The 53521-nt window shown below is 49.9% G+C and carries 71 protein-coding genes and 1 pseudogene (1 of these 72 cut by a window edge); 60 read left to right on the forward strand and 12 right to left on the reverse strand.

What is annotated here, in order from left to right:
• Positions 1–229 precede the first annotated feature (229 nt).
• From B9P82_RS21865 to B9P82_RS28530, 8 genes are all read left to right on the forward strand, one after another.
• Positions 230–1060 carry an SPFH domain-containing protein gene (locus tag B9P82_RS21865; RefSeq protein ID WP_101700914.1) on the forward strand — a complete coding sequence of 277 codons (831 nt, stop codon included), beginning with the start codon at positions 230–232 and terminating at the stop codon, positions 1058–1060.
• Positions 1061–1222: 162 nt separating this feature from the next.
• A complete protein-coding gene (locus B9P82_RS21870; protein ID WP_004110046.1) occupies positions 1223–1594 on the forward strand; it encodes a DUF2591 domain-containing protein in 372 nt (123 codons plus the stop codon).
• Positions 1578–1988, forward strand: coding sequence for a DUF7238 family protein (locus tag B9P82_RS21875; RefSeq protein ID WP_023180918.1), 411 nt, complete (start codon positions 1578–1580; stop codon positions 1986–1988). The genes B9P82_RS21870 and B9P82_RS21875 overlap by 17 nt, the downstream gene beginning before the upstream one ends.
• A 67-nt stretch (positions 1989–2055) precedes the next feature.
• The gene (locus B9P82_RS21880; protein ID WP_061588840.1) at positions 2056–2331 is read left to right on the forward strand and encodes a hypothetical protein; all 276 of its coding nucleotides are present in this window, start codon (positions 2056–2058) and stop codon (positions 2329–2331) included.
• A 40-nt stretch (positions 2332–2371) separates the two neighbouring features.
• On the forward strand, positions 2372–2551 hold the full coding sequence (locus B9P82_RS21885; RefSeq protein ID WP_022649906.1) for a hypothetical protein: 180 nt from the start codon (positions 2372–2374) through the stop codon (positions 2549–2551).
• Positions 2548–2883: a hypothetical protein gene (locus tag B9P82_RS21890; protein WP_101700915.1), complete on the forward strand. Its 336-nt coding sequence runs from the start codon at positions 2548–2550 to the stop codon at positions 2881–2883. Before B9P82_RS21885 ends, B9P82_RS21890 begins: the two co-directional genes overlap by 4 nt.
• Positions 2883–3095, forward strand: a complete 213-nt coding sequence (locus tag B9P82_RS21895; RefSeq protein WP_006812558.1) for a hypothetical protein — start codon at positions 2883–2885, stop codon at positions 3093–3095. Before B9P82_RS21890 ends, B9P82_RS21895 begins: the two co-directional genes overlap by 1 nt.
• A 222-nt stretch (positions 3096–3317) precedes the next feature.
• Complete coding sequence (locus tag B9P82_RS28530) at positions 3318–3458, forward strand: hypothetical protein (protein ID WP_155404703.1); 141 nt, start codon at positions 3318–3320, stop codon at positions 3456–3458.
• Positions 3459–3624: 166 nt separating this feature from the next.
• On the opposite strand, the gene repA is transcribed toward B9P82_RS28530, so the two are convergent.
• Positions 3625–4689, reverse strand: coding sequence for a replication protein RepA (gene repA / locus B9P82_RS21905; protein ID WP_047722236.1), 1065 nt, complete (start codon positions 4687–4689; stop codon positions 3625–3627).
• A gap of 744 nt (positions 4690–5433) precedes the next feature.
• On the opposite strand from repA, the gene B9P82_RS21910 reads away from it, so the two are divergent.
• The 17 genes from B9P82_RS21910 (at position 5434) to B9P82_RS21990 (ending at position 20565) form a co-directional block, all read left to right on the forward strand.
• Positions 5434–6078 carry a hypothetical protein gene (locus B9P82_RS21910; RefSeq protein ID WP_101700916.1) on the forward strand — a complete coding sequence of 215 codons (645 nt, stop codon included), beginning with the start codon at positions 5434–5436 and terminating at the stop codon, positions 6076–6078.
• Between the two features lie 114 nt (positions 6079–6192).
• Positions 6193–6648: a GNAT family N-acetyltransferase gene (locus tag B9P82_RS21915; RefSeq protein WP_246842148.1), complete on the forward strand. Its 456-nt coding sequence runs from the start codon at positions 6193–6195 to the stop codon at positions 6646–6648.
• Between the two features lie 176 nt (positions 6649–6824).
• A complete protein-coding gene (locus B9P82_RS21920; protein WP_101700918.1) occupies positions 6825–7910 on the forward strand; it encodes a metallophosphoesterase family protein in 1086 nt (361 codons plus the stop codon).
• Positions 7907–8143 carry a hypothetical protein gene (locus B9P82_RS29480; RefSeq protein ID WP_000107766.1) on the forward strand — a complete coding sequence of 79 codons (237 nt, stop codon included), beginning with the start codon at positions 7907–7909 and terminating at the stop codon, positions 8141–8143. The genes B9P82_RS21920 and B9P82_RS29480 overlap by 4 nt, the downstream gene beginning before the upstream one ends.
• A complete protein-coding gene (locus B9P82_RS21930) occupies positions 8140–10056 on the forward strand; it encodes an AAA family ATPase (protein WP_040110280.1) in 1917 nt (638 codons plus the stop codon). The genes B9P82_RS29480 and B9P82_RS21930 overlap by 4 nt, the downstream gene beginning before the upstream one ends.
• Positions 10046–10792, forward strand: coding sequence for a hypothetical protein (locus tag B9P82_RS21935; RefSeq protein WP_101700919.1), 747 nt, complete (start codon positions 10046–10048; stop codon positions 10790–10792). The genes B9P82_RS21930 and B9P82_RS21935 overlap by 11 nt, the downstream gene beginning before the upstream one ends.
• Positions 10768–11544, forward strand: a complete 777-nt coding sequence (locus tag B9P82_RS21940) for a hypothetical protein (protein WP_143704279.1) — start codon at positions 10768–10770, stop codon at positions 11542–11544. Before B9P82_RS21935 ends, B9P82_RS21940 begins: the two co-directional genes overlap by 25 nt.
• Positions 11541–12110, forward strand: a complete 570-nt coding sequence (locus B9P82_RS21945; RefSeq protein ID WP_101700921.1) for a RuvC family protein — start codon at positions 11541–11543, stop codon at positions 12108–12110. Before B9P82_RS21940 ends, B9P82_RS21945 begins: the two co-directional genes overlap by 4 nt.
• A gap of 77 nt (positions 12111–12187) precedes the next feature.
• Positions 12188–14503 (forward strand): class 1a ribonucleoside-diphosphate reductase subunit alpha, encoded by a 2316-nt coding sequence (nrdA, locus tag B9P82_RS21950; protein ID WP_101700922.1) that lies wholly within the window; start codon positions 12188–12190, stop codon positions 14501–14503.
• Positions 14504–14610: 107 nt separating this feature from the next.
• Positions 14611–15753, forward strand: coding sequence for a class Ia ribonucleoside-diphosphate reductase subunit beta (gene nrdB, locus B9P82_RS21955; protein WP_040110278.1), 1143 nt, complete (start codon positions 14611–14613; stop codon positions 15751–15753).
• An 82-nt stretch (positions 15754–15835) separates the two neighbouring features.
• Positions 15836–16705, forward strand: a complete 870-nt coding sequence (locus tag B9P82_RS21960; RefSeq protein WP_101700923.1) for a pyrophosphohydrolase domain-containing protein — start codon at positions 15836–15838, stop codon at positions 16703–16705.
• Positions 16706–16894: 189 nt separating this feature from the next.
• Complete coding sequence (locus tag B9P82_RS21965; RefSeq protein ID WP_168188455.1) at positions 16895–17998, forward strand: thymidylate synthase; 1104 nt, start codon at positions 16895–16897, stop codon at positions 17996–17998.
• 19 nt (positions 17999–18017) lie between these two features.
• Positions 18018–18413 (forward strand): HAD family hydrolase, encoded by a 396-nt coding sequence (locus tag B9P82_RS21970; RefSeq protein ID WP_160859100.1) that lies wholly within the window; start codon positions 18018–18020, stop codon positions 18411–18413.
• Complete coding sequence (dfrA51, locus tag B9P82_RS21975) at positions 18410–18886, forward strand: trimethoprim-resistant dihydrofolate reductase DfrA51 (RefSeq protein ID WP_101700925.1); 477 nt, start codon at positions 18410–18412, stop codon at positions 18884–18886. Before B9P82_RS21970 ends, dfrA51 begins: the two co-directional genes overlap by 4 nt.
• Positions 18886–19530: an AAA family ATPase gene (locus B9P82_RS21980; RefSeq protein WP_000386471.1), complete on the forward strand. Its 645-nt coding sequence runs from the start codon at positions 18886–18888 to the stop codon at positions 19528–19530. The genes dfrA51 and B9P82_RS21980 overlap by 1 nt, the downstream gene beginning before the upstream one ends.
• 63 nt (positions 19531–19593) lie before the next feature.
• Complete coding sequence (locus B9P82_RS21985; RefSeq protein ID WP_101700926.1) at positions 19594–20013, forward strand: hypothetical protein; 420 nt, start codon at positions 19594–19596, stop codon at positions 20011–20013.
• Positions 20014–20022: 9 nt separating this feature from the next.
• A complete protein-coding gene (locus tag B9P82_RS21990) occupies positions 20023–20565 on the forward strand; it encodes a 3'-5' exonuclease (protein WP_101700927.1) in 543 nt (180 codons plus the stop codon).
• 38 nt (positions 20566–20603) lie between these two features.
• Here B9P82_RS21990 and B9P82_RS21995 read toward each other — a convergent pair whose 3' ends face one another.
• On the reverse strand, positions 20604–21710 hold the full coding sequence (locus B9P82_RS21995; RefSeq protein ID WP_047722250.1) for a YcjF family protein: 1107 nt from the start codon (positions 21708–21710) through the stop codon (positions 20604–20606).
• Positions 21711–21921: 211 nt separating this feature from the next.
• Between B9P82_RS21995 and B9P82_RS22000 the strand changes: the two genes are divergently transcribed.
• From B9P82_RS22000 to B9P82_RS22020, 5 genes are all read left to right on the forward strand, one after another.
• Positions 21922–22764 (forward strand): hypothetical protein, encoded by an 843-nt coding sequence (locus B9P82_RS22000; protein ID WP_168188456.1) that lies wholly within the window; start codon positions 21922–21924, stop codon positions 22762–22764.
• Positions 22765–22949: 185 nt separating this feature from the next.
• Entirely contained in the window at positions 22950–23543 is a 594-nt protein-coding gene (locus B9P82_RS22005; protein WP_071684158.1) for a phage N-6-adenine-methyltransferase, read from the forward strand.
• A gap of 202 nt (positions 23544–23745) precedes the next feature.
• Complete coding sequence (locus tag B9P82_RS22010) at positions 23746–23976, forward strand: hypothetical protein (protein WP_000262979.1); 231 nt, start codon at positions 23746–23748, stop codon at positions 23974–23976.
• Between the two features lie 593 nt (positions 23977–24569).
• On the forward strand, positions 24570–25178 hold the full coding sequence (gene rnhA / locus B9P82_RS22015; protein WP_046340542.1) for a ribonuclease HI: 609 nt from the start codon (positions 24570–24572) through the stop codon (positions 25176–25178).
• Between the two features lie 142 nt (positions 25179–25320).
• The gene (locus B9P82_RS22020) at positions 25321–25815 is read left to right on the forward strand and encodes a hypothetical protein (protein WP_040110269.1); all 495 of its coding nucleotides are present in this window, start codon (positions 25321–25323) and stop codon (positions 25813–25815) included.
• A gap of 168 nt (positions 25816–25983) precedes the next feature.
• Here B9P82_RS22020 and B9P82_RS22025 read toward each other — a convergent pair whose 3' ends face one another.
• Complete coding sequence (locus B9P82_RS22025) at positions 25984–28053, reverse strand: P-loop ATPase, Sll1717 family (protein WP_071684156.1); 2070 nt, start codon at positions 28051–28053, stop codon at positions 25984–25986.
• Positions 28054–28452: 399 nt separating this feature from the next.
• Between B9P82_RS22025 and B9P82_RS22030 the strand changes: the two genes are divergently transcribed.
• From B9P82_RS22030 to B9P82_RS22060, 8 genes are all read left to right on the forward strand, one after another.
• Positions 28453–30138, forward strand: a complete 1686-nt coding sequence (locus B9P82_RS22030) for a DUF4942 domain-containing protein (protein WP_071684155.1) — start codon at positions 28453–28455, stop codon at positions 30136–30138.
• A 96-nt stretch (positions 30139–30234) separates the two neighbouring features.
• Positions 30235–30885 (forward strand): hypothetical protein, encoded by a 651-nt coding sequence (locus tag B9P82_RS22035; protein ID WP_230131717.1) that lies wholly within the window; start codon positions 30235–30237, stop codon positions 30883–30885.
• A complete protein-coding gene (locus B9P82_RS22040; RefSeq protein WP_006812541.1) occupies positions 30882–31163 on the forward strand; it encodes a hypothetical protein in 282 nt (93 codons plus the stop codon). Before B9P82_RS22035 ends, B9P82_RS22040 begins: the two co-directional genes overlap by 4 nt.
• 2 nt (positions 31164–31165) lie before the next feature.
• Complete coding sequence (locus tag B9P82_RS22045; RefSeq protein ID WP_046340547.1) at positions 31166–31537, forward strand: hypothetical protein; 372 nt, start codon at positions 31166–31168, stop codon at positions 31535–31537.
• A 91-nt stretch (positions 31538–31628) separates the two neighbouring features.
• Positions 31629–32048 carry an HD domain-containing protein gene (locus B9P82_RS22050; protein ID WP_246842144.1) on the forward strand — a complete coding sequence of 140 codons (420 nt, stop codon included), beginning with the start codon at positions 31629–31631 and terminating at the stop codon, positions 32046–32048.
• An 18-nt stretch (positions 32049–32066) separates the two neighbouring features.
• Positions 32067–32270: a hypothetical protein gene (locus B9P82_RS29070; RefSeq protein ID WP_230131715.1), complete on the forward strand. Its 204-nt coding sequence runs from the start codon at positions 32067–32069 to the stop codon at positions 32268–32270.
• A complete protein-coding gene (locus B9P82_RS22055) occupies positions 32267–32779 on the forward strand; it encodes a phiTE_072 family protein (RefSeq protein WP_246842145.1) in 513 nt (170 codons plus the stop codon). Before B9P82_RS29070 ends, B9P82_RS22055 begins: the two co-directional genes overlap by 4 nt.
• A gap of 76 nt (positions 32780–32855) precedes the next feature.
• Positions 32856–33545 (forward strand): lysozyme inhibitor LprI family protein, encoded by a 690-nt coding sequence (locus B9P82_RS22060; RefSeq protein ID WP_047722264.1) that lies wholly within the window; start codon positions 32856–32858, stop codon positions 33543–33545.
• A gap of 55 nt (positions 33546–33600) precedes the next feature.
• On the opposite strand, the gene ydfZ is transcribed toward B9P82_RS22060, so the two are convergent.
• On the reverse strand, positions 33601–33804 hold the full coding sequence (gene ydfZ, locus B9P82_RS22065) for a putative selenium delivery protein YdfZ (RefSeq protein ID WP_006812537.1): 204 nt from the start codon (positions 33802–33804) through the stop codon (positions 33601–33603).
• Between the two features lie 189 nt (positions 33805–33993).
• Between ydfZ and B9P82_RS22070 the strand changes: the two genes are divergently transcribed.
• The 4 genes from B9P82_RS22070 (at position 33994) to B9P82_RS22085 (ending at position 35546) form a co-directional block, all read left to right on the forward strand.
• Complete coding sequence (locus B9P82_RS22070) at positions 33994–34260, forward strand: hypothetical protein (RefSeq protein ID WP_047722265.1); 267 nt, start codon at positions 33994–33996, stop codon at positions 34258–34260.
• Between the two features lie 85 nt (positions 34261–34345).
• The gene (locus tag B9P82_RS22075) at positions 34346–34582 is read left to right on the forward strand and encodes a hypothetical protein (RefSeq protein WP_101700930.1); all 237 of its coding nucleotides are present in this window, start codon (positions 34346–34348) and stop codon (positions 34580–34582) included.
• Positions 34579–34899 carry a DUF5983 family protein gene (locus tag B9P82_RS22080; protein WP_016051698.1) on the forward strand — a complete coding sequence of 107 codons (321 nt, stop codon included), beginning with the start codon at positions 34579–34581 and terminating at the stop codon, positions 34897–34899. The genes B9P82_RS22075 and B9P82_RS22080 overlap by 4 nt, the downstream gene beginning before the upstream one ends.
• Before the next feature lie 86 nt (positions 34900–34985).
• Entirely contained in the window at positions 34986–35546 is a 561-nt protein-coding gene (locus tag B9P82_RS22085) for a hypothetical protein (RefSeq protein ID WP_071684153.1), read from the forward strand.
• Positions 35547–36040: 494 nt separating this feature from the next.
• Here the strand turns inward: B9P82_RS22085 and B9P82_RS22090 are convergent, their stop codons facing one another.
• On the reverse strand, positions 36041–36253 hold the full coding sequence (locus B9P82_RS22090; RefSeq protein ID WP_246842146.1) for a hypothetical protein: 213 nt from the start codon (positions 36251–36253) through the stop codon (positions 36041–36043).
• Positions 36254–36971: 718 nt separating this feature from the next.
• Positions 36972–37214 carry a hypothetical protein gene (locus tag B9P82_RS22095; RefSeq protein ID WP_047722181.1) on the reverse strand — a complete coding sequence of 81 codons (243 nt, stop codon included), beginning with the start codon at positions 37212–37214 and terminating at the stop codon, positions 36972–36974.
• 145 nt (positions 37215–37359) lie between these two features.
• Here B9P82_RS22095 and B9P82_RS22100 point away from each other — a divergent pair, with 145 nt between their 5' ends.
• From B9P82_RS22100 to B9P82_RS22135, 7 genes are all read left to right on the forward strand, one after another.
• A complete protein-coding gene (locus tag B9P82_RS22100; RefSeq protein WP_101700931.1) occupies positions 37360–37575 on the forward strand; it encodes a hypothetical protein in 216 nt (71 codons plus the stop codon).
• Between the two features lie 13 nt (positions 37576–37588).
• Positions 37589–37804 (forward strand): hypothetical protein, encoded by a 216-nt coding sequence (locus B9P82_RS22105; RefSeq protein ID WP_162269381.1) that lies wholly within the window; start codon positions 37589–37591, stop codon positions 37802–37804.
• Between the two features lie 93 nt (positions 37805–37897).
• On the forward strand, positions 37898–38212 hold the full coding sequence (locus B9P82_RS22110) for a hypothetical protein (protein ID WP_000559556.1): 315 nt from the start codon (positions 37898–37900) through the stop codon (positions 38210–38212).
• Positions 38213–38288: 76 nt separating this feature from the next.
• Positions 38289–38600: a hypothetical protein gene (locus tag B9P82_RS22115; protein WP_000786235.1), complete on the forward strand. Its 312-nt coding sequence runs from the start codon at positions 38289–38291 to the stop codon at positions 38598–38600.
• Positions 38601–38728: 128 nt separating this feature from the next.
• Positions 38729–39121 (forward strand): hypothetical protein, encoded by a 393-nt coding sequence (locus B9P82_RS22120; RefSeq protein ID WP_101700932.1) that lies wholly within the window; start codon positions 38729–38731, stop codon positions 39119–39121.
• A 126-nt stretch (positions 39122–39247) separates the two neighbouring features.
• Entirely contained in the window at positions 39248–39529 is a 282-nt protein-coding gene (locus tag B9P82_RS22125) for a hypothetical protein (RefSeq protein WP_016051708.1), read from the forward strand.
• A gap of 205 nt (positions 39530–39734) precedes the next feature.
• Positions 39735–40217 (forward strand): hypothetical protein, encoded by a 483-nt coding sequence (locus B9P82_RS22135; RefSeq protein WP_101700934.1) that lies wholly within the window; start codon positions 39735–39737, stop codon positions 40215–40217.
• 646 nt (positions 40218–40863) lie between these two features.
• On the opposite strand, the gene B9P82_RS22145 is transcribed toward B9P82_RS22135, so the two are convergent.
• From B9P82_RS22145 to B9P82_RS22175, 6 genes are all read right to left on the reverse strand, one after another.
• A complete protein-coding gene (locus B9P82_RS22145; protein ID WP_101700935.1) occupies positions 40864–41091 on the reverse strand; it encodes a hypothetical protein in 228 nt (75 codons plus the stop codon).
• 82 nt (positions 41092–41173) lie between these two features.
• Positions 41174–41824, reverse strand: a complete 651-nt coding sequence (locus tag B9P82_RS22150) for a hypothetical protein (protein WP_023316005.1) — start codon at positions 41822–41824, stop codon at positions 41174–41176.
• Positions 41825–42457: 633 nt separating this feature from the next.
• Positions 42458–42985, reverse strand: a complete 528-nt coding sequence (locus B9P82_RS22160; RefSeq protein ID WP_000182009.1) for a transcriptional regulator — start codon at positions 42983–42985, stop codon at positions 42458–42460.
• Between the two features lie 4 nt (positions 42986–42989).
• Positions 42990–43412, reverse strand: coding sequence for a hypothetical protein (locus B9P82_RS22165; RefSeq protein WP_000683475.1), 423 nt, complete (start codon positions 43410–43412; stop codon positions 42990–42992).
• Between the two features lie 59 nt (positions 43413–43471).
• Positions 43472–43750: a hypothetical protein gene (locus B9P82_RS22170; RefSeq protein ID WP_001291547.1), complete on the reverse strand. Its 279-nt coding sequence runs from the start codon at positions 43748–43750 to the stop codon at positions 43472–43474.
• A 2-nt stretch (positions 43751–43752) separates the two neighbouring features.
• Positions 43753–45312 (reverse strand): DEAD/DEAH box helicase, encoded by a 1560-nt coding sequence (locus B9P82_RS22175; RefSeq protein ID WP_048665928.1) that lies wholly within the window; start codon positions 45310–45312, stop codon positions 43753–43755.
• Positions 45313–45371: 59 nt separating this feature from the next.
• Between B9P82_RS22175 and B9P82_RS22180 the strand changes: the two are divergent.
• The 11 genes and pseudogenes from B9P82_RS22180 to B9P82_RS22230 form a co-directional block, all read left to right on the forward strand.
• A pseudogene (locus B9P82_RS22180) lies at positions 45372–46075 on the forward strand (ParB/RepB/Spo0J family partition protein).
• A complete protein-coding gene (locus B9P82_RS22185) occupies positions 46075–46743 on the forward strand; it encodes a ParB/Srx family N-terminal domain-containing protein (RefSeq protein ID WP_101700938.1) in 669 nt (222 codons plus the stop codon). Before B9P82_RS22180 ends, B9P82_RS22185 begins: the two are co-directional and overlap by 1 nt.
• Positions 46740–47378, forward strand: coding sequence for an ATP-binding cassette domain-containing protein (locus B9P82_RS22190; protein ID WP_101700939.1), 639 nt, complete (start codon positions 46740–46742; stop codon positions 47376–47378). Before B9P82_RS22185 ends, B9P82_RS22190 begins: the two co-directional genes overlap by 4 nt.
• A complete protein-coding gene (locus tag B9P82_RS22195) occupies positions 47371–47625 on the forward strand; it encodes a hypothetical protein (RefSeq protein ID WP_001113021.1) in 255 nt (84 codons plus the stop codon). The genes B9P82_RS22190 and B9P82_RS22195 overlap by 8 nt, the downstream gene beginning before the upstream one ends.
• A 5-nt stretch (positions 47626–47630) precedes the next feature.
• Complete coding sequence (locus tag B9P82_RS22200; RefSeq protein WP_002211789.1) at positions 47631–48521, forward strand: hypothetical protein; 891 nt, start codon at positions 47631–47633, stop codon at positions 48519–48521.
• A gap of 9 nt (positions 48522–48530) precedes the next feature.
• Positions 48531–48797 (forward strand): hypothetical protein, encoded by a 267-nt coding sequence (locus B9P82_RS22205; RefSeq protein WP_000176291.1) that lies wholly within the window; start codon positions 48531–48533, stop codon positions 48795–48797.
• 195 nt (positions 48798–48992) lie between these two features.
• The gene (locus B9P82_RS22210) at positions 48993–49634 is read left to right on the forward strand and encodes a hypothetical protein (protein ID WP_050194567.1); all 642 of its coding nucleotides are present in this window, start codon (positions 48993–48995) and stop codon (positions 49632–49634) included.
• 2 nt (positions 49635–49636) lie between these two features.
• Positions 49637–50893, forward strand: a complete 1257-nt coding sequence (locus tag B9P82_RS22215; RefSeq protein WP_002211787.1) for a phage terminase large subunit — start codon at positions 49637–49639, stop codon at positions 50891–50893.
• A gap of 33 nt (positions 50894–50926) precedes the next feature.
• Positions 50927–52501, forward strand: coding sequence for a phage portal protein (locus tag B9P82_RS22220; protein ID WP_101700940.1), 1575 nt, complete (start codon positions 50927–50929; stop codon positions 52499–52501).
• Between the two features lie 22 nt (positions 52502–52523).
• Complete coding sequence (locus B9P82_RS22225) at positions 52524–53420, forward strand: DUF6651 domain-containing protein (RefSeq protein ID WP_101700941.1); 897 nt, start codon at positions 52524–52526, stop codon at positions 53418–53420.
• Between the two features lie 26 nt (positions 53421–53446).
• Positions 53447–53521, forward strand: partial view of a major capsid protein gene (locus B9P82_RS22230; protein ID WP_040110313.1) — the 5' portion only. The gene runs 801 nt beyond the window's last position; the window shows 75 of its 876 coding nt (coding positions 1–75); its start codon is at positions 53447–53449; the stop codon falls past the right edge of the window.

The following is a 53521-nucleotide window of genomic DNA, read 5'->3' on the forward strand; positions in this document are numbered from 1 at the left end:
AAACATCAATACCGACACAAAGTGGACCTGGCAGACTCATTATTACCCATCCTTGCAAATGCGTTATGGAGTACGGACAACTGTTCGGGTTTCAGATGAGTGGCTCAGCATATGCGCCAGTCGCTTAGTCACGGGCTTAAAACCCTTGGAGAAATCAGGCTGCATACGCCGTGCCAAATCTATTCATCGCTATGGTAGCTAAATTTCAAGATACAAGGAGAAGTAAGTAATGAAGAAAGGTTTACTGGCGGTGGCTTTGGCTGCTATTTGCACAATGGGTCTGACCGGCTGCGATCGCGTGGAACCGGGATACGTTGGCATTAAGATAAACAAATTGGGTGAAGACAAAGGTATCGGTGAAGTTGTCGGCGTTGGCCGTCAGTGGACTGGTCTGAATACCGAGCTGTACACCTTCCCCACTTTCAAACAGATGAAAACCTACGATGAGCCGTTCACATTCCAGATGAGCGACGGTACGGCCATCGGCCACAAAATTGGTGTGGCATATCTGGTTAATCGCGACAAAGTAACTACCGTATTCCAGACCTATCGCAAAGGTGTTGATGACATTACCGACACTGATCTGCGCCAGAAGATTGCGGACTCACTGAACCGTCTGGCCAGCCGCATGACTACCGACACGTTCATCGACGGTGGCAAGGCGTTTCTGCTCGACAATGCGCTGAAAGACATTCAGGCAGAAATGTCACCGGTAGGTATTGAGGTTATTAGCCTGTCATGGGTGGGCAAACCAGACTACCCGGACACTGTCATCGAATCTATCAATGCCAAAGTGACCGCGAACCAGAAAACGCTCCAGCGCCAGCAGGAAGTTGAGCAGCGCAAGGCAGAAGCGAACATGCTGCGTGAACAAGCCGAAGGTGAAGCCGACGCTATCCGTAAGCGTGCTCAAGCAGAAGCTGATGCCATCAAGTTGCGCGGTGAAGCATTACGTCAGAACCCGAACGTCATGGAGCTGGAAGCCATCAACAAATGGAATGGCCAGTTGCCTCAGTACATGACTGAAGGGGCGAATACTCCATTTATCGCGTTGAAGTAACAGCCTTTTCAAAGATACGGCGTCCACTTGGACGCCTTTTTTATTTCCGTATTATCACCAACAAGAAAACAAATTGGTTACTAATACGGAATTACCATCCGTAGAAGTACAAAGTGACAACGCCACATAGTTGTTCGGCAACGGATGAGAAGGAGATCGGGAATGAAAAATTACAGCGAGATGACGGACTTTGAGATTAACTGCCTGGTCGCGGAAGCCACCGGCCATCGACCGCTTATCTCACAATATGGCTGGAAAGGCTCACAGGAAGGCGATTACACAGCAGTGGTCGCCATCGGCCCGAACGGAGCCGGAACCTTCGACTGGTGTAACGATCCGGAAGATGCGTGGGACATTATTTACCGACACAGAATCGGTGTAATTCCTGCCAGACAGCCCGGTGAGTGGAGAGCGGCCCACAGAAAGGTGGACAGCTCAACGCCACAACATCTGATCCAGAACCCCAACCCTTTCAGAGCGGCAATGACCGTGTTCCTTTTAATGCAGGAGAAAAAGCGTGAAGAAACTGTATGACGCGGCCAACGCTGCGCTGGATGTAGTGGATACCGAAATTGCCCAAGGCTTCCCGGAGCCAGAATGGGCGACGCAGCTGCGTGAGGCGATTGCAGAGATGAACGCACCGGAACCTTCAGAAGATGAAGCCGACTGGCAGCGTTTCATCAGAATGTACGCGGAAGAGATTGGCCCGACGCCAACCGCTGAACAGGCCATGTTGCTCAAGTACTTCAAGGAAGCTGGAGAGAACCTGCCGGTTGATGATACACCGCACTGGTTTCACGCCGCCTGGCGTAAGTTCGACGTGATCTACACCCGCGGCCTGGGAAACAAAGATATGGTCGTCTGGCATCTGATGCACATTGATAAGGCTGTCGACCGCACGCTGGAGAAGTTCTTTCCTCCAGCCTGAACGCAATGATTGTGCGCCGCATGGCGCACATTAATATAAATAAGTACTTACCAACAAGGAGAAACACATGAAGATTTTGGTTCGCATTTCAGCCAGCACCGACTATGACGTTTACCCGTTATTCATGGTCAAGTGTGATGGGCTGAACGATGAAGAAATTCAAGCGGTAATTGAGCGCAATCTCGTTGATTACACAGGCATGGATGCAGATTCTGTGTATGTCGATGATGACGGTGTTTGTTGGCACAACGGTAGTTGCTGGTACGTCGACGACACGATGCCGGTAAGCGATGAAGACGCGGCTCATCTTGAGCGTATCTTAGGCATCAGTACTTTTGAGTGATATTTACAACAAAAAATATATAAGTTAGTATCTACCTATCATGAAAACTGTATTAGACACTTTATTACTTATTGTCTCGATAGCTTTTGTGCTCGATTGCATCTTCACCGGAGCAATCCGTAAAGCGCTGGCGCCTGTTAATGGCGCGATGATTAATGCGCTGGCCGTAGTGCTGGTATTCGACTCAGCATTCGGCGTTATCAAAGGAGTCGTGGCATGAAGAAACTAGCCCTGGCTCTGGCGCTGCTCTCCCTCCCTGCATACGCGGACACGCACGTCTATGAGTGTGAGATGTCAGTGGCCGAAGTGAAAAACGACGTGATCCGCAATGTCGTCAAAGCCAGCTACGGCGCGATGGTTGTGGACAGCGGCGAACAGTTTTATGTTGTGCGCGATGATCGCGTCCTGTCTTCCCCCTATCTCACCAAACGTAACGGCAAACTGTCTGGCGTGGGTGAAGATAAGTTCGTTTACAACAAATCAGGTGATGTCTACGGCGTTCACGCGAAGAACGCCAGCTACCTTTTCGATGACTGCAAGGAGGTTGGTTGATGGCGGTTACACTGGCAGGTCTGGAAATCGAAAAAACAAGCGGCTACTGGCGTGCCAAAGGGTTTAAGCAACCCGGCGTGCTGGAGCGACTGGAACGTGAGGACGGTGTCATTGTCCACCAGCGTCGCGAATGGCGCATGTACGATCCGGAAACAGGTAAGCTCACGACGAAGGCCGGGACACTCTGGGGTCTGCTGAAGAAAATCCACTGATAACCCTAACCACTGCGGTGAGTAGCCAGCTCACCGCGTGCGTATCCGGCCCATAACCACTGTAGTGAGTAAAACGCCTGCCGTGACATCCGGTATCCACTGTAGTGAGTAAAGTGGCGATTATCGACGTCGCTATCCACTGTAGGGAGTAAACAGGCGTTCATCCGCAGCAAACAACCACTATAGAGAGTGATGGAATGCGTTCTCCAGCGGGTATCCACTATGGAGAGTAAACCTTCACTGTTTTCAGCGGATATCTACTCACTACAGTGGTTAGTAAATACGGCCAACCGATTCTGCTCTCCACAGTGGATAGCCAATAACGACGGGAACAACGATAACCACTATAGAGAGTGGATTTAACAAGATACCCAGTGACCACTAACCTCGCAGCCCTTGTTTCATCTAGGTTTGTAACCACTAACATTTATTTCGTTATTTGAGCGCTACTGCCTACAGTGGTTACTCTTCGGTTGTTGTTACTCACTACAGTGGATAGTGAGCCTTTCTACTCTCTACAGTGGTTGGGCTATTTGCGAGCTTTTGCCTTGCGTAGCTCTTCGAGAATCGCCAGTTCTTCCTTGCTCAACATGACCATCTCACCGTCTTTTTCTTCAGGAACAACATCGATGATGTCCTCCTGATCATCACCAAGCAAGCTATCTTCCTGCTCTTCTGGTTCTTCCGGCGCAGCTTTAGCTGGTGGCAATGCCGGGCGTAACTTCGGCCGCCTATAGTGGATGATGAAGTAGACCGAGCTGCCGCGCTTCACTTCGGTGTAATCGAGATAGCCGATCTCCCGAAGTTGCTCCATCGCCTTCCTGACTGTCGCGTTCTGGGTAATGGTGCGGCTGGTTAAGTTAAGTCTGGCGCGTAAGCGAGCCAACGAGATTGGTGCCGGGTCAGGTGGCAAACTTTCGATGAAGGTGTAGAGCGCCTGCGCGGATTCTTTTCTGGAGAGTTCGTTAATTGCCCGGAGTTGCAGAAGAACCTTTTTGTCGAACTGGTAGAGTTCGAAAATCTTAGGATCAGCCTGCAGCGAGACCGTGTCGTTCTTTGTGCTGTACTTTGCTGTCTGCACAAGGTGCGTCACGTAATACTCATCAGAGCCTTTACTGCGGAATGAGATAGTGTTTGTGGCAATACGAGTTAGAGAACTGTCCAGGCGCTTGCGTAACTTCGCGGACGATCTGGCCGTTGGTATGCCACAGAGCCTGACGAACTCGACGAACGGTAACGTGACGGTGTCGCCAACAACCTTGTGCTTAGCGAACGCGTGGATGATGCCTACCCACGTTTTGAAGTCGTTATCCATATCCAGACGAACGCCGGAGATCCTTATGTCCTCGTACCCTTCGGCTTTGGCCAGAGACAGCTGTTTGAGTTCAGCAGAGGCGTCCATAGAGACCATTTGCCCCTTTCTGCCCCTGGCGGTCGATTTCAGCGTCGGAACGAAGAGACCAAGACGCATCAGAGCAACAGGCTGAACTGTGTTGTTGGTGTTAGGAACTAACGTAACAACTTCACCGGTCTTTTTGTCTGTTTCTGAGAATGCTTCAACGATCGCTATGTTTTTATTGCCGTTTTCGCTCATTCCAAGTGTCTCTTTTTATTCGACCGCTTTGGTGGCCTTTACTGATTACAGTGGATAGTAGCACTCATCGCAGCGGTTATCCTACCGCCTATAGTGGCTTTTCTACTCTCTACAGTGGTTGGTTTACTCTTCATAGTGGCTGATCTTCTCTCTATAGTGGATATCGATCACCTCTAAGGCCATGTGGCACAACGGTTTGCGGGGTGCGGGGATCTTTTTGGGTCTTTGTGGGTCTCTTTGGTTCTCTTTGGGATCTGAATTACTGGATCGGGCCTGTGTATAAAAATCAGGTAATTGCAAAACCAGCCATCACTCCCCTTCTGGGGATAATGTGTGGTCGAAACAAACACGCCTGAACGCAAAACTTCCAACATCTCTATGAATATCAGCCACCTGACGTAGAAAAACAGGCACTGAGTTAGCCAGTTAAGACAATGTCTCCTACTCACTACAGTGGATACCGACCACTCTCCAGAGAGGTTGTTTTGCTCTTCATAGCGGTTATTATGCTCTCTACAGAGGTTACTTTCCTCCCCATAGTGGATAGTAACCCCCTCTCAGGCCAGTAACCGCAACGGCTGGAGACGATCGGGGATCTCTTTTGATCTTCTGTAGGATCTCTCTGGGGATCTAATTATTGGATCGGTCCTGTGAATAATGGGTATAAGTAAAACAGGCATTTGCAAACATCGGTGCGCCTTGTCAGTTATCGTTGCCCCGGACAAAACTATTTGAATAAGAATTATGGATCTCAAACGCACGCGCTGGGTTCGCCGTCTTGAAGATGGCTCCTACACTATTGAATCGAACACTAGCCTGAACAAACAGAAGTTGCTCTGCGACCTGTGTGGCATTGCGTCGAAGTGCCCGATTAACGAAACCCGGCTCAAACTCCACGACGCCGGTGCGCACTTCCACCTGAACAGCTGCATACGTTACGTGCCACTGCTGGCATTTCGTAAACCGATCATCGGATTAGACGCTCCCTACTTCAACACACTCCGCTCTGGTGTAACATGGCGAGACCGGGTCGAACCTGGCAAGCTCGTTTGTCTGGTTGAGGCTGATACTGGAAATATCATCCGGTTCGGGAGAGTCGATAAGGTCTACTCCGGCCCGGTGGATGAGATGCTGCGGAAACATAGCCGGTTTAACCATCTTTGCATGGGTGGGGAGAAGATTGAGAAGGTTGGCGAAGTGATCCGCAAATCCTACGGACACTTCCTGAACGACGACAGCCTTCTCACGGCCATCTACATTCGCCATCTCGATCGGGAGTTCGATACGGAGTATCACAGCGCTGAAGAGTTGAATCTTGTCGACCCTCGCCCAAAAGCTGGGGTAATCGACATCAGCGTAGCGCGTCAGAAGCCCCCTGAGACGTTTTAAACGTAAACTCATGGTTTTACCGGGGCATAAAATATGGTGTCTTAGAAAGACACTGAGAGCTTTAGGGATTAATACATGAGTGAATTTTATTCAAGGGCAGCAACTGTGGCAGACATGCCATTTATCATGGGTGAGTTTGAAGACGGCGCGCGTAAAGGTCACTTCTACGAAGAAATCCTCACGTCTAAGGGCTGTAAAACCTTTGAGAAGCAGACCAGGCTGGCAATCAAGACGAACGAGCAGGGTCAATACTCGGGGCATTTTATCTACATCCTGCTGCGCCGTTCTGATGACAAAAAAGTCGGGCTAATCTGGTTCTGTGCCGCACTCGATCCAACCAGTGCACCACGACTTGAACTCCGTGCCGTCAGTATCGTCAAAGAGCTGCGCGGGAAAGGCTATGGGTCAATGCTGGTGTCCGACATGATCGATTCAAACCCGAGCCAGCCGATGATGGCGAAGTGCTACGTCAAATCCTCGCAAATGGCCGACATGCTAAAACGCAGAGGTTTTCACCTTTTCGACACGTCCCCCAAAGGCACGCAGATGCTGTTTCGCGATCCGAAGTAATAAACACCCCATACGGTTTAGATATTGTCACCACCATAAAAATAAGTAGGTATTTACTTATATATTTTGTCATAATCATGTGCCTGTAGATTTTATTCTGTGCCGTGTTGTCTGGGTTTTTCGCCTCTCAAGCACGCTTAATATCTGTATCAAAATAACCACAAAGGAAAAGACACATGACATTGCCATACGGGGTGATATCAGATCCCCATTATCATCGTTGGGATGCTTTTGCGACAACAAACGCTGACGGGCTGAACTCTCGACTGGAGATCCAACTGGACGCCACGAAAGAAGCTGCCAAAGCCATGAAAGCTGCGGGCTGCAAGCACATGCTGGTGGCTGGTGATACTTTCCATGTTCGTGGTGCTATATCGCCTTCCGTCCTGCATTTCGTGACCGAAACTTACGAGTGGATCATCAAAGAGTTGGGCCTCGAAGTGATCATGCTGGCCGGCAACCACGACCTCGAAACCAACGATTCCGTATACAGCGCCAATGCAGCGGCCTCTCTGCGCTCAATCGGTGTGGAAATCGTCTGCGGCAAACGCCCTCACTCCATCAAAATGGGCGACGTTACCGTCCACCTGATTAGCTGGCGCAATAACCACGCAGAGCTTATCAGCGACCTCAAAACACTGCGTTCCGGGCTGGATGGCGACAACCACGATGTCGTTGTGCATACCTCGATCAACAAAGCGATCCCCACCATGCCTGATGTCGGCATCGACGCACAGGAACTGAAAGATATCGGCTTCCGTTTGTTGCTGTCCGGACACTACCACAACCACAAAGAAGTGCTGCCTGGAGTGGTTAGCATCGGGGCGCTGACGCACCAGAATTGGGGCGATGTTGGCTCGCTGGCTGGCTTCATGATCGTCAACCCTGACGGCACATTCACCCACCACGAAACCTCCGCACCCAAGTTCGTCAACCTTGAGGACGATGTGGAAGACGACCAAATTCGCGGTAACTACGTGCGCTTCCGTGCCGTTGTTGAGAGCGATGAAGAAGGCATCAAACTCCAGAACGTCCTGAAAACAATGGGCGCGAAGGGTGTCGTCTGCAACTTCATCCGCAAGGCATCGATGATGGAAGGCACTGCCAGTACTGCGGAGACCAGCAAAATAGACAGCCTGGGCGAGTCCGTCGCGGCGTACTGCAAGATCGTTCACGACACTGACGGCGGCTTCGACCTGAGCAAGCTGGACATGCTGTGTCAGGAGATCCTGACCGAAGCGGAGAGTGCGGAGGCAATGTGAGTACGAGCCATTCTGGGAGCTTTCGGGACTTCATCTCCACGATGAAAAGACTTGAACGAGGCCAGACGGTGATGTTCCACAAGCCCTACCCACCCAACGGAAACCCTGTGGCGTTTTATCTGGGAAGACTGAGCAAACAAGGCGTACTGAAACGCCGATCTTTCCCAGCCCACACGGAGTTTCAACTGCGAAAAGGCCAGCATTTGAATCAAAAAGTTAGAGGCATTGTATGAAATTTCTAAAGCTCCAGGTTGAGAACTTCATGGCGTTAGCCAGCGCCGAAGTTGAGTTAGACCAACGCGGTCTGGTGCTCATTCAGGGTGTTAACAGTGGCGACTCTTCCGCTGCCAGCAATGGCGCGGGCAAATCGACTTTGATGAACAGCCTGATGTGGTGTCTGTATGGCGAAACTGCGCATGGCGTCAAAGGTGACGACGTGCTCTCTACAGGCCACGAGAAAAACTGTCGCGTGATGGTGACTGTTGAGGATGAAGGAAAGCGTTACGCCATCATTCGCCACCGCAAACACAAAGAGTTCAAGAACCGGCTGATCGTCCGTGGCGAAGACGGTGACATGACCAAAGGCAAAGACACACTGACGCAGGAGTTCGTTGAACGCCTGATTGGTGCATCGAAAGAGGTGTTCATGGCGTCCATCTACGCCAGTCAGGAAGCAATGCCAGATCTGCCTGGTATGTCCGATAAGAACCTCAAAACAATCGTTGAAGAAGCCGCTGGCGTCGACCGGTTAACGCGAGCCTATGCCATTGCTCGAGAGCGTGCTAATGCAGCAGCCGCACGAATGGACGTTACCAAATCCAAAATGGACGCCTGTCTCACGCTTATCGAGACCGCGCAGTCAGAGATTGAGGCGGCCAAAGCGTCCTCTGATAGTTGGGAGCGCGATCGCGGCGAACGTCTGGACAAGGCCCGCGTCGATTTGGCTGGCGCGGAGGTAACGCTGTCCGAAGTCGTGATGGAAATTCGCTCGCTGCCGGAACAGATCCGGGATACGGAAAACGCGATTGCTGGCGAACGCAGCAAGCTGGCCTCCAAAGAAGAGCATGACGCCAAACTGCTGAAGGTGCGCGGTGCGATTACGGAGATCCGCTCAAGCATCCGCACTTCAGAAGCGGCACAGAACGAGTCGATGAACCGTGCTCGCTCGTTTAAAACCAAAGCAGAAGAGGTCAGCACAAAGGTCGGAGCACCTTGTGTTACGTGCGGAAAGCCCTACTGCGAAGAAGATTTGTCCACCGTGAAGGAGAGTTTCATTGAACAAGCGCGTAATGAGATCGGCCAGGCGCAGGCATCAGCAGCGGCAGTGGCTCAACACAAAGCTCGTCTTGAGAAAGCGCTCGGCATCGAGTCTGCACTGGTCGCAGCCACACCCGACGTCTCAGAAATCATCGCCAGAATCGAACGTCTGACCAATGAGTTAAGTGCATTACGCCATCGCGAACGTGAGGTCGCGGCCGTCGAAGCGATGGTGGCGCGGGCGCGTACTGACGTGAATCGCATCATGGCAGAGGTAAACCCATTTCTGGCTGTCATTAAGCGCCATGAAGACAACCTGGCTGCCAATAAATCTAATCATGCAGTACTTAAAAAAGAGTTAAAAAGCATTCAGGAACAGGCTCTGTTGCTGGAGAAAGCTCGCCAGGTTTACTCCCCAGCTGGCGTGCGTTCACACATCCTGACTTCTGTTACGCCTTTCCTGAACATCAGGACTGCGGAGTATCTCAACACGCTGTCGGACGGCAATATCGTTGCCGAATGGTCGACAATGGAGACAACGAAGAAAGGCGAGTATCGCGACAAATTCAATATCAGCGTGACCAAAACAGGTTCCAGCAAATCCTTCCAGACGTTGTCTGGTGGTGAGAAGCGTAAGGTACGCATTGCGTGCTCTCTTGCCTTGCAGGATCTGGTTGCCAGTCGTGCCAGTAAGAATATCGAGCTGTTTATCGGGGATGAAATTGACGACGCGCTCGACACTGCCGGTCTGGAGCGTCTCATGGGGATTCTGGAAGCCAAAGCGCGTGAACGCGGCACAGTGATGATCATTTCCCACAAAGAGATGAAATCGTGGTTCCGGGAAACCATCACAGTCGAAGTCAAAGAGGGTCGCAGCTATGTCGTTTAACTTGAGCCGCACGCAGTTTTTGCAGATGTTTGCCGTGATGCAGTCTATAAAGCTGATAAACCACCATACGGCAAAAGCAGCTGCGCCTGCACTTTTGTGGAAAAACGAAAACATCAATGACGACCAGTTCTCGGTATTAACCAGTCTGTTGTCATCGACTCCGTTGATGCCGAGTTTGTCTATGCTGCCGTCAGGAAGCACTGCGCCGATCCTTATTAATCCATTTACGGAAGGTGGATATCTCCCACATTCTGGGCCGGGGTTCGTTGTGATTCCTGAAACCGGAACGCTGAACATCCAAGAAAATGCGCTCTTCAATGCGATGGAGACGCACATCAGCACCGCATTCACTAATCTGATTCGACACGCTAACGCACGCGCGGATCACGTTGCAATGCCGGGTGCTGCTTTCGCCAGCTTCTCTGTTGACTATGATCGGCACGCGCCAATCTCAAAGCGGGCGAAACTTTGCTTTTACGAGGAGGGATGTGAAGTAGCGGTTATTGAAGTTCTTCTCCCCCATGTATTCAGCGCGAATGAAACGGCTGCACGCCATCTGATCGACATCATGCGACATTTCATCGGCCAGAGCATGATTGATGCAGATATTGCTGCAGGCGTTCTAACCAACGATAGCATTCACGTTGTTAGCGACATTCCGAAGCCGCCAACTCGCGAGCCGGAAAAGACACTTGAACAGAAACTAATGGAATGCCCAGCCTGGGCTACGTGGTAAGGAGACCAAAGATGAGAGGAAGAGCGACAAAATTAAGAAAAGATGCGAAACCTATCAATCCCGACGATTTCGACGGAAATTTCATTAGAGAGTTGGAGCCAATATTTGATTCAAGGGGGCGTAAGCGCCGAATTGTTGAGCTTGAATGCTTTATCTGTGGCCATCGATTCTCTGCAAACCTTGAGAACGCGAAGCGAGTCAGACAGAAGACCTGCTCAAACAAATGTGCCGGAATATATCGCCAGAACGCAGAATATAAAGTCATGGAAAACCCTCTGTACTGGACTTGGGCAAGTATGAAGGCGCGTTGTAACAATCCAAATCGGGCAAGATACGAAAATTATGGTGGACGGGGAATATCTTACGCCACCGAGTTCGAAGATTTTGATAATTTTTACAGGTATGTTTCCGTACTTGAGGGCTATCCGTTTTCCGATACGGAGAGAGTTGTAGAGGGGGTTACGCTTGATCGCATCGACTCCAGCAAGGGATATGAACCAGGGAATCTGAGGTGGGCTGACAAGCACGTCCAGAGTGCAAATAAACAAGGGAAAGTGGATGGTAGTACGTCGAAGTTTACTGGCGTTCATTACTGCAAAACGAACAAGGTTTGGGTTGCTAGAGTTGTGTGGAAAGGAGAGTGTGTCTTCTTGTATCAATGTCACGATGAATTGGAGGCTTACTTAGCGCGTAAGCGATTTATCGAAGAGCACAATCTACCGCATTTTGTTGAAATGGAGGTCACAGAGTGAAAAAAGTAATCAAAGTTGCAGGTCTCGATCCATCTCTGTCAAATTTTGGCGTTGCCATCGGAGAAATAGAACTGGATTCAGGTGTATTGCAGGTCAATAAGTTGCATCTCATTGAGACGAAAGCTGGTGATACGAAAAAGCAAGTTCGCGTTAACAGTGACGATATGCGGCGGTTGAACGAGATTTGGCGTGGTATTAAGCCACTGATTGACCAAGTTCATTTAGTGTTCTGTGAACTGCCAGTAGGCAGTCAATCTGCTAGAGCGATGGTTTCTTATGGTGGTTGTCTTGGCGTACTGGCGTGCGTGGATAAGCCACTGATACAGGTCACGCCAAACGAGATTAAGCACTATGTCGGGAATAAGCTGACCACGTCGAAGGAAGAGATCATTCAGTGGGCTACGCATAAGCAGCCAAACGCCCCGTGGCTGCGCCGGAAGCAATCTGGTAAGGAAGTACTGGTGAATAAAAACGAGCACCTTGCGGACGCTGTCGCGTCGATTTACACCGGTATGCAAACTGATCAATTCCGTCAGGTTCGCGATGTTCTTGCAGGAATTTTATAAGTCGGTAATTGATAGGTAAGTGCTTATCTATTAACATGAGGCCACTATATTTAGTGGCCTTTTTTATTGGGTGATACATGATAAGCATCGTAAAACGTAACGGTTCCACAGAGCCGTTGTCAGAGGAAAAATACAACCGCGTTGTGATGTGGGGAGTCGAAAACATTCGCAACGTTAGCGCGTCTGCTGTCGCTATGGGCGCCGCTGCCAGCATTTTCGACGGAATGACCACCTGCCAGCTGCATGAAGCGCTGGTGAAGTCCGCTGCCGATCTGATCTCTCCGGAAACCCCGAACTACTCGCAGGTTGCCGCGCGACTGAGCCTGTTCAAGATCCGCAAGGACGCCTTCGGGCAGTATGACTACCCGAATTTCTACAATCACATCGTCAGTAACGTCAGCCGTGGCGTTTACGATGAAGACCTTCTCAAGTACTACTCTCAGGAAGAAATTGCCGAGCTGGGCGTGTACATCAAGCCTAAGCGCGACGAATACTTCGGCTATGCCGCAACCGTGCAGCTGGCGAGCAAGTATCTCGTTCAAAACCGTGTAACTGGCGCTATCTACGAAGGGCCACAGCAACTCTACATGCTGGTAGGCATGTGCCTGTTCCAGAATTGGGAAGATGGCTGCGCCGGTAAGACGCGTCTGGAGATGGTTAAAGGCTTCTACGATGTGACCAGTACATTCAAGCTGTCTCTGCCAACGCCAATTATGGCCGGCGTGCGCACCCCTACTCGCCAGTTCTCCAGCTGCGTGCTGATTGAAGCTGCTGATAGTCTGAAAGGGATTAGCGCTGCGTCTTCCGCAATCATCGACTACGTGTCACGTCGCGCGGGCATTGGTATTGGCTTTGGGCGTCTGCGTGCGCTGGGAAGTGAGATCCGCAATGGCGAGGCCACCCACACTGGCGTTATTCCATTCCTGAAACACTTCCAGACGGCGGTGAAATCCTGCTCTCAGGGCGGTGTTCGCGGCGGCGCTGCTACAGCGTTCTATCCGATCTGGCACTTGGAAGTAGAAAGCCTGCTGGTGCTGAAAAACAACCGTGGCATTGAAGAGAACCGCGTTCGTCATCTCGACTATGGCGTGATGATTAACCGTCTGATGTATCGCCGCCTGGTGCGCAACGAAAACATTACGCTGTTCAGCCCACACGATGTGCCGGGCCTGTACGACGCGTTCTTTGTTGATCAGGACAAGTTCGAAGAGCTGTACCTGAAGTACGAAGCCGACGAGAGCATCCGTAAGAAATCTATCCCGGCCGTCGACCTGTTCTCTACTCTGATGCAGGAGCGTGCCTCTACTGGTCGTGTTTACATTGCCAACGTCGACCACATGAACGATCACGGCGCATTCGTTCCGGAAATTGCACCGGTACACCAGTCCAATCTCTGCATGGAGATCACGCTACCGACCAAGCCACTGGCGTTCACTGACGATCCGAACGGGGAAATCGCGCTTTGCACCCTGTCTGCGTTCAATCTGGGCGCTATCCGCACGCTGGACTCACTGAAAGACGTGGCGTTCTACGCTGTGGCGGCACTGGACTCTCTGCTCGACTATCAGGACTACCCGATGGCTGCTGCAGAAATCCCGGCTAAAGCACGTCGTAGCCTGGGCATTGGCGTAACCAACTTTGCCTACTATCTGGCGAAGAACGGCTTTAACTACTCTGACACTGCGGGCAACCAGCTGGTGCATGAGACCTTCGAAGCCATTCAGTACTACCTGCTCGATGCGAGCTGCCGACTGGCCGAAGCGAAAGGTGCATGTGACCGGTTCTCCCACACCAAATATGCACAGGGCCAGCTGCCAGTCGACCACTATCGCAAAACGCTGGATACCAACCCGGAGACCTCTTTCGAGCTGAAAATGCCGTGGGAAGAGCTGCGTGGCCGTATCCGTGAGCATGGTCTGCGTAACTCCACTCTGACCGCTCAAATGCCGTGCGAGACGTCCAGTCAGATCACCAACTCCACCAATGGTATTGAGCCGCCCCGCGGCCCGGTGTCCGTGAAGTCTTCCAAAGACGGCATCGTGAAGATGGTCGTTCCGGACTTCGCGCAACTGAAAGACCAGTACGAGTACCTGTGGGATATGCCGGACAACCGCGGCTATCTGACTAAGGTGGCCATCATTCAGAAGTTCTTCGATCAGGCCATCTCTGCGAACACCAACTACGACCCGACTCGCTTCCCTGGCGACAAGGTTCCAATGATGAAGCTGCTGGAAGATCTGCTGTTTGCGTATCAGCAAGGTGTGAAGACGCTTTATTACCACAACACGCGTGATGGCGCTGGTAAGCGTGATGACGACGATCAGGTGTCAGAACCTTCCGCTGCGGAGGTTGTTGAGCCAGAAGATGAGTGTGATGGCGCGTGCAAAATCTGATGAGCGTGGGGAGAAACCCCCACCTTTTCATTGAGTTGAGCACCTTGTTTAAACCAATAAGATAACAATTTGTTTAAAGCCACTCGATAACATTCAGAGGGAAACACATGACTTATTCTACTTTCCGTTTGGGCGCTAACGACGCAACGAAGGAACCTATGTTCCTCGGCCAGTCTGTCAACGTAGCACGCTACGATCAGCAAAAGTACCGTGACTTCGAAAAGCTGATTGAGAAACAACTCTCGTTCTTCTGGCGCCCTGAAGAAGTCGACATTACCACTGACCGCATCGACTTCAATACCAAGCTGCAAGAGCACGAACGCCATATTTTTCTGAGCAACCTGCGTTACCAGACGCTGTTGGATTCCGTTCAGGGTCGCAGTCCAAACGCAACACTGCTGCCGCTGATCTCCATTCCTGAGCTGGAGACATGGGTCGAGACCTGGTCGTTCTCTGAGACGATTCACAGCCGCAGCTACACGCACATTATCCGCGGTATGGTGGATGACCCGAGCATCGTTTTCGACGGTATCGTCACGGACGAAGAGATCATCAGCCGGGCTGTAAGCATCTCAAGCGAATATGACAGACTGTACGAAATGACCTGCGCTCGCCAGCATCTTGGCGAAGACGAATTTGAACGGCTGTATGTCAGCGAGTTTGATGGCAAGCCCTACCCTCTCCAGCGCCAGCTGTTCCGAACACTGGTGTCGGTGAATGCACTGGAGGCGATTCGCTTCTACGTGAGCTTTGCGTGTACGTTCGCCTTTGGTGAGCGGAAGCTGCTGGAGGGCAACACGAAGATCATGCGCTTTATCGCGCGCGACGAGGCTCTGCATTGCGAAGGTACTGAACGCATGATCCGCTTTATGCGTACCGGTCGTGAAGGTCTGATGTGGAAGATGATTGCCGCAGAAGAAGAGAGCTTCATCTATCAGACCATGATGGACGTGGCCGGGCAGGAAATGCGCTGGGCTGACTATCTGTTTAAAGACGGCTCAATGATTGGCTTGAATGCCGACATCCTCAAAAGCTATGTGAAATACCGCACCAACCTGGCAATGCGTCGTCTTGGGCTGCGACCGCTGTTCCCGGAAATCAAAGACGATCCACTGGTATGGATGAACAAATGGCTGCTGTCAGACACCCTGCAGATCGCTCCGCAGGAAGCTGAACAAAGCAACTACCTCGTCGGCCAGATTGACTCCGCCGTCGATCGCACCGGCCTGAGCCAGTTCGCAGACCTTTAAGCCGAGTTTAACCACTTTGTGACCTGGCGCTGCTGGGTCACAATTGACGCATCAAATGAAGTCCAAAGGAAAGAAAGAAGACATGAAATTTACGAAACTGACCGATCATCTGAAACTTGCCGCAGACAAACTCGTGGGATTTAAGCCAGAGCCTTACGAGTTGAATCCTGGTTTTGGCAAGGCAACGGAAAGCATCTACTTGATGGTTGACCAGTTCCACACACTGTTTCAGCACCCACGCCGTGCCATTCCAGATCCGGCATTACTGCGTCTGCGTGCCAAGCTGATCCACGAAGAAGCTGTTACCGAGGGCATCCCGGCAGCCAAAAATGGGGATATGACGGCGCTGCTGGACGCGATGGCGGACTTCCTTTACGTGGGCGTCGGCACAATGGTGGCCATCAAAGGCGGCATCTCTACGGGCATGAGTTACTACACCCAAGAGCAGAGTGTTGATCGCTTCATCCACACCATCATGGTTCCGGGCAACACGGTCTTTGACGATATGGCCATCCCGTTTGAAGAAGCAAAAGAAGCTGCATTAATGCTGAATGCGCTGGCTGACAAACTCGAAGCGAAGCCGATAAGCGATTCCGAATTGGTGCAGGAGCTGCGCCGCGTGATGAACAAAATCTACGTAGCCTGCATGATGACCTACCGCCTGGCTGATTTTCTCGGTATCGATATTGTTGAGCTGGTGGCAGAAATCCACCGTTCCAACATGACCAAGCTGTGGCCGGCTGACGCCGAAGAGCGTCGTGTGGCGGTAGAGAATTGCAAATACGACAAGGAAGACCTGGGCTTCCGCCATGCTGAAGGGACTGACATGATGATTGGCTTCAGAATTTCTGATGGCAAGATCTTCAAATCCCCAACCTACAGCGATGTGGATCTGACTCGCTTTGTTGAGAAGGTGAAATCCTCATCTCTTTACGAGATGGTAAAAAAATAATTGTAAGTATCTACTTATCATTATATATTGCCTGGGCGTGTTTTATTGTCCAAGTTCTTAATTGCTCATTGCAATGGTGGCCTAAGAGCCACCATTTTTTTCACTCCCCTCCTAGCCTTACACACTTCTGACAGATAAACTTGTATAAAATAATGTGTATGTACTTACTTATCTTGTGTGAGGTTGATTTTGTCTATCCTACTGAATCGAGACTTTACGAACGGTCAGTTTGCCAGTGGTTCGTATGCCAAAGTGGTTGAAACGGTGCTCAACACTGGCGTTCACGCGGGTGATCGCACCGGAACCGGCACAAAAAGCGTTTCATATGTCCCTTCCTACTACATGCTGACGGGCGGCTCTGTTCCACTTATCTCCGGAAAAGCCGTCAACCTGAAGCCGTTACTGGTTGAGCTGGAGTGGTATCTTAAAGGAACGGGCAACATCCAGTTCCTGAAAGACAATGGCGTCAAAATCTGGGATGCCTGGGCCGATGAAAATGGCGATTTAGGCCCGGTCTATGGCAAGCAATGGCGTCGGTGGGAAGACACCCGCATCGTGAGCCATAGCGAGTATTTGAGCAAAATCGACACGTTCCGTGAGCGCGGATACAAGGTCGAGGGGTATCTGGGCGTAAGTGAAGATCGCGTTGTGTTGTCCCGTGAAATCGACCAGCTACAGCGTATCGTCGACACGCTTCGCACCAACCCTACAGATCGTCGCATCCTGCTGAATGCCTGGAATGTTGGCGAACTGGAAGACATGAAGCTGCCGCCATGCCATTTCGTGTTTTCACTGTGGAGTCGCGAGCTGGACTTTGAGACCCGACTGACGATGGCCACCGACATTGGCATTCAGCACAACCGCCACGGCCACGAGTCCATTTACACCCAGATGCTGTGTCTTCTGGAAAGAGATGGCGGCATTACTGAGAACATGCTGGACGAGCTGGGCATCCCGAAACGCATTCTGAACTCATGCCTGGTGCAGCGCAGCGTCGATACCTTTGTTGGTATGCCGTTCAACATCGCCGGTTACGGCATTCTCACCCACTTCCTCGCGAAGATCACCGGCCACATGGCTGGCGCATTCGTGCATTTTGGCTTTGACGTTCATCTCTACGACAACCACATGGAAGGCGTTGAGGAACTGATGAAGCGCGAGCCGCCCAAAGAGTCCGACCCGGTTGTCATCTTCCCGCATGAATGGGCCGAACTGGACGACTTCAAATGGGAAGGCGTGCAGGTGTGCGGCTACGCCCCTCTTCCGTGGATCAAGGTTCCAGTGGCGGTGTGATATGGCCAGAGGGATGTATGTGTTGTGTGAAATTGAAGGTGTGCTGGCGAGAGCCAGCCATCGCAAAGCAGTGTCTGATGCGGATGCAGGCGCTCTCATTGCCGGTGATGAACTCATCTTTCCCACCAGCCGCATGTTGCGTGGTTTTGCTCGCTCCGGTGCTGAAGTGGTGCTTATCAGCAGTCGTCCGGAAGCGCTCGAAGGCCCAACCAAACGCTGGCTGAAGGACTTCGGCATTGATTATGACTGGCTCCACCTGGTTCCGCGCGGTGTCAGTTTTGAAACCCATATCAAGCGCACGCTGGCAGAGCACAAAGGCGACTTACTTATCGCCGCACTGGTTCATGATCCGCGTCTGCGTTCTGCGCTGGCAGATTCTCACCAGCGACCAACCATCTATGAGGTAAGCCAATGAAGATGATTACAGCTGTCGGCCGCAACTATGAAATCGGCATTGGCAACGAACTTCCCTGGCGTTGCCCGACCGATCTGAAACTGTTCAAACAACTCACCAAAAACGCCACTGTCGTGATGGGACGTAAGACGATGGAAAGTCTCAAGCGCCCGCTGCCAGAGCGCCATAACCTCGTTTTGACGCGCTCTCGTGGCTATATCCCCAATGGGTTCTACCCCGCTGGCATCGATGACGTTTTGAGACTACCAGATCCGGTCTGGGTGATTGGTGGCGGGCAGATTTACTCGCTCTTTATGCCACACGTAGAAGAGATCTGGCTGTCGCATATTGGCGTGGATGTGCCGGGCGCGGATGCGTTCTTCCCGGCGCCAATGATGCGTTCTTTAGGGTTCGTACCAGTCGAAACGGCTTATACCCAACGTGCAAATGAGGATGAGCCTGGCTTTTTGCAGATCGTATACAGAAGGTCGTAATGGATTACCGGATTGGAATCACTGGCGCACAGGGCAGTGGAAAAACAACCCTGGCAAGGTACATCGATGCGCATTATGGCATTCCGTATGTGGATGCCGGCGTTGGCAAGCTGATGAGCAGTCTGGGGGTGAAGGTTGGCGAGCGTTTGCCCCTTTACGAACGTCTTCAGGTTCAGATGGAGATTGCCAGACACATCGAGATGATCACCCGCGGCGTTGAAGGTTTTGTTATCGACCGCACGCCAGCCGATGTCATGGCTTATACGCTTGACCTGGTCGGCCAGACCAACGAAGACCGCTGCATCGAGCTGGCTCTCGACATTGAGCAGTTTTGCCACAAAGCGGCCATTTCCAACTTCAATGCTATCGCAGGTCTTCGCCCGGGCGTTGAGCTTTCCAGCAAAGATCTCGCGCGTCCCCAGCGAGGATCGCTTGACCGTCTCTATGTTGCTCGCATCGATGCACTTATGTGCGGTGAGCTGACGAAAATCAACACACTTCCCCAAACCGGCGATCTGCAGGTGTTCGTTATCTCAGAAAAGTGCCGCACGGTTGAAGCGCGAGCCAGATCGGTATTGCGAGTGCTGGACAGAGCCGCCGAAAACATCGAGCGCCGTATAACAGGACGAGTGACCTTCCACTGAATGTTGCTCCCCTGTTGGGCAGTGTGACAATAAGACACGCGAAATGAATCGAGGAAAAACAGAATGATAGACGAACTTCCCCTCTCGGATGAATTAGATCGTAAAGCGATTGAAGCACTGATCCGCATTGCTGACGAGCAATCCCGCTCTTTGATGAGTGAACGTGAAGCACGTCTGGCTATCCGCGCAGTGTTTGAGTCCGTTCAAGGGCTTGTTGGGGAAGAGGTTGGCGAAGCCATCAATGTGGCGATGTCGCAGTTCAATGGCGGCACCAAGCGCCCTCTGTTTCCTATGCACCTCAAACTCTCAGGCGGTACGGTTCTGTTCGTATCCGTTTGCCTGGAGACCAACCAAATCCAGATCCTCAACACATCAACGGGCGAATGGCGCGAGCCGGTCGTCTGCAAAAGTGGCGAGGACGCACTGAAAAAGGCTGCTCAGTTTGTGCGTGGCGCACTGCTGAAAGGCGCGAAGAAGCTGTAAGGAGTACCAATGACCACGATTGTCGGTGGCGTCGATATTGAGTCCACAGGGCTGGACTTCACATCCGGCCACAAAATTATCGAAATCGCGATAACCCGTTATGAACTGGAAACCCAAAAGCACATCGACAGCCTTGAGATGCGCTTCAACCCGCGTCGCAGTATCGATCCGAAGGCGCAGGCGGTGCATGGCATTTCACTGGAAAATCTGGCGACGGAACCGCTACTGGCTGACCACGCAGGCAAGATTGCTGCGTACATGGGCGCATGTAGCGCGTTAGTCGCCCATAACGGAGAGGCTTTTGACCTTCCGTTCATTCGCCACGAGTTCGGCAGTTATGGGGTGAAATTGCCAGATATCCCCCTCGTAGACACTATGTTAGATGGGTTGTGGGCTACCGAAGATGGGAAGCGTCCACGCCTAGAAGAACTGGCGTTCTCATTAGGGTTCACATACGACTTGGAGAAAGCCCACAGTGCTCTCTACGATACTGAGCTGATGATGCAATGTTTTTTCAAAGCTCGGGAAAAATATGGTTTTTTCGATTTTTAATTTAATGAACGGTGCAATAAATTGCACCGTTTAACTTTTTAGAATGAAACTTTTGCCTTCAGTAACTTGGCTGCCATTTCAAAATCAATTTCTCCGGTTTTAGACTCTGTTGCGAGCTTGTACAGAACCAGAACGTATGTATCGCCTAGAACTTTTGTGATTGCACTTGCCGTTGTTGCAGATATTGCCCCTCCAACGAGGCTTCCTACACCAGGTATCATCTTTAATAGCCCTGTGACAATTGTTCGTCCTACAAAAACTGCACCACCAGCACCTATTAAAGACGTTACCATTGTTGTTAATGCCGCTTTAGATACATCCATTCCAAAGGTGTAACTGATTTTTGCAATCATTGCGACTTGAATTGGCACTAAGGTAAATGCATCTGAAAATGGGACTGGGGTTGCTGCGGCCGCAGCTGCGAGGGCTGTTGCGGCAATAACTTCTTTACTGGCTTGTTCTTTTTTTATATCCAATGCTTTCTTATTTTTAATTGAAAGAGCATTGGAAAATGCCTTTTTTTGTGCTTCTGGAATAACCTCATACGATGTTTGGATTAAATCATCTATGCCTCTAACCTTTCTTTTCCCTATGATCTCATCTGGTTCATCTTCATCATAAATCGTTTCTTCAATCGCACGAGTCAGACATACGGAATGGCTATAGTTTTTAAATGCACCCTCAACCTCTTTCGCAAATTCATTATTTGTGAAATTGTTTGTTTTTGTTAGTACCACTATGACTGGTATTCCTTTATTTATCAGGAATTTAGCAATATCTAATTCAGCGTTTTCATAACGTTGACCAGTGTCATTAATACATAGCCAAGCGAGATGGACATAATTCTCTGATTTTTCACTATTGTTATTTTCATTTATATAGTTTTCAATTTTTAATCTTGTTTTATCATAATCCGCAACTTCAAGTCCCTGAGTATCAATGATTTGTAATGGGACGCCTTCTTTCTTAATTACTTTTATATTTTCTGTTACAGGGCGCCCTACTCCAGTTCTCGCAAAGTCTCCACGAAATACACTATTAATGAGAGAACTTTTCCCTACACCAGTCTTTCCTATCACGATGATGTTAGCAACGGGCATATCTTTGACTGCATCGTTCAAAATGGCATTTACATCAATGTTCACATTAATCACTCCTTTAGCAGAAGCCTCTTATCATAGCTGCTGCTTTTACATTTGGAAAAACATATGAGATTTGTATGAAAAAAATCTTCAAAAGCGTGAGCTAAATCTCCTGTAATAACCTGAATTTATTTGTTTTTTGCCTGATAGGTTTTGCCAGAATACGCTCAACCAAAACGCGGAAACGCACCAACGAAAACATAAGGAGTTAAAAATGAGTGCAGTTACCAACACTGTTAAAAACGATGACCTGGATGAACTGACTGCAATGCTGCAATCTCTCGACGAACCAGTTCAGAAAGCTGCGAAAATGAGCGGTGTCGACGAGATCGACGATCTTCTCTCTGGTCTGGATGATGCAATCTCAAAACCAGTCGAGGCGGTGGCGGATGAAGTCATGAATGCCAGCTCTACCGGAGATCTGAGTAGCGTTCTGGAAGCGCTTGAGATTGAGCACGAATCAGTGAAGGTTGAGGAACCAGAGCGTGATCTTATTGCGGAGATAGTGAACGAGCCAACGCCTGAACTTGACGCTCAAAGTACTGAGACTACCGATACAGATCCAACTCCTTTACCTTCAGTGGCGTCAGAGACTAAACCTGAAGAAGAGCAGCCAAAACGCCAGAAGGCAAAATCAGAGCGTGCTCCGGCCAAACCTCGCTTCACGCTGGAAGGTAAGGACGAATCGTTCTATGCGACAGCCGGTCTGGAAAGTGAGAGCTTTACTGCCGCATTTGAAGGGGCGCCAGTCAAAGCGAAAGACAAGATCTTAAACCTGCTGAACTGGTTTAGTGGTGGCCCTGAAATCAGCGTCTACACGGTAATCGCAATGCGCCATATCCTTGACGCGAACACGGCGACCAGCAATAGCATTAAACTGGCGCTAATGAGCAACCCGGAGAAACCATACCCACTCAACACGGCTTCGACTCAGGCTGGCCAGATGATGGCTGTGTTTCCGGCCACTGGCGTTGCCACCAGGGAAGGTGGAAATCTAACCCTTAATAAAGAGTCGCCGATCGTCAAAAAATTCATAGCGGAGTATTCCATTGGATGATGTTCCCCTACCCGATCTAAAGCCCCCTGAGAGCTTTAGGACGCTGGGTAAGCTCATTGCATACCCAGCATCGATAAAACGCGCCAGAGCGCTTCCCGTTTGCGAATCTGGCGCGTTCTTCTTTGTTTGCTATCCGTTGGATTAAATGAAAAAATAGGTAAGCATTTACCTATCATGGCAAAGTAATGATCGCAGCCGAAAAAATCAAAAAGCGAGAGCGTGATGCCTCTCTTCGCGACCTTTGGCGCACACCGCAGTGGTTGTTTGTCGCCATCCAACGTTACATAGGCGTAAAGTTCGATGTGGACGTCGCCTGCAACAAAGATAATGCTCTCCTGCCGAACTTTATCGGTGTTGAGCGTGATGCGTTCAAGTGCAGCTGGGGAGAACCTGGCACTGTGGCGTTCCTTAACCCGCCCTACTCCAAAATCACACCCTGGATAGACGCAGCCATTCGCGAGCAGGCGCGTGGAGTGACGACGGTCATGCTGATACCACAATCCCTCGATACGCAGTGGTACGAGCGTGCGGCTGAATGCGCCAACGAAACCGTCATCTTGTCTGGCGGCCGTGTGGCGTTCGTTGAGCCGGATGTTGAACTTGGGCTGGTGGAGGTGAACATCAACCCTGGTGGCAGCATGTTACTTATCTTCCGTGGCTACTGTCAGGAAGCTGGGCACACTATCAGTAAGATACCGCTGGCGGTAATGAAAAAGCTGGGTGGTTATGATCCTGCCAATGTTGTCAGGAAGAAGAGACCACGTAAAAAGGCAGCGTAAACACCAGTCTGGGAGTTAGTTTGAGAACCTGCTTCCGTATATATAAATAACTAAGTACTAATTATTAATATATACAGACGCAGGCTTTTTAAGACGTGATTTCCAAACAACTCCCAGACCGTTTTACACCTCCAGAACCCACTGGAACCCCTCTCCAGACGCTCTAGAATCGATTTTATGAACCACAGTAAGGAAAACTATCATGGTATACCCGACGAACGTCGTAGCGCTCGTTGAGAGCGATTTTCTGGCCAAAGTGCGCGACATGATGAAAGATCGCGATAAGGCTTTCAGTCTCTACGAATGGTCGCTCAAATGTCTTCATTCAGGCGAGCACAAAGAGCTGGTGGAGCAGCTGTTAGGGGAACTCATCAATGAGGTGTTTGCCCTGAACGTCCAGCTTCATGGTCGAGAAAATAATCAATCGAAATAATCGGTAAGTACTTACCATTTAAAACGCAGATCGCCAGTGATAAAATCTACCCGCTTTCCGGATTGATTCCGGCAGCTCGACCTGATGGGTGGGGGATAGCGTCACTGGCGTCAGGTTTAAAAAAGCTCACTACCAGCGTAGAACCGGCACCGTTTAGGGGTTGGGGAAGGGGGAACCAAAGTGAGCAGAGAGAAGGGTCACTTTATGATTGTCGAGTCTGGAGTGTTTCGAGAGGTTGAATCCAGTACTCCCCTTCATAAAGTGTGGGAAGATCTCGGTTCTGGGGTGCTGTCATCCATAACTTCCCAAGCCTAAGCTGGCAGTAGACTTAGGTCATAACTTTTCAGGTTATGTAACGACCAGGTTGGTGAGGAAATTTTGTACTCACTTCCCTGGGAAAGTATTACCTGAAAAGACAACCTCTCACTTCGTTCGAGGTGAACTTCACTCACTTCGTTCGTTCAGTTCAGGTTTTATTAAAACCTGTTCTGGGAAGTAAGTTTTTCTTTTCTAAAAATTTTTAATATTTACACGCACGCGTGCGCACACGCGCGAGGAAAAAAATCGTCGCGGCGCGCGATTCTGGAGCCAAAATGACGACCAAGACCCCAGCCCGGCAACATACTGGCTGCCGCACGAAGTCCAAAGCCAGATACCAAACCCACCAGCAATCCCGTACCAACTTCAAAACCCCCGTAGTCGAGTTCAATCCCCAGCTCAAAACCGTAAAAGTATTCAGTGATGGCTCTTGCCTCAAAAATCCGGGCGGGCCGGGCGGTTACGGCATCGTTCTCCAGTATCGAGGCGAAGAGCGCGAGCTTTCTGAGGGCTTCCACAGCACGACCAACAATCGGATGGAGATGATGGGCGCCCTGATTGCGCTGGAGCGTCTGAAGTACCCCTGCAACGTGATCCTGCATTCCGACAGCCAGTATTTAAAAAACGGCATGACGCTCTGGATGAAAGGCTGGAAGCGTAACGGATGGATCACGTCTGAGAAGAAGCCAGTCAAAAACGTCGATCTCTGGAAACGTCTCGATTCGGCCGCCAGCCGTCACAATGTCCGCTGGAAGTGGGTTAAAGGTCATGCCGGTCATCGCGAGAACGAAATGTGTGACCGCCTGGCGAAGATCGCCGCCTACTCCGCAGCTGATATGCCTCACAAGCGTGATATTGGATTTTTGTTACAAAATGATAAGTAAGTATTTACCTATAATTTTAAATCAGGTATCTTACCGTTCGTCAGGATGACGAAGTACCGGTTAGGTACTGTTCCAGGATGGAACGCCAAAAGGCGGCTGGCTTGGCCAGCCGCAACTCTTTCTGACACTGAATGGAATCCAAATGGCACGTCAAACGCCTTTCACTTCTTTCAATAAACGTCCCCGTTCAATTCGCCTGGTTCTGGCCGAGCTGTTTAGCGGTCGTGTTTCTGCACGCCTTGCGGAACTGGAAGAACGAGTGTTTGAGCTGGAGAAGCGCATTGATGCGCAAGCTACCGCCATAGCAAATCTGGGTGCGACAGTAGGCATGGGGAAGGTGCGTGATTCCGTCGCCTCTCGTGTGTTGCGTGAATCCCAGGCACACAAGGACAGTTCCCATGGAAAATTTTCAACGAAATCGACTGAAGCCAATGGCCTACGGAGTAATTTTAGCAACCCTGGCAGCGGTAGCCGTGCCAGCCGGTCAGAGTCTGTTGATACCGGACACAACTACTTCCACCACAACCTTGCAGACGACACCCCTGCCAGAACGACCTCCTGTCTCTCTGGATGGGATGCTGCTGGACACGATTCCAGCTCGACCTGCAACTCCGGATCTTCCTTCTGCTGTGACTGAGGCTATTGCATGAAATGGAGCTTCCTCAATACCCTAATAATATGGATTGAATATTGTATTTTACTTATGACGGCTGGACTTTGTAATTTGTTTTTTATTGAGTTTTCATCTTCGTAAAACTTTCGATAAAAACGCAGGCTAATAAGATATTATAGCCTGCGTTGTGATTTACTTACACTTGTTATTTAAATAGCTTCTAATATATAGATCAAGCAACTTGCTTAGCTGTTTGTTAACTTCATCATGTTTTTGAGGGCTACGCATTTTAGAAAGATGTCGCTCAAGAAATTTTGAAGGCAACTTTATAACCAATTTGTTATGGTTGTCATAAAGTTCTTTTACCCAGATTAGCTCTTTATGTTTTTCTAAGTTTTCAGAGTAATCCCTATTTATAATGAAAGCTAGCCTACCATAATCTTTAAATAAATATGAATTTACTTGTCTATATTCATCAGCACCTAACGTTTTGTAGTTTTTGATTTCGAATACAACTTGTCGAGATTGGTAATCAGTCAATATCCTTTTCCAGACAGGTGTGTCGGCAAGGTTTGTTGCAATAATGTCTCGCTGCTGTAGACCATTTTTGTTTGAATGGAGTTCAATATTGGTCAAATTCGTCGCAAACAATATTTTAATAGCTTTCAAAGCCCATGCTTCAAAATCAACAGCCCCTTCCTTACCTTCTGGGATATTATTTAATTCTTGAAGAAGAGCACCGATCCGTTGTTTTCGTTGTTCTTCTGATACGGAGCTAACTTCGATATCGTATTCATCGTGGATATCGTCAGCTGTTTCAGGAGTAATGTCTGACTCATGAACACTTAATGCAAGCCAATAGCAAGGATGTAGCAGAAGCTTGGAGCCTGGTGTAAACTCTTTTTCTGGTTCTTTTCCATCATGACAAAACACATATGATGAGGACTGCTGATTGTATAATCCAAAAAAACCAACACTATACAAACGTTGGATCACCTGAACAGGACCTTCAAACAAAAGGATGTCCTGTAATTTCATTTTGTCATTAACTTCTTTTATATCAAATGCTTGGCTTATTATTTCAGAGGCTTCCGCGATGGTAAAATCTGGTCTTTTATTGCCAAAAAGCGATGTAAATATATCTAGTGCAGGGAATACATTTTCATATTCTTTTAGTAAGTCGTTAAGCCTGTTTTGAGATATTGTGTTTGCAGTGGCTTTTATGTCATCAATTATTATTTTTGTGCGATCGTGAGTTGCGGCCCTCAGGAAAGCATCATTTAATAATACCAAGATATCTCTCGGTCTATATAATGTAAGCTTAAGTGCTTCTTTAAAACCCGTATTTGACTGTAATTCATTAGCGGTGTACGCATTCCAAACTCGCGTGTTATTTTCTATGGTTGAGTTAAATGCAACTCTCATTCTGTTACAAACCAAATTGAAGAGATTGTATTCGTCCCAATGTAATCTTAATACCTGTCCTTCAATGTTTCTGGTAAAATCAGGGTCCATTTTAGATATGGCTCTATGGATATTGTCTCTAACGAAAGCAAATGCGATAACTTTTTCTTGCAAATTTTGTTTTATATCAATAACAGACTGAATGAAACCGTCAACGATAGCAACCCCTAAATCATCTGGAGTGTATCCTTCATCTAGCCTGTCAGCAAAAATAACGAATTGATGGTTTGATTTTGAAATAGCTTCGAATAAAACCTCTTCTAGTAAATCTAATTCAAAATTATCTGATAAATCTGATATTCTTGTAGCCGGTTTAACATCTTTTCCAGTATCAAGGATAGATATTAATTTTTTCCTTATTTTACCACTTATGTTTTGTCTTTTAGCTCCCCAAGATAATAAGTGTTTCTCTACACTTTTATAGTCTAGATCATTTTTCATCCTATAGTGGCTTGCTATTTCGGAAAGTAATTCCATATAAATCGCATAGCGCCAAGCTAGTTTGCTTCCGGCTTTAATATGCAAATAATTTTCACCGAAAAGTGAGACAACATCTCTTAGACCAATAATTTGTTCTTCAATAGGGCTAATGGTCATCACATGCGTTTTAGGTTTTGCGTGCCAATGTTTTGACAGCATATGCACTAATGCACTTTTGCCAGTGCCTCTGCGACCTACAACTATGCATCGATCATACGACTCTAAAAGAGCTTTATAATCAGTTGTTTGCCAGAATGAGGCTTCAAGCATTTTGGCATCGTGTTCTGCTCTGATATCCCCTAGAACGTTACCTTTCATGTATTACCCTTTTAGCGTTAAAAGGAGGGGGCAATGGCCTTTGTAGACTTGAGTTCCATTTGCCTGATGCCATCCTCATCAAACTTCTTCCGTTTTCCCGAAGAGGGGGGAGATTAATGTATCATTTTTAACGGGTTACACAAGAATATGACTTCTTAATCTAGGAGCTGAGCGTTCTTCAGGAAAAAAATAAGCATGAATGACAGCGGTTGTAGCCTTAGATTTTAAGGTGGTTACGTTCTTAATTTATTGAATTACCAATTAACTTTGAACACTATCAATTTAGCGTCTCTAAGCGTCTCTAAGCGTCTCTACAACCCCTGTGAATACTGCTTTTACGCCTTTTCAACTTTGGGAAAATAACACCAATAAGAAAACAATTTGTTTAATGGTGTAATCATGAATACAGCCCTTTCCATCATTGACGCTATCACCCGAAACACTGATATCGACTACCGGCAGGAAATGAACGTCATCCACGAAATTGTGGCCGAGTGCGAGAAAGAGATCGCATTCATGCATCAGGTTCACGACTTCGTTTATGGCGACGAACGCCACAACATGATTAACCGCCTGCTGCGACTCAACCACCGGCCGGATGACGAGCGCACACGCTTTAACAGAGCCTGGCTGGACAAGGTCGACCTTGAATGGGTGAAACAGAATATCTGGGCCGAGTACTGGAAGAAGGTCACGGATATGACAAACGTTCTGCTGATCATGCCAGCTTCCCGCCGCGACGAGTGGCGTGAGCAGTTTATCGAGGGCAAGCAGGAGACCATCAGGACTGACAGAACCGGCTACCAGATGAAGGTTAAGGAGTTCCTTGGTGTGCCGGAGTTCAAAGCAGAAACGGTCATCCCAACGATGCTCAATCTGCTGAATGACAGGCACAAATATCTCTCTGAGCGCGTGTATGGCTTGTTTAAAGCGCTGAGTCCTGCCCACAAGACCAATAAGACGAACGGCTTTAGCGAGCGTCTGATCATCGCCAACTGCATTTCCGAGTTCTGGCGGGACAGCGTCAGCGTGAACTACCGGAAAGAGGACTACATCGACGACCTGCGCGTCATGCTTCATTTCTTCGCACACAAAGAGTTCATCACCATCAACCGCACAACTGAGATGCTATCAGCTGCGTACCGGGCAAACGACTGCCAGACCGGTGACTGGATGAATGTCGACGGAAACCTGATGCGCGTGAAGATGTTCAAGAACGGCAACGTTCACTTTGAAATACATCCTGACGTGGCCTGGAAGCTGAATGAGGTGCTGGCTTACAGTATGCCTGCAGCAATCCCGGCGCCATGCCGTACTGCACCCAAAACACGGGCACCAAAAGAGTTCGGGTTAATCCAGAAGACGATCTCTGAGCCGGTTCGTACCGCGCTGCGCGACGGGCGATTCAGCAAAGACAAAGGCGTCTGGTACTTCTCTGATTCCAACCTACAGAAGTCACAGGTGGAAGAGCTTGAGCGCACACTGAACTTCATTGGCGGCGTGCAGGAGAAAAAGCACTGGCAGTTCCCGTATGAGATCGGCCACACGCTCAATACGATTGTGGCCACCGGCTTAATACCGGATACGAAATCACACCAGTTCTACCCTACCCCACGTTTGATAGCGGAGTACGTTGCCAGAGCCATTGAGCTGAAGCCGGGTGAGAAGCTGCTGGAGCCTGAAGCCGGGCGCGGAGATCTGCTGGCCTGCATCGACGTCAATCCGGAAGACGTTACCTGCATAGAAGTCGCACCTCTCTTCGCTGATATCCTGCTTGGCAAGGGGTACACAAATACGGTCTGCTGCGACTTCATGAAGTGGTCTGAGGACAATGCAGGCTATCAGTTCGACAAAATCGTCATGAACCCGCCCTACTCTCTTGGCCGTCACAGAGAGCATACGCTGGCCGCGCTGGAGCATCTTAAAGTCGGCGGGCGACTGGTGGCAGTACTGCCGGGTGATGCGCCAGTTCTGAACTGGATGACGCTGGATAATTACGTTTATGCCAAAGGGAAGTCGTTTACTGACGAGTTTGAAGACACCGGAATCACTGTCAGCGTATACGTTTTCAAACGCGTAAAATGATAGGTAAATACTTACTTAATTTGTGTAAGAATTGGCACAAATGACTGAGGGAGAAACATGAAAAACACAGTAGCACCATTTATAGCCTCTGCGAGTATGGCTGACACGCCATTTAACATCGTGTTTCAGGGCAACTCGAACAAACAAGTCGGCAAAATTACCATCGACAAAGATAAAGTGACGTTCACCGGCGATTTTGATCCCGCTGCACAGGTGTTTGTGGAACACATTGCGAAGCGCTGGAGCCAGCAATGGAAAAACCTGGAAAAACGCGCCAATGAGTTTGACCGGTTCATGGACGCAATGGACACAGCAAAAGAGGCTCTGGCTGCCGGTACTCCGTTAGATCTGGAGTCGCTTTTCAAAGGAGAGATGGCCTCTGCGATGTTCGCCACCATGTTCGCAGGTGAGTTCGTCCGCAGCGGCGCCAGAAACTACCTGGAGCTGGGGTACAACGTTCCTGAAATGGGAGAGTTTACCGTCACCATCCAACGCAAAGAAGGCAAGACGCCAGGCGAACGTATCGCTGAACTTGAGGCCGTTGTGGATCAGCGTAACGGCGAGTGCGTCCGTTTGATCAACGAACGTGATGCGCTGCGCGAAGAACAGCTGAACAAAGGCTCGAACACACGCGCGGCCGCAGACATCTACTTCCAGTTGGTTGAGGAATGCCAGATCCCGCCTGGCGGCTCTTTGGTCGAGTACGTTCGCGAATTGCAAGAGAAAGCAGAGAGGTGCGCGGCATGAATGACCTGCTTGTCGAGCGAGTCTCCGCTTTTGTTAAGTCCCCGCTGGATAATCCCCTCACCCGCGGTGAGCAGATGGAGCTGGCAAGGTGGTTTCTGCATATCCATGAGCAGATGGAAGTTTTTAAACAGTTGCCGGATCTGCCCATTACAGACGGCCATGTTCAGCAGGTGATTAACAGCCACGAAAAAGGCTGGGCGATGATTGTGCCGTGCAAAATTACCTACGAGCTGGCTAAGGAAGTGCAGGCTAACAGAGCAAGGAGTAAGGAAGAGTAACTATGAAGTTGGGTAATGCCGTTTCGCTGTTTTTTACAGCATTACTGGAAGGTTTCAATTATCGCTTTTGTCCGGTCTGGGATAAGGCGCTGGATACACTTATTGATGAAGGAACGCTGCTTGAGGTGCGAAATGGGATCGCTCTGTTTGAGCGCGATGCCCAGCTATATGAAGTGTTCGTCGGGGCTGGCTTCAACCACTTCGGGCATCTTATTAGCTTGAATACCAAAGCCATCGACGAGAGCGTCATGCGCCGTCCGTCGTTCCGCGTAATGGATAAGCTGCAACGTCATGTAAATGCCGAATTACTCCGCGTAGCCAAAGAAAAAGAACGAGAGCTACAGGCGATGATTGGATCGCTTATCGCTGAGTAAATAAAGGCCACTATTGTGGCCTTTAACAATTTGTTTTCTACCTTTTCTTATCTGTGAAAATAACCACATCCAGAAAACAACGGAGTTAAGAATGTCCAGTATTTCCAAAGCCCATATGTTTGCCGCTGGCGCTCATGGCGGCGTTGGCCAGAAAAGAAAATATACCGGTGAAGACTACATCAACCACCCGGTTGCTGTCCGCGAGATTGTTGCCTGGCATGGTGGAACCGTGGAGATGCAGATCGCGGCGCTGCTGCATGATGTGGTCGAAGACACCCATGTCACCATAGAGATGGTTCGTGAGCACTTCGGTGAGCACGTAGCCGAAATGGTTCTGGCTCTGACCAACATTGCTAGACCAGAAGACGGCAATCGAATACAGCGCTTCATCATCAACGTCCGGGAGCTGGAGCAAAGCCTCGACATGCAGACGCGCATGATCAAGCTGGCTGACCTGCTGGACAATACCTCTTCTATCGTGAGTCGCGACCCTGAGTTTTCAGCCATCTAGCTCGCAGAGAAAGAGCTGATGCTGGCCGTACTCTTTGACGGCAAGGAGATTGGTGCCGATGCCGGTGTTGTCGAGTACCTGGAGAAAAAAGGCATAGAGCATTCGTTGCTGATAAACGCCCGGGCGATGGTGACGAAAGGCATTGCCAGTCTGCAACCGGTACACACCAAACGTTATGAAAAACACAAAGCGCTGATCTGGAACGCGTGGGAGGCTGCATGAAGGTCGAAAAAATAGATGTTCTTTCCTTTGTGCTGACGGATCTGGAGCGTCTCGACCCGGTACGCGTAATGATTGAAAACTACGAGCCGGGCAAGGGAAGAGTCACCATTACCTGCTATGGGAAAGCATGGACTGCTGCCTGGTTCGCGATGGGCGGGGATGACGTGCAGACGTTTATTAAGAGAGTGAGCAACGATTATTTGATTGGTTGCCTCGACCCTCAATTGCTGAGTACGGTCGACGATGACAACGACGCAAACCTGCTTTTCGTAAAGTCCGAAATCATAAAGTTGCGCAGGGAGAGAGAAATCGACGCAGAACAGGCCCGCAATATGTGGGACGAGGCAGAAAACGCTGATGACGTAAAAGAAAGTTGCTGCTGTTTCGGTGTCGGCAACGAACTGCTGAGTCTGTTTGGTGACGATCCGTGGTATGCCGGTTGGCCAACGGTGCCAAACCCCAGATACCAATACCTGGAACGTATCGTGACGCGGTACGTGATGGGCTGAAAGCGCTTGACGATCAAGCGAGAGAAGCAGTCGGTTAAGTGTTATAGTCAGGCGCTTTTATATTTATGGAGTGAATATGAAAAATATCCTACTGGCATCATTGTTGGTGGCATCGCCAGCTGCATTTGCAGCCAGCTTCGACTGCCAAAAGGCTTCGACAGAAATCGAACACAAAATCTGCGATAACGAACGCCTGTCAAAATTAGATGAACAACTTAGCTCTACCTATTCTATTGCTCTCAAAGCGAACCCGGGGGATGCAGACACCCTAAAGACGGTTCAACGTCAGTGGATAAATATGCGTGGAAAACTCACTGATGATAAGGCTCTTGAGCTGGCTTATCTTATCCAAATTAATGGACTCAAGGGGTTGGGTGGCTCGGCCAGTACATCGCTGGCCAATGAGACACCGAAGCAGGTGCAGAAACAGCCTGAAGTTCGGGAAAAGACAGACACAAAGCCGGTCAAGAGCGGTAATGAGCTAACTCTGGAGTCGTTCCGGGCCAAGTATATTGAAGTTGATGGTGAGTACTACAGCACAACATCTCTTCCACGAGGTAGCTCGTTCTTGTTCACCTGCGCCAGTCGTATGGCCGATGACCAGGTAAATGTCTGGAAGAAGCACGCTGCAAAAGAGGGCAAGATCGACCTTTTCTTTGAGCTTGAGAATCGTATACATACCGCGCTTTTGAATGCTAATTTTCAGAAGCTGAATAGTGATTTAACTAAAACAGGCATTTGCGATCTGATTACCGCTGTGCCGTAAGTAAATTTAAGGCCACTATTGTGGCCTTAAACAATTTGTTTTCTGGTTGGTGAAATTAGTGGAACCCTAAGCGAACCAAATCCATTGGGCAGAACAGACCCTCCACACCTTCGATAGATACGCAGTCAGAACGGCGTAATTGTTCTTCTGATTTGCCCTCTCCGCAGATTTCCTTGATGACTCCCGTTGCACCATTCGTTGCCACCATCACTCGGCTGCCGGTAGTGATAGCGTTACGGTTGCGATCATAGGTCTTCATCGTTTCCTCCTTTCACATGGGTCAAATCAGGTTTCAATAATTGCCGTTTTCCATGTATGTGCGATTTGCAAAATCTCAAATGCCGAAACAAATTGTTTTCACCACCTTGTTATTCCCTTAACCAGCAAAGTTGACCGGTACTGCAATAATTACTACTGTTTCTTTATACAGTATTGTTGGGCGGGAAAAATGGGCAGCAAAAATTCCAAATATGAGATCGTCTATAGAGGCGAAGCACTCAAACACCTGATACCAGGACAGTTCGTTTTCTTCCAACGTGAAAAAGAATACGGTGGGGGATTCTGGCTTGGTAAAACGCATGATGATGGGTTCGAATTTGTGCTGGAGCAACCCACTTCACTTAGTTACGGGCTTGCGTATCTGATCAGATTGTCGAGTGTCGAAGCCAGGTATATGGAGTTTGTTGATGACATAGATGACTTCAAACTCACCTAATCATCCCTTAAACATCTTGTTTTCTGCCTTTTGTTATTTGAGATAATAACACCAACAAGAAAACAAATTGTTTAAGGGGTTAATCATGCTCAGAACCGCAAAAGACATCATCGAAAAGCTGGAGAACTACCCAGAAGACGAGCCGCTGCTGATGGTGATGTGGCACAAGGAAGATGTAGGTGAAGTGCGACCAGACCTGACTGACGAACAGTGCATTCAGGTTTTGCGAAAAATCAAAGAGTGCCATGACGCCAGCGTCGGCGTGAATTGGGACGTCATCTCCGACACGGCCGACACTCTGTTTCCAAAGGAGAAGGCATGATGCTGAAAATCACCGAATCGTATAAGACGGCGGTGATCAGCACCGCCCACGTTACACAGCATGACTCTGAGTGTCTGCCTAATATCTGTTTCGACCCACTAACAGATCGTGGACTGAATTGGGTACACGGCACGGAGTACGGATGGATTGTCCGCGCAGGTATGCGTGGCAACGACTGGAAAGAAGAGCTACGTGATTACGGCGTCACATGGCAAACCATCGAGAACATTCAGAAGGTACTGGATGCCGGCTATGACGCGGTTCACTTCGATTGCGACGCCGAGCTGGTGGATGGGCTGCCTGCATGGGATTGGTGATCGCCCACCCGTTGAGTAATCAGGTTATATAAGCGAGGAAAATTGGTAACATATGACCACTGTTTTAATCTGATGGAATGGATGTGATGGAAACCCAGAACCAACAAACAAAACCTCTGAAAAATATTTATGCGTGGATATTAGCGTTCCTGCCTCTCTTCTTTGGCGTACCGCCAGACGAGTACTTCAATTACGCAATGGTCATTGGCGGTGTTGCCGTCATCGGTTTGCTGGTGGCCGACAGAATGGCACTCTCAGAAGCAGGCTATGAACCACCGGCCATTTTGTGGGGCGTACTCTTCCTGCCGGTCTATCTCTGGAAGCGTGCGACCATCACAAAAGGGAGTCGGATTCCGTTTATCGTCATTGTCGCTTCGCTGGCTTGCATCATCTTTATCGGCATCCCGCACCAGGAAGAGGTTGCTCTTGAAGAAGCGGCTTGTCCTCTCGTAACGACCATTCTGAAAGAGAATAACGGAACCACAGCGCCGAAATGTATGAAGGTGACAATTCAGGACAAGGTGACGGACAAGTTCTATAAAGCGACGGCTACGCTGGATAACGGCAATGACATTAACGTTACTCTGGAACTGACCGGCGACAGAAACTTTTATGTCCGCGTTCCTGATGCCTATCTGAACAACTAGCGGCTGCAACTCGTTGACATTGGCGGTCACAAATTGAGGATTTCTATAAGAGTCCGTTGATCGCCACTTTCCCCATCCATCCAACCTACTCCAGCCCAGGCGTGACAAGGCATTTAAGCCAATTACACCCATAAGAAAACAAATAAATAACACATCAACGAAAAGTCAACGCTTTCCCCTGATTTGGTCTAAAAAGTTGACGTTTACGCACGCCATCTCTTATACCCAAAATCCTGCGCACCAGAATCCATCTCCCTGCGACCTAAACGTCAAAAACGACTCGTGATACCACCCAAAAACAGACACGCTCAGAAGCGCTCCCGTTGCGTTATATTGAGCATCTAAACAAGTTGTTTTCAGGTACAAGAAAACAAGTTAACCACACCCACAGAGAACCCAGCGACGCCATTACCCACAATCCCGGAAACACCCACCTCTTCCTGTCAGGCTACCGAAAAGACCCACCTCTTTGCCCCAGGCTACAGACCACCCACCTAATCTCCCCAGGCAACCGAGAACGCAGCTCGCGCACGCAAACCTCTACACGCCATTACCCAATACACGGAGAAGAACAGCCAGAACGAAACCCCGGACAAACCCAGACCAGAACAGGAACCGTCGCAATCTCGCTTACCCACCATTACCCCGGAAGAGAGTGCAAATTCCTGAATAGCAGGGAACGCCATTACTTCATATGCGGAGAACAACTAAAGCGCCCTACTGCCATTACCCACACTTCCATCATTTCACGTAAACGAAGGTAAAAGCGCACCTGCCATTACTCCATACACGGAGAAGAACACTCACCAAAACGACGATAACAACCCAGACGAAAACACAGAGAAGAGCCACCTCAAGAACAACGAAACCACATACGCCGGTAGAGAGAACAAACCGCCCATTTCACCCAAAGGAATACTCGCCGTACAGAGCGTTATCAGGGGGAAGGCTTGCACGTCCACAGGAGAGAAAATACGTAGAGATTTAACTGGAGGTATAAGTGGGAAGGGGAAGAGGGGTATCGCTACTTTCTCCGTAGAAATTCAAGCCATAGTTTTCATCCCCCGTAACGTCCCTATCCACCCCTTCGGTCAGCCTTCGGGCCATCGAGGGAAAAGGCCATGTCCCTTTTCAGGAACGGGAGCATCGCCGCAGGGAAAAGGCTGGAGGTTTTCAGGGAAACGGTGTGAATCCCGCTATACGAACCGGGAAAAGGCTGGCTGCAGGTCGGGAAACGGGTACATCCCGGTTCAGAGCGAGGGACGGCTGCGGGAGCATGCCTTTTCCTCATTCACCTGAATAGTGCGGGAATTGGTGAATCCCGCAGTTGAGCGTTGGAACCAGATCAGCTTCGCACGCTCATATCGGGAAGCCAGATCTAGTGTAAAGGGTTACGGGTTTTGGTGGTGAAATCGCCGAGGACGTTTATTCGAAAATCTCACTGCCCTGATTCGCATCGTCCCTGTTGTCCCACAAATCATCGAGCGCCTCTTCTCTTGTCCCGAAGGGGCCGGAGACGACAGGTGCGTTTGAACTGGTATCGTCCAGCTCTGTGTAAATCTGACCGTTAACCAAAATGACGCGTCCGACAGTGATGCCGCCATGAAGCAACTCGCCTCTCTCGGCGTCGATGCTGAAGTACCCGTCTGTGTAGTCTTTAGTGCTCATCACATTCCCTCTGAGTTAGCCAGATACATACATAGCAATAAATCGGCACAAGCACATCAGCCTTTAAGGAATTCTTTTTCCCCGTTTTCTTATTGCGATAATAACACCAACAAGAAAACAACGTGTTTAGACAAAGGAGAAACACATGTACAAGCATCTGAATATCAGCATCACCCTCTGTGGCGAGGAAGAGTCCTCCGAGTGTGAGATCTCCCTCGATGACGTTATCCGTTCCCAGGATGTTGCTGGTCGCGTGGCGACGCTCATCTCTCAAGGATACAGAGAAGGGACGTTTGATTTCCATATCGAGGACAACCCAATGTCCGTCGCGTGGAACTGCACGACGTCAGAAACGAAGTGAGAGTGAAGAGATGATTAAGATGCCTGTGATGGTTGAGGTGTGGAGCGTGGATTCCCTAGCTGAGTGTCTGGATGCTGTGGGACCGGAGTTGTACCGCAAGTTGTGGTCTTTCGTCCCGGCTGAAGGGGAATCACCCAAAGGGAAGGATATCTGGCATCTGCTCAGTGAAGATGAAAAGCGGGAGCTGGTGGACGCGGTACACATCGAGTTCCCGGACGACGAAGATTAAGAGTGGGGCCACCAGCACGGTGGCCAAAAAACTTGACCTGTCCAAATGCGACAACGAATAGACTGGAGGCAAAACTAAAAACTGGAGAATCAAATGCACTACTACACCACCAGCAACCCTGACACCGGGGACTGTTTCTTAATCTGTTTCGTCATTCGCGATATGGAAGACCGCCAGCCAGCGCCGGAGGTTGAGGAAGATATCGTTGCGCTTGTTCAGTTGAAGGGAGACGAAATTGTCTGGCACAAGAAAGGGACTGACGGAGACAACTATCACTTTAATGAATACCTGATGAAGCAAGATCTCCTTATGTACAAAAAGTTGGATGAAGAAGGCTGGGTTTTTGAAGTGCCATTTCCATGTATCGCCAATGATAGTGAAGTCACCTATTCATGGAGTACACCCTGAATAGATTGGTTCTATCCCGTTTTCAGCTCTGTATTATTTACACCAACAAGAAAACAAGTTGTTTACGGAGATAGTTATGAAAAACGCGATGATTACCAAACTGAGCGCGGGACAGCCACGTAAAGAGAAGCCAGCAGTTCTGAGCCAACTGACTTTGCTCGATATCATCGCCAACGGTACTGCCATTCGCCTGTTTAAAGAGACACTTGTCTCGTTCGACAATGGCTCCCGCGCGCGTTACGTGATGAGTGTGCGTCGCCAGAGTGGGAAAGGGTGGATGGCAAAACAGATTATCTGGCCGGAAGGAGAGCTGGAACAGGCGCTACTGGAGGCGAACAAAGTCGCCCAGCAAGAAATCCAGCGTGCCTCTTTCCTGGCGACAGCCTGACATGTGCAAAAGCGATTAGTCGACCCTACGACAGCCCCGTCCATCCTTCGGGGCTTTTTTGCTTGCTTGTATTGTAAGTACATACCTACTTTAATAATATAAAAACCACCAACTACAGGGAGATAAAAATGACAGTTTCACGTGAGAGTCTTGTGATGGATTTGCATTATGCTTCCGAGAAAGCCTCCGGCGAGAAAGTCGCGAAATTAACCGTCGTTCTGCGCGAGACCATCGGAGGTGATGTACACACCAGCACCTTAATTCGCAACGGCGAAGGGGACACAGCAGTTTACTCGGTAGGCTACCAGAGCGTCAGTAATGCGTCAGATCCGGTCTTGCTAAAACTGGCTGCCTATTTTCGCGAAGGGAATAAAGAAATGTTTGAAAAAATGATGGTACAGGCCGAGGAGGTGTTCGATTCAGGTCTCAACATGAATTCTACCTGGCTTGGGCAATACGGTCTGCGTATCGCATCTAACATTCCCCTGGAAAACCACATCCCGGAAAGCGTATTCGCTTAATCACTGCAATGGCGCGTATCCCGCGCCATTTTCTTATCCCCGATAACAAAATATTTTATGCCTTATCCACATTGCGATAATTACACCAACAAGAAAACAAGATGTTTACGCATGGAGGATATGCACATGACCGATTTCACTATCTCCCCTAAAGCTGAAAACGTATGGCTGGAATCCTGGCTCGACCTGTCGCCGGAAGAGCAGCAGGAAATGGACCACATTGAACAGGACGAACAATGTGATGCCCGCTTCTTCCGCTTTGAGGACAGCGTTTATGACATTGCCGACTTCATGCGCGATGACCGCTTCCCGGACTGGCACGCAGGCTACCCATTAAATGCCTTCGCCATGCTGATGATCCGCGTGGATGGCTCCGGCGATACCATCGACGTCGGTTTGCTCCACTAAGAGAACGAGGCCACCCATGCTGGTGGCCTTAAATGACCATCCTGTTTCCCGCAGGCTAAAAACACCCACCTCTTACCGCCAGGCTACCGAACAACCCTCCGACTCCCTGCCGGCCACCAACAGCCGGAACAGAACGCTTGGACGCCTTATGCGCGTAGCGATAATTAAACCAACAAGAAAACAAGTTGTTTAAAGGATTATCACCATGAATTTTATCGCTACTGTTAACACCCCTGCGCATGGCCATATTTCTGTGACGTTCTCTGATAACGAGAAAAGCGTGATGGGCGCCTGGCGTGACAATGTAGCCATCGAGCTGTCCGGGAAAGAGAAACAGCAGATCACCAATGACATTATCTGCAACCGTCGCCATAAGCGCGTATTTGAGAAAGCGTATGTCTCCACCTCCGGATTTGGCGTATTCATCTTCCCGGTACGCAGCGGTCGCTTCTGCCAGTCAAAACTCATCGAGTTCGCCACGCAGATCGCGCTATGGGTTAAAACAGAATCCGGGTTCGACTTCAGCGAACAGGAAGCAGTGGGGGAGGGGATGCGTATCGCCAACAATGCCATCAAGTGCAAAAACGTCACCTACGAAGCAGGAATCGACTCGTGGAGTGTCTCGTGCGGGGAATACGTGAAAGAGGTGTACGGAAAGAACCGCATTCACATTCTGGCTGGCAAGTAAGAGGGGAGGGGCTGGAAACGCCCCTTTCTTTTCGTCCACCAGATGCCGCAGGGAATTTCAGAAACGGCCAGAGAGCTGTCCGGGGAACTGAAGGGAAACGGCCAGGGAATTTTCGGGAAACGGCTGGGTTTGCCTTTATGTAGAAAACTGAGCGGGAGAAGCCCAGAATCCTGCCAGAAAATATCGCAGGGGCGCTGGGGTAGCGCTGGTGGGGTTTCGGCCCTGAGCCATCCAGATAGCTTTCTCTATGTGATTATGTGAATCCGTGGGTAAACCACAGGAAGCGCGTACACGTCGCGCCAACGTGCTAATGATACGCGAGCGCCCACGGATAGCGCCAATATTGCCGACACGTCCCGAAGGATGGCGCGGATCACGTCGCCAGATATCGCCAGACGATCACGCCCACGACACGACAAAATAAGCCACGCGCTAAAACGCTGTAAAACGCGCTATAACGTGTTTTTTATTGTGGGTAATGGGTATGTACCACCACACATAAAAACGCGTTAAATTGGCGCGTTTATGGCGCTTATTTTTGGTCTGTTTTGGCTGACTTCAGACAATGAAAAACGCGCCAATAATGGCGCGTTATGGTGTGCGGATCTTGAAACGAAAAAAGCGCCCATAGTGGGCGCTATTGTTTTTATTTTTCTAAGTGAATTTTAAAGCCAGCGTTTAAAAAATCTTGAATCATTAAAAGAACATCGGATTCTTTGATTCCTGCGCGCTTCCTATGATCCGCGCTATTCAGATCTATTTTAAACGTGGTTTCGTCGACTACTTCAGAGCTGAGAGCGTAACCAGCTAAACCAGCGATATCATAAACAAGAGTATGATTATGGATGTTAACGCCAGCGATAAAAATAACCATAAAAACGCTCCTTAAAAATAAAATTGAATGCAGACTTAAGATCTTTGAATAAGCGCCCATAGTGGGCGCTATATTCAATTAATTACGCTTTGAAAGCATCAGCCAGATAGTTATAAAAATCATTTTTGATAAAGCGATATTGCTGAGATCCGTTTTTCGCTGCGCCCATTCCTTTGATCTTCTCCACCAGTCCGAGACGTTCGCAGAGATTGATTAACTGGTTGGCTTGAGTATATCCAGCGTCCAATTTAATCTCGTTTTCTTTTTTGGCTTCATTCATCAAATCGAAAACAGCGCCATTTGTGAATGTTTCCAGTTCATCATTAATCATTTCGATTAATGCAAATACGCGAGATCCGGACATATCAGCGACTGAATAAACGCATTTACCAGACTTGATAGACTTAACCAGATAAACCAATTTTTCGAGTGAATAGCTATTTGTCATAGCTTCACGGAAAAATACTTCTGGCGCTTGTTTGCTTGCTTTAATCGCGTAGTAAAAGACACCAGCTAATTTCTCATCATTAACAGCGTTTAAAACGTTGTTGGTGAAGTATGCAAGTTTGGTAGTCGCTGCAAGCATGTTAGCTTTATCTGCTTTTGTGTGCGTACCATTCTGATAATGATTGTTATAAGTCTGAGTAGCGTTGTTGGCTGCAACTTGTAATTCATTAGCGATAACTACAGCAGCGTCGATGATGGATTTTTTAGAGATAGCAACGTTAGACATGATATTAATCCTTATGTAATATTGATAACTTAATTTGTTATTTGTTTATCGTCAGCGTGTTCGCTTTCGATGTGACTAATTATCGATATACAGAAATTAAAATCAAGAGTTTTTTACGCGGGAACGAAAAAAATTTTCTTCAATAAAAATCAAAGTCTTAGAAATAAAAAGTGTTTTCTCGAAGGTGTTGCCTAAATAAATTCTCTATTCGGTCAATCACCCTTATATATTTAAACTGGAATTGTGGTGGGTGAAATAAATATAACGGGAAGTGACACGTAAAATAATAACCGGACTTAGCCGGTTATTACCCTTATAGATTTATTGAGCAGACTCGACAATTTTTCGGTTGGTGTCAAAGAGTGCATCGACGAAGTGTGCCGATGACTCGCTGGCATCACACCCCAACATCTCCCTTTGGTCAGCCGAACGCCCCTTACAGATTTGGACACTCTCTCCAATTGTCTTTCCCGCTTTGACAGCGGCTGCGAACTGGTACATGCAAACCGACACATTGTCCGATGACGAACAAACGTCGTTCATGAGTGACTGAATAACTGGTTTATAGTCCATAGCTGAGGCTGCCGTGGACGATGCGAGAAGAATTGAGGATAGTAAAATCGCTTTCATAACTTAAAACGGTAAAATTCGTTCAACCCAATCGAACATGACGACCATCTTCCGACCATCGCCAACGCTGAGTGTGACCTGACAAGCGTCAACGCCTGAAGACACACCTTCAAGTTCACGGCCATCCGCCATGTAGACCCTTATAGACTTCTGCATCTCATGAGCCTGGCGACAAATTTTGAAGAAATCACGGCGAGATGGCCGATTGTCCACATAGTCTGGGTGTACCGTTGTCCGACCCGTGAAGTCGTGCGCAATACCTTCTGTCACACCTGATTCAATCGTGCTGATTCTCTCAAGTGGGAGCCTTATACGATTTTCTTTGTCGAACGGGGCAGGGCAAAGGTCGACTTTGTTGCGCGACGACATGAGACCCTGAACGTACATGCAGAACACCTGACCATCTTCCATCGTGACCCTTACAGGAATGAGAGACTTACGCCAGAACATCAGCGCCTTCTCCACGTTGGTGTAATCGCGCGGCCAGACTTCTGCAGGAATCCCGTAGGTGATGTCAGTAATATTCGTCATATCGTCACAGTGTCGTTGGTAGGATATCGATGTCACCTGCGTTGCTGGTGAACACCCGGAAGACTTTCGTCTCGCCAGCTTTGGTGATGGTCTCGCGTTCCTGACGAGCAGGGTTCAGTGCGCACAGCCCGGCGCCCTCCAGAGAAGCGCCAACAATCCATTGCCCGGCATCAAGATGGAACGTCGCTTTCTCACCGGTCTCAAGTTTCGCAACCGTCTCACCATTGATGAAGATGGACGCGTCGCAGCCCGCACCTATCATACCTTTGTCCCTCATAACCACCAGCGTGGTTGGTGCAGACGTCTGGTATTTGAAAACTCTGGCCTGCGGAGCCGGTTTTGCATCAGCTACAGACACAGGGCGGGATGAACATGCACTCAGGAGTAAAACGGGGATGGTAATCAGTGGAAGTAGAACGTGTTTCATGGCTTGAACTAAATCCTTATCACTTCAACGAACAAGGCGTCTTGCGACGCCCTTAATGCTTAATCGAGACGTTTGAGAATATCGGCCAGATCTTCTTTGGTCATGCCAGAGGATTCGTAAATCTTCATGACCTTTTCACGAGCCTTTGCAGAAGCCTCTAATGACGTAGCTGCTTTATCAAAATCAGCCATCGTCATGTTGGACAGCACCAGATTGATGATGTCTGCCTTTGACAGCTTAATGTTGCGTTCACGCAGTCGATTCTGAAAGGTTTCCAGCTTGTCGTTTGCTTTTTCGGTTAACTGAACCTGGCAGTGTATAGCGCGTTTCTCGCTCATGCTTACTCTCTATTCAAAACAGTGAAATCGAATGTGCTACCCACCGGCAATACTCCCTCGGCAAACCCAGGCGTAGTGTCGATAATGTGCTTCCGTTCATATGAGTGCGACATGAGGTATTTGTTGCTCACGTCGATGAAGTCGGTAATAAAGCACACGTTAGCCTGATTCTTTTTGGCTCGAAGACCGCGGCCAACACGTTGGCGCATCTCAACTTCGGCTTTGCCGCCACCACCCAGAATCACCGCACCTACGCTTGGAACGTCGACGCCAACATCCAGAATGGTTGAACCAATCAGAACATCTATCTTGCCTGCCGCCAGACTGTTGAGCTTTGCTTGTCGGGTAGTCTGGTTTGATTCTCCGTAGATGAAATCGACCTTGAGGCCGCTTTCTTTCATCATTTCCATCAAGATCTGACCATGACGCTTCAAACGAACCAGCGTCATACAGTTCAGACCGTGACTTTTGTACATTAACGCTTCGCGCACAATAGCCTCGTTGCGGCCCAGATTGTAAACGATGCCTAACTGATAGGCTTTCTGGTAAGCCGTACTCATTCCAACCCGAAAGTTCAGGTGTTTCGAAGCAAGTTCGGCCCTAATCCGCACCTCGTCTGGAGTGTACGCGATTTTATGATATAGAAAGTAGGGTTTCGCTAAAATACCTCGGTCGATCAAATATTTCTCTGTGACCTTTATCTCAATGCGACCGGCCACAGCCATGAGACGCATATTTGCTTCGGTCGAGTCCTTCATGAACGGCGTAGCTGTCAGCGCCAGACGGTAATCGGCATTGATGCACAACCGGGCGATATCGTAGAAGTTTGAACCTGATGATTCGTGTGCCTCTTCCAGAATCAGCAGAGAAACGCTGGACAGAAAGCGCTTAACCAGTTCCCGGCGCTTCAGGTGGTACTGTTTTTTCTCCGGTGATGCGTCGCGCGGCGGCTCTTCGAGAAAACTGGCCAGGGTCTGCACCGTGGCAACGTTGATATGGCGCGAGACCTGGAACTCACCAGATCCAATCACCCCAACTTTCTGACCTTTCAGCCACGGCTCGCCATTCTCCGCGCGGTAGTCGATGGATTTCTGGAAGTTCTCTGCCATCTGGAACATCAGAACCGAGCGCGTGGTTAAAAACAGCGTCATACGACCGATGCGAGCAGCTGCCTTACACGCTACGTTCGATTTACCGCCACCCGTCGCAATCTGGGCAATCATCATCCCTTCGCGCACCAGTGTTTCCACTGTCTGATCCTGATACGCATAGTCCGGGTTATACGGGAATGGGTTAACTACCGGGTTCGGCTTGCCCAGCGCGGGGGCTTTTTCCTTGCGCACATGCACGCATTTGATGCCAGCTTTCAGAAGGTTGGCTGAAACTGGCTTCGCAAACCCAGCCGGGAACGCGTTTTTGCTCCAGTTGAACATCGTGCTGGTTCCTTTCCAGTCCCCAGCCTCCACTTCATAGCTCAACATCTCCTGAACGAGCCGCTTCACGTTGTCATCAGCGCCAGAAATCAGCGCATTGACTGCATTCGATACAATCCGAACTGTCATAAACCTCTTTCCTTCGTGCCTTTTGTATGGTAATTGGCTATTATAGTAAGTAAGTACTTATACAATGGATTGTATCAGAATTATGGGTGTGAAAATTACGATTCTGCAGGTGGAAGTCGCGAACCTGCGTCCGAATCCCTGGAATACCAACTCCGTTGGGGCGCAAAACTTCGAAAAACTGAAAGGCTCTATCGAAAAATTGGGCTTTTTTAAGCCAATTCTGGCGCGGGAGCTGGACGGGGGCGTTTTTGAGATCCTCGGTGGCGAACACCGCTGGCGTGCCGCGATGGAGCAGGGCATTTCAACGGTTCCCGTCATCTCCGTGGGCAAAATTAACGACCTGGTGGCCAAACAGATGTCCCTCGTCGATAACGAGCGCTACGGCGAAGACGATCAGGTCGCTTTGCAGCGCTTAATCGAAGAAATCCAGTCTGAAATCGACTACCGGTTGTCCGATATCGCCCCGTATGACGACGAAATGGCGGCAACACTCGCCAAAGCGTCCGTTATCGATCTTGAAGCGCTGGAAGCGCTCTCCCGTGGCGATGACGAGCCGGTAGACGAGGACAAACGCGAGAAAACCGAGCGAGTCGGTGCTGAACACCAGACGATGCGCTTCAAAGTGACGTTTGATGCGTCAGATCGCGTCGCCGACACCATCAAAACCATCATCAAAGAGCAGGGAATCAATACCGGTAACGAAATGGAGAACGCCGGGGAAGCCCTGGTGTGGCTGGTCGACTACTACAAGGAGCGTATGTAATGACCAAAAACTTTGAAATCGTCTATCGAAACCCGGCAGAACTCATCCCGTATGAGATGAACGCCAAAAAACATGACGAACAGCAGATCCGCGACCTGGCGGCCGCCATCAAAAAGCGCGGTTTTGACCAGCCGATCACGGTCGACAAGCACGACGTCATCATTACTGGCCACGGTCGTCGCGAGGCGGCTCTTCTGGCTGGTCTGGGGCGTGTGCCGGTCATCGTCCGCGACGATCTGAGCGAAGAAGAAGTGAAGGCGAAGCGTCTGGAAGACAACCGCCTGGCCAGTATTGACTACGACGCCATCAAATTGCAGCAGGAGCTGGAATCCCTGGTGCTGGGCGACGTCGAGGTCTTCGGTTTTGAAGAGCGCGAGCTGAACGTGCTTGTCGGCAGCATGACCGAAGAGATGGAAACCGGCTCTCTGGTGCTCGATCTGGGCGAAGAGACAGAACGCCAGAAAGAAGAGCACACCGAGATCAGTCGCGAAGTGGCCTCTGAAGAAGTCCGCGTCATCGACGTATTGGGCTTTAAAACGCTCCCTGCTGGCTCTGCCATTGTGGTTGGGGATTTGCTTGCCCACATGGAAGAAATCACGGGAGAGAGCGGGGTAGACGCTTTCGTGGCGTATGCGGAGAAAGTTTCTTCTGGGGAGCTGGCTGCATGAGTAAATACACCATCAACGTATCGTTTCAGACCCGCGTGAACAAAACCACGCGCACGCTGGAGATTGCCGAATCATTCGGTCTTGGCCTGGACGAAAAAGAGTGGACGCTTTACGACAATCTGGAGCTGGAAGTGAAGCAGGGCGATGTGGTGTACATCACCGGCCAATCCGGTTCCGGTAAATCCGTTGTGCTGCGCGAGCTGCAACGCCAGATGAAGGATGAAGGGCTTTCTGTAGCCTCCATCGATGACTTTACCTTCGACAATGAGGTTAACGTCATCGACCAGCTGGGCAAAACCACCAGCGAAGCGCTGGGGCTGCTGTCTATGGCCGGATTGAATGACGCCTATCTCTTTGTGCGCAAGCCATCCGAGATGTCTGACGGCCAGAAATACCGTCTCAAGATCGCCAAGCTGATCGAGTCAGGCACCAAAGTCTGGGCAGCCGACGAATTTGGCGCTGTTCTCGACCGTGTAACCGCTCAGGTTGTGGCGTCGAACCTCCAGCGTGCCGCACGAAAGGTTGGTGCGACGGTAATGGTGGCGACGACCCACGAAGACCTGAAGAACGCGCTGCGCCCGGATATGCAGATCACCAAGCACTACAAAGAACGCGTGAAGGTGGAATATGCCTGATTTGAAGATCGTAGAGCTGAAGCCATCGAAAGAGGCTGACAACAACAACGTTGAAGTCATCCGCCTGCTGGAAGAAGCACTCCAGTACGCCAGAGAAGGCAAAAGCCAGAGCCTGGCGCTGCTGATGATCAACAACGACGGTAGTGTTCTGGATTGCTGGCATAACGGTGGGCGTCCATACGTCATGGTTGGGGCGATGGAATCGCTTCGCCTGGACTTCATCAATGCCAATATCGAGCGCAGGTGATCGACATGACAGACATCATCATCAAACGCTACCGCCCGGAAGAGTTCCCGCGTCATCTGGACTTTCTGGAGCGGATGACCGTTACCAAAGGTACGGTTGAAGACTGGCACGCGCTGAAGTCGCTGCACTACAAGACGGATGGTAAGCCGTTTGCGCCAACGTATTATCGCTGCGAACTGGACGACAGGCTGGTGGGCGTCGTGGTTATGGCTTACCCGAAACTGCTGCTGGCGCCTCGCCATCGCATGTTTCCTAAGCTGAAGCCAACCACCAATACCACCGTGGCCAACCAGTATTGGGGCCGGTACGTGAACAACAACTTTGCGGTGATCAGCCGTTCCGTTGTGGACACTCAGTACCGCGGCGTCGGCGTCTCCTATCGAATGATTAATCTGGTTAGCAGGATGCACGACCGGCCAATCATCGAGATCCAGTCGTCGATGAGCAAATACAACCCGTTCGCCATGAAAGCAGGGTTCCAGTTCATCCGTCCGGAGCGTCCGAAGAGCTATGAGAGTGCGTTGCGCGTCTTCCAGCGTCATTTCCGTTCCGACCCTGGCGACAACGAAGCGATCGTCAAAGAGCTGTTCGCCATGAGTGAGTCTCGCCGTCGTCGTGCGCTGCGTGATCTGGTCGCTGACTACCACAAGAACAGTTCCCTGGCCAAAGCCGGGCGTAATCGTGGCACGACGATTCAGGACATTGCCGACAGTCTGGTGGACGAGGCCAGCATCGTGAAGCTGCTCAAGGACATTCACAACCTGAGCTTCACGTCTCCGCTGTATGGCGTGTACCGAAACCCGGACTTTGGCCGTCAGCTGCCTGACACGCTGCCACTGCTGGCATTCGACAAACAGCCTTTGAATAAACCTCTTGAAATTGCATTACCGGCATAAGGATTTGCCATGACGTTGACCGACAAACAAAAAGACATCATCAAAACCATCAATTTAGGCCATGAGCGTGGGCATCTGCTCGATCTGGACGAGCTGCTTGAAGTGCTGCCGTACAAAACGACCAAACAGAGTATGCAGTTCTCTATCCGAGCACTGGTGAAAAAGGGGCTGGTGGAGAAAGGAATGTGCCGCCAGCGCGGTGATTCCGGCTACCACCGTCGCACGCTGGGACTGACCACGTTAGGTCGTGCCAGAGCCAAATTACTGGTGATGTAAGTCGGTCTGGGAGCCAGTTTGAGAGCCTGCTTCCGTATATATAAATACTAAGTGACTTATTAAATATATACGGAAGCAGGTTCTGAATACTCCCCAGCCCGGTTTTAAACACCCAGAAAACAAATTGGTTAGGCACAGAATTAAACAAGTTGTTTAGGAGCGCAAGGATGCGCTCTGAGTGTTTTAGAGGGATCTATGACTGTAGAAAAAGACGAGAGCAAAACTCGCCTGACGCCAGCTGAGTGGGCAGAAGCCGAAGCGAAGTGGACTTCCGGCGAATACACACTCTCCAAGCTGGAGGAAGAGTACGGCATTCGTCGTGAAACGCTCTCCAGACATTTCAAAAAGCGTGGATTAGAGAAAGGCGCGGACTCCGTTGGGAAGATGGTGCGCGAGTCGCTCAAATCCGACGCAGAGCTGCGTGCGAAGGCGCGTGCAGAGAAAATCGAAGAGCGCCGGACTCGTTACGACGATTGGGCGTTCGCACTCGGTCGTATGGTGATGCATGAGGTGGCCACAGCCAAGAAGGACGGCAGGCCACTCGCAACCATCGAAGATGACCTGAAGAGTCTCCAGCGTGCCAGCGGCACACTCGCTAAGTGCTTCGAAATATCCTCGAAAGCGCTCGGCATGGATCGCGCAGAGAACGAAGACGACGAAATCCCGAACCTGGTATTTGGCGAACTTACGCCTTCCCAGGTGGCGCAGCTGCGTAAGGAAGATGATGAGCCGGATCTGATTGATGACGATCTGCTTGAGTCACTCGAAGAGGAAGCTCTGAGCGAAGCAGAGGTCGATTCTGACGCGTCTGGTGATGAAAGTGATGGGAGCGTCTAACTATGGCCATCCCGTCGTCTCTGAGTCTCGTACAGCTGCATTCTGGGCAGATGCAAGTCTTCCAGTCGCCACATCGTTTCAAAGTGGTGTGTGCGGGTCGACGCTGGGGTAAATCCCGGTTGTCGATCTCCACCATCATCCGCGCGGCAGCCAAAGAGAAGAAGCAACGTGTCTGGTACGTCGCACCGACTTACCAGATGGCTCGCCAGATCTTGTGGGATGACCTGCAGGAAGTTCTGCCGCGCAAATGGGTTCGTAAGAAAAACGACACCACGATGACCATCGTGCTGAAGAACGGCTCTGAAATCGCGCTGAAAGGTGCGGATAAGCCCGATACGCTTCGTGGTGTGGCACTGCACTTTGTGGTGCTCGATGAATTTCAGGATATGAAGCCGGACACCTGGTACAAGGTACTGCGTCCGACACTGTCCTCTACCCGTGGCGGTGCGCTGATCATCGGTACGCCAAAAGGCTTCTCCGAGTTCCACAAGCTGTGGACTATCGGTCAGAACAAAGATTTGCAACGCAAAGGACAGTGGAAGAGCTGGCAGTTCGTTACGGCTGATTCTCCGTTCGTACCGAGCGCGGAAATCGAAGCGGCGAAGAACGATATGGACCCTAAATCGTTCGCACAGGAATACCTGGCCAGCTTCGAAAACATGTCCGGACGCGTTTACTACCCGTTCGACCGCAATGTGCATGTGAAGCCACTCCAGTTCAATCCGAAACTGCCGATTTGGGTTGGTCAGGACTTCAACATCGACCCTATGTCATCGGTCATCCTGCAGCCGCAGCCAAATGGTGAGTTGTGGGCCGTGGACGAGGTTGTTCTGTTCTCTTCCAACACGGCTGAAGTGTGTGATGAGCTGGAGCGTCGTTTCTGGCGCTGGAAGTCTCAGGTCACTATCTTCCCTGACCCGGCAGGTGCGTATCGCCAGCACGCACGCGGCGAATCGGACGTCGATATATTCAAGGAAAAAGGTTTCCTTCGAGTCGATTATCCGAAGAAGCACCCGCCGATCGCAGACCGTGTTAACGCAGTGAACCGCATGTTGATGAGTGCCTCGGGCGAAACCCGGTTGTACATCGATCCGAAGTGCAAACATCTCATCGACTCGCTGGAGAAGGTGATCTACAAGCCAGGCTCACGCGACATGGATAAGACTGGCGGCATCGAACACAGTGCAGATGCGTTGGGTTATCCGGTTCATCGTAGGTATCCGGTGAAAAATCGTGTTATTCTTGGTGGATCTAGATAGGTAAGTGCTTACCTAAACAGAAGGGAAAAGCAAATGGAATTGACTGACAAGCAAATCAAAGACCTTGTGGCACGACGCCACCCTGAATATGAGAAGAAAAAAGAACATTGGGACTTCCTCGCCAGCACCTACGCTGGCGGGCGTGCCTGGTTCAACGACAATATCTTCCGTTACTTCAAAGAGGGCGATCAGGAGTTCAAAGAGCGCCTGGAACGCGCTTATCGCTTCAACCACACTCGTGAAGTGGTAAACCTCATCAACAAATACCTCTTCAAAGAGGTCATTCACCGCAACACTGATGAAGCGCCGGAGCAGATCCGCAATTTCTGGAAGCGAGCCACGCGCCAGAACACCTCCATCGATGCGTTTATGGCGGCTATCGATCTGCAATCATCCATTTATGGCCGTATCTGGGTTGTCGTGGACAGCACCATGAACGTCGATGTTGAGTCTGTTGCAGACGAGAAGAAAAATGATGCGCGTGCCTATGCTTACTGGATTTCTCCGCAGCAGCTGCTTGATGTTGCCTGGGATGAAGACGGCAATATGTTGTGGGCGCTGATTGTTGAAATCGCGCGCGACGACGAAGATCCGTTTACGTCAACCGGGCAGGAATACCAGCGTTACCGTCTGTGGACGCAAAACGAGTGGTATCTCTTCCGTGAAGAAGTGAAGAAAGGTTCCGGAAATAGCGGTCGTCGTCAGGCCAAAGTCGTTCTGGAGGATAGCGGCCAGCATAATCTGGGCGTGGTGCCGGTGTTTCCGGTGGATTGCATTGGCGAAAGCGAGTCTCCGTATTTCAGCCCGTCGTTGATTGACGATATCGCCTATCTTGATCGCGCTGTGGCCAACTACCTGTCGAACCTTGACGCGATTATTCAGGATCAGACATTCAGCCAGCTGGCTATCCCGGTTCAGTCACTGCTGCCGGGCGATGAAAACCACACCAAAGTGCTCGAAATGGGGACAAAACGCGTCTTCACCTTCGACTCTGAGAGCGGTAATCAGCCGTTCTACCTGTCTCCAGACCCGAAACAGGCTCAGATGATCATCACCACGATTAAGACGGTGATTAACGAGATCTACCATTCCGTTGGTGTGGCAGGTGAGCGAACCAAGCAGGATAACGCACAGGGCATCGATAACTCTTCGGGCGCAGCGAAGATGTACGACTTCCAGCGCGTTAATAGTCTGCTGGTGACAAAAGCAGAGCGCCTCGAAAGGGCAGAGCGCCAGATGATGCAACTGGCAGCAAAATGGATGGGCGTCGAACTGGATGAAGACCACTCTCTGATCGCGTACCCGGAAAGTTTCGACATTCGCGGTCTGACTGACGAATTTGCCGTTGCTGAGAAACTGTCTCTGCTCCAGGCGCCTGATTCTGTTCGTCGTCATCAGATGGAAATGCTCATCGAGAAGGTCTTCCCGAACATTTCCGAGGCGATGCAAAAGGAATTTCAAAAAGATCTCTTGAAATTTCCTCCAAAAAATGATCTTAATACCCTTGAAAATAAGTCAGCACTTACTTATGATCGAGATGCAGCCCAAGAAAGCGGGCAAGATCAACCCCGAGGGAATGGGGACTCATCTACTCAAGAGACCGAGTGATAAGTAACGAAAAGGAATTTCTATGAATCTGTGGCAAATGCTTATGGCCCGTCGTGGCCTGATGGATGTAGCTGAAGCGCATGAGCGCGGAGGCGCTGATGGCGGTGCTCCTGCTGGAGACAATGAGCAGGGCAATCAAGACCCAGGCAAACAGGGCGAGCAAAAAGAGCAACCGAAGGGTGACGACGACGAGTATGCCGGTATGACTCAGGAAGAGTTGCTGGCAGAACTGCGTAAGTCCAAGAAAGCCGGTGCTGACCTGCTGAAAGAGAACATGAAGCGCAAGGAGAAAGAGCGCACATTGGCCGATCAGCTGGCTCAGTACGGTGATATTGACCCGGCACGTGCTCGCCAGCTTCTCGAAGCTGAACAAGCCGCAGAAACCGCACGTCGGGAGGCGGAGCAGACTGAACTGGAACGCCGTGGTGAGTTCGATGCTGTGAAAAAGCAGATGATCGAAGCGCACCAGGCTGAACTGGCACAGCGCGACGAACGCTACTCCGCTCTGGAGAGCGAGAATGCCGCACTGAAGGCTCAACTGGTCGAAATGACTGTTGGCGCTTCCTTCAGCGGCTCTGCCTTCCTGCGTGACAAAGTTCTGATGACTCCGGCTAAGGCTCGCGTTATCTACGGCTCTCATTTCGAAGTGGGTGAAGACGGTAGTGTTGTGGGCTTTGATAAGCCAGCCGGTCAGAAAGAACGTGCAGTTCTGGTTGACGGTGAAGGCAAACCGTTACCGTTCGAATCCGCGATTGAGCGCATTCTGCGTGCAGATCCGGAAGCTGACGCACTGTTGCGCAGCGAAGCCAAGCAGGGTGCTGGTTCCAATAGCAAACCGACCCACAAAGTAAACCAGCCGAAGAGCAAGTCGACTATGGATAAGTTGACCTCCGGTCTGGGGAAAATCGGACTCAAGTAACATCTTAAATCATAGGGAAATGAAAGATGCCATTACTGCGTGATGAAGCTGAAAAGCTGTCTAACAACGAACTTGAGCAGGGTGTGATCGAGACCATCATC

The sequence above is a fragment of the Citrobacter sp. L55 genome (assembly GCF_002850715.1).
GTDB classification, from domain to species: Bacteria; Pseudomonadota; Gammaproteobacteria; order Enterobacterales; family Enterobacteriaceae; genus Citrobacter; species Citrobacter braakii.

What these genes read in the sequence shown, in the direction of transcription:
- B9P82_RS21865 (WP_101700914.1), top strand. Translation starts at nt 230, where the DNA reads ATGAAGAAAGGTTTACTGGCGGTGGCTTTGGCTGCTATTTGCACAATG.
- B9P82_RS21870 (WP_004110046.1), top strand. Translation starts at nt 1,223, where the DNA reads ATGAAAAATTACAGCGAGATGACGGACTTTGAGATTAACTGCCTGGTC.
- B9P82_RS21880 (WP_061588840.1), top strand. Translation starts at nt 2,056, where the DNA reads ATGAAGATTTTGGTTCGCATTTCAGCCAGCACCGACTATGACGTTTAC.
- B9P82_RS21885 (WP_022649906.1), top strand. Translation starts at nt 2,372, where the DNA reads ATGAAAACTGTATTAGACACTTTATTACTTATTGTCTCGATAGCTTTT.
- B9P82_RS21890 (WP_101700915.1), top strand. Translation starts at nt 2,548, where the DNA reads ATGAAGAAACTAGCCCTGGCTCTGGCGCTGCTCTCCCTCCCTGCATAC.
- B9P82_RS21895 (WP_006812558.1), top strand. Translation starts at nt 2,883, where the DNA reads ATGGCGGTTACACTGGCAGGTCTGGAAATCGAAAAAACAAGCGGCTAC.
- B9P82_RS28530 (WP_155404703.1), top strand. Translation starts at nt 3,318, where the DNA reads ATGGAGAGTAAACCTTCACTGTTTTCAGCGGATATCTACTCACTACAG.
- repA (WP_047722236.1), bottom strand. Translation starts at nt 4,689, where the DNA reads ATGAGCGAAAACGGCAATAAAAACATAGCGATCGTTGAAGCATTCTCA.
- B9P82_RS21910 (WP_101700916.1), top strand. Translation starts at nt 5,434, where the DNA reads ATGGATCTCAAACGCACGCGCTGGGTTCGCCGTCTTGAAGATGGCTCC.
- B9P82_RS21915 (WP_246842148.1), top strand. Translation starts at nt 6,193, where the DNA reads ATGCCATTTATCATGGGTGAGTTTGAAGACGGCGCGCGTAAAGGTCAC.
- B9P82_RS21920 (WP_101700918.1), top strand. Translation starts at nt 6,825, where the DNA reads ATGACATTGCCATACGGGGTGATATCAGATCCCCATTATCATCGTTGG.
- B9P82_RS21930 (WP_040110280.1), top strand. Translation starts at nt 8,140, where the DNA reads ATGAAATTTCTAAAGCTCCAGGTTGAGAACTTCATGGCGTTAGCCAGC.
- B9P82_RS21935 (WP_101700919.1), top strand. Translation starts at nt 10,046, where the DNA reads ATGTCGTTTAACTTGAGCCGCACGCAGTTTTTGCAGATGTTTGCCGTG.
- B9P82_RS21940 (WP_143704279.1), top strand. Translation starts at nt 10,768, where the DNA reads ATGCCCAGCCTGGGCTACGTGGTAAGGAGACCAAAGATGAGAGGAAGA.
- nrdA (WP_101700922.1), top strand. Translation starts at nt 12,188, where the DNA reads ATGATAAGCATCGTAAAACGTAACGGTTCCACAGAGCCGTTGTCAGAG.
- nrdB (WP_040110278.1), top strand. Translation starts at nt 14,611, where the DNA reads ATGACTTATTCTACTTTCCGTTTGGGCGCTAACGACGCAACGAAGGAA.
- B9P82_RS21960 (WP_101700923.1), top strand. Translation starts at nt 15,836, where the DNA reads ATGAAATTTACGAAACTGACCGATCATCTGAAACTTGCCGCAGACAAA.
- dfrA51 (WP_101700925.1), top strand. Translation starts at nt 18,410, where the DNA reads ATGAAGATGATTACAGCTGTCGGCCGCAACTATGAAATCGGCATTGGC.
- B9P82_RS21980 (WP_000386471.1), top strand. Translation starts at nt 18,886, where the DNA reads ATGGATTACCGGATTGGAATCACTGGCGCACAGGGCAGTGGAAAAACA.
- B9P82_RS21985 (WP_101700926.1), top strand. Translation starts at nt 19,594, where the DNA reads ATGATAGACGAACTTCCCCTCTCGGATGAATTAGATCGTAAAGCGATT.
- B9P82_RS21990 (WP_101700927.1), top strand. Translation starts at nt 20,023, where the DNA reads ATGACCACGATTGTCGGTGGCGTCGATATTGAGTCCACAGGGCTGGAC.
- B9P82_RS22000 (WP_168188456.1), top strand. Translation starts at nt 21,922, where the DNA reads ATGAGTGCAGTTACCAACACTGTTAAAAACGATGACCTGGATGAACTG.
- B9P82_RS22005 (WP_071684158.1), top strand. Translation starts at nt 22,950, where the DNA reads ATGATCGCAGCCGAAAAAATCAAAAAGCGAGAGCGTGATGCCTCTCTT.
- B9P82_RS22010 (WP_000262979.1), top strand. Translation starts at nt 23,746, where the DNA reads ATGGTATACCCGACGAACGTCGTAGCGCTCGTTGAGAGCGATTTTCTG.
- rnhA (WP_046340542.1), top strand. Translation starts at nt 24,570, where the DNA reads ATGACGACCAAGACCCCAGCCCGGCAACATACTGGCTGCCGCACGAAG.
- B9P82_RS22020 (WP_040110269.1), top strand. Translation starts at nt 25,321, where the DNA reads ATGGCACGTCAAACGCCTTTCACTTCTTTCAATAAACGTCCCCGTTCA.
- B9P82_RS22025 (WP_071684156.1), bottom strand. Translation starts at nt 28,053, where the DNA reads ATGAAAGGTAACGTTCTAGGGGATATCAGAGCAGAACACGATGCCAAA.
- B9P82_RS22030 (WP_071684155.1), top strand. Translation starts at nt 28,453, where the DNA reads ATGAATACAGCCCTTTCCATCATTGACGCTATCACCCGAAACACTGAT.
- B9P82_RS22035 (WP_230131717.1), top strand. Translation starts at nt 30,235, where the DNA reads ATGGCTGACACGCCATTTAACATCGTGTTTCAGGGCAACTCGAACAAA.
- B9P82_RS22040 (WP_006812541.1), top strand. Translation starts at nt 30,882, where the DNA reads ATGAATGACCTGCTTGTCGAGCGAGTCTCCGCTTTTGTTAAGTCCCCG.
- B9P82_RS22045 (WP_046340547.1), top strand. Translation starts at nt 31,166, where the DNA reads ATGAAGTTGGGTAATGCCGTTTCGCTGTTTTTTACAGCATTACTGGAA.
- B9P82_RS22050 (WP_246842144.1), top strand. Translation starts at nt 31,629, where the DNA reads ATGTCCAGTATTTCCAAAGCCCATATGTTTGCCGCTGGCGCTCATGGC.
- B9P82_RS29070 (WP_230131715.1), top strand. Translation starts at nt 32,067, where the DNA reads ATGCTGGCCGTACTCTTTGACGGCAAGGAGATTGGTGCCGATGCCGGT.
- B9P82_RS22055 (WP_246842145.1), top strand. Translation starts at nt 32,267, where the DNA reads ATGAAGGTCGAAAAAATAGATGTTCTTTCCTTTGTGCTGACGGATCTG.
- B9P82_RS22060 (WP_047722264.1), top strand. Translation starts at nt 32,856, where the DNA reads ATGAAAAATATCCTACTGGCATCATTGTTGGTGGCATCGCCAGCTGCA.
- ydfZ (WP_006812537.1), bottom strand. Translation starts at nt 33,804, where the DNA reads ATGAAGACCTATGATCGCAACCGTAACGCTATCACTACCGGCAGCCGA.
- B9P82_RS22070 (WP_047722265.1), top strand. Translation starts at nt 33,994, where the DNA reads ATGGGCAGCAAAAATTCCAAATATGAGATCGTCTATAGAGGCGAAGCA.
- B9P82_RS22075 (WP_101700930.1), top strand. Translation starts at nt 34,346, where the DNA reads ATGCTCAGAACCGCAAAAGACATCATCGAAAAGCTGGAGAACTACCCA.
- B9P82_RS22080 (WP_016051698.1), top strand. Translation starts at nt 34,579, where the DNA reads ATGATGCTGAAAATCACCGAATCGTATAAGACGGCGGTGATCAGCACC.
- B9P82_RS22085 (WP_071684153.1), top strand. Translation starts at nt 34,986, where the DNA reads ATGGAAACCCAGAACCAACAAACAAAACCTCTGAAAAATATTTATGCG.
- B9P82_RS22095 (WP_047722181.1), bottom strand. Translation starts at nt 37,214, where the DNA reads ATGAGCACTAAAGACTACACAGACGGGTACTTCAGCATCGACGCCGAG.
- B9P82_RS22100 (WP_101700931.1), top strand. Translation starts at nt 37,360, where the DNA reads ATGTACAAGCATCTGAATATCAGCATCACCCTCTGTGGCGAGGAAGAG.
- B9P82_RS22110 (WP_000559556.1), top strand. Translation starts at nt 37,898, where the DNA reads ATGCACTACTACACCACCAGCAACCCTGACACCGGGGACTGTTTCTTA.
- B9P82_RS22115 (WP_000786235.1), top strand. Translation starts at nt 38,289, where the DNA reads ATGAAAAACGCGATGATTACCAAACTGAGCGCGGGACAGCCACGTAAA.
- B9P82_RS22120 (WP_101700932.1), top strand. Translation starts at nt 38,729, where the DNA reads ATGACAGTTTCACGTGAGAGTCTTGTGATGGATTTGCATTATGCTTCC.
- B9P82_RS22125 (WP_016051708.1), top strand. Translation starts at nt 39,248, where the DNA reads ATGACCGATTTCACTATCTCCCCTAAAGCTGAAAACGTATGGCTGGAA.
- B9P82_RS22135 (WP_101700934.1), top strand. Translation starts at nt 39,735, where the DNA reads ATGAATTTTATCGCTACTGTTAACACCCCTGCGCATGGCCATATTTCT.
- B9P82_RS22145 (WP_101700935.1), bottom strand. Translation starts at nt 41,091, where the DNA reads ATGGTTATTTTTATCGCTGGCGTTAACATCCATAATCATACTCTTGTT.
- B9P82_RS22150 (WP_023316005.1), bottom strand. Translation starts at nt 41,824, where the DNA reads ATGTCTAACGTTGCTATCTCTAAAAAATCCATCATCGACGCTGCTGTA.
- B9P82_RS22160 (WP_000182009.1), bottom strand. Translation starts at nt 42,985, where the DNA reads ATGACGAATATTACTGACATCACCTACGGGATTCCTGCAGAAGTCTGG.
- B9P82_RS22165 (WP_000683475.1), bottom strand. Translation starts at nt 43,412, where the DNA reads ATGAAACACGTTCTACTTCCACTGATTACCATCCCCGTTTTACTCCTG.
- B9P82_RS22170 (WP_001291547.1), bottom strand. Translation starts at nt 43,750, where the DNA reads ATGAGCGAGAAACGCGCTATACACTGCCAGGTTCAGTTAACCGAAAAA.
- B9P82_RS22175 (WP_048665928.1), bottom strand. Translation starts at nt 45,312, where the DNA reads ATGACAGTTCGGATTGTATCGAATGCAGTCAATGCGCTGATTTCTGGC.
- B9P82_RS22185 (WP_101700938.1), top strand. Translation starts at nt 46,075, where the DNA reads ATGACCAAAAACTTTGAAATCGTCTATCGAAACCCGGCAGAACTCATC.
- B9P82_RS22190 (WP_101700939.1), top strand. Translation starts at nt 46,740, where the DNA reads ATGAGTAAATACACCATCAACGTATCGTTTCAGACCCGCGTGAACAAA.
- B9P82_RS22195 (WP_001113021.1), top strand. Translation starts at nt 47,371, where the DNA reads ATGCCTGATTTGAAGATCGTAGAGCTGAAGCCATCGAAAGAGGCTGAC.
- B9P82_RS22200 (WP_002211789.1), top strand. Translation starts at nt 47,631, where the DNA reads ATGACAGACATCATCATCAAACGCTACCGCCCGGAAGAGTTCCCGCGT.
- B9P82_RS22205 (WP_000176291.1), top strand. Translation starts at nt 48,531, where the DNA reads ATGACGTTGACCGACAAACAAAAAGACATCATCAAAACCATCAATTTA.
- B9P82_RS22210 (WP_050194567.1), top strand. Translation starts at nt 48,993, where the DNA reads ATGACTGTAGAAAAAGACGAGAGCAAAACTCGCCTGACGCCAGCTGAG.
- B9P82_RS22215 (WP_002211787.1), top strand. Translation starts at nt 49,637, where the DNA reads ATGGCCATCCCGTCGTCTCTGAGTCTCGTACAGCTGCATTCTGGGCAG.
- B9P82_RS22220 (WP_101700940.1), top strand. Translation starts at nt 50,927, where the DNA reads ATGGAATTGACTGACAAGCAAATCAAAGACCTTGTGGCACGACGCCAC.
- B9P82_RS22225 (WP_101700941.1), top strand. Translation starts at nt 52,524, where the DNA reads ATGAATCTGTGGCAAATGCTTATGGCCCGTCGTGGCCTGATGGATGTA.